Annotated in this window: 46 protein-coding genes (1 of these 46 cut by a window edge); 29 read left to right on the plus strand and 17 right to left on the minus strand. The window is 63.6% G+C overall.

Annotated features, from left to right (window positions below):
- From AC0L17_RS03675 to AC0L17_RS03690, 4 genes are all read left to right on the plus strand, one after another.
- A protein-coding gene (locus AC0L17_RS03675; RefSeq protein WP_473514802.1) for a sarcosine oxidase subunit delta crosses the window boundary here: on the plus strand, window positions 1-190 show its 3' portion. 83 nt of this gene lie to the left of the window's left edge; 190 of the gene's 273 nt are visible here — the last part of the coding sequence; its start codon lies beyond the left edge, outside the window; its stop codon occupies window positions 188-190.
- Window positions 191-419: 229 nt separating this feature from the next.
- A complete protein-coding gene (locus AC0L17_RS03680) occupies window positions 420-3,398 on the plus strand; it encodes a sarcosine oxidase subunit alpha (RefSeq protein ID WP_473514831.1) in 2,979 nt (992 codons plus the stop codon).
- Window positions 3,391-4,020: a sarcosine oxidase subunit gamma gene (locus tag AC0L17_RS03685; RefSeq protein ID WP_473514803.1), complete on the plus strand. Its 630-nt coding sequence runs from the start codon at window positions 3,391-3,393 to the stop codon at window positions 4,018-4,020. The genes AC0L17_RS03680 and AC0L17_RS03685 overlap by 8 nt, the downstream gene beginning before the upstream one ends.
- A 264-nt stretch (window positions 4,021-4,284) precedes the next feature.
- Window positions 4,285-6,654, plus strand: a complete 2,370-nt coding sequence (locus AC0L17_RS03690; protein WP_473514804.1) for a DUF1989 domain-containing protein — start codon at window positions 4,285-4,287, stop codon at window positions 6,652-6,654.
- A gap of 164 nt (window positions 6,655-6,818) precedes the next feature.
- Here the strand turns inward: AC0L17_RS03690 and AC0L17_RS03695 are convergent, their stop codons facing one another.
- The 4 genes from AC0L17_RS03695 to AC0L17_RS03710 form a co-directional block, all read right to left on the minus strand.
- Window positions 6,819-8,312: an aldehyde dehydrogenase family protein gene (locus AC0L17_RS03695; protein WP_473514805.1), complete on the minus strand. Its 1,494-nt coding sequence runs from the start codon at window positions 8,310-8,312 to the stop codon at window positions 6,819-6,821.
- Window positions 8,313-8,568: 256 nt separating this feature from the next.
- On the minus strand, window positions 8,569-11,724 hold the full coding sequence (locus AC0L17_RS03700; RefSeq protein WP_473514806.1) for an efflux RND transporter permease subunit: 3,156 nt from the start codon (window positions 11,722-11,724) through the stop codon (window positions 8,569-8,571).
- A gap of 248 nt (window positions 11,725-11,972) precedes the next feature.
- A complete protein-coding gene (locus AC0L17_RS03705; protein ID WP_413468478.1) occupies window positions 11,973-13,112 on the minus strand; it encodes an efflux RND transporter periplasmic adaptor subunit in 1,140 nt (379 codons plus the stop codon).
- Window positions 13,113-13,186: 74 nt separating this feature from the next.
- Entirely contained in the window at window positions 13,187-13,795 is a 609-nt protein-coding gene (locus AC0L17_RS03710; protein WP_091599945.1) for a TetR/AcrR family transcriptional regulator, read from the minus strand.
- 229 nt (window positions 13,796-14,024) lie between these two features.
- Here AC0L17_RS03710 and AC0L17_RS03715 point away from each other — a divergent pair, with 229 nt between their 5' ends.
- Window positions 14,025-14,378 (plus strand): VOC family protein, encoded by a 354-nt coding sequence (locus AC0L17_RS03715; protein WP_091599833.1) that lies wholly within the window; start codon window positions 14,025-14,027, stop codon window positions 14,376-14,378.
- Window positions 14,379-14,448: 70 nt separating this feature from the next.
- The gene (locus tag AC0L17_RS03720; protein WP_473508857.1) at window positions 14,449-15,342 is read left to right on the plus strand and encodes a PhzF family phenazine biosynthesis protein; all 894 of its coding nucleotides are present in this window, start codon (window positions 14,449-14,451) and stop codon (window positions 15,340-15,342) included.
- Between the two features lie 163 nt (window positions 15,343-15,505).
- On the opposite strand, the gene AC0L17_RS03725 is transcribed toward AC0L17_RS03720, so the two are convergent.
- Complete coding sequence (locus AC0L17_RS03725; RefSeq protein ID WP_473508859.1) at window positions 15,506-17,029, minus strand: MFS transporter; 1,524 nt, start codon at window positions 17,027-17,029, stop codon at window positions 15,506-15,508.
- 83 nt (window positions 17,030-17,112) lie between these two features.
- Between AC0L17_RS03725 and AC0L17_RS03730 the strand changes: the two genes are divergently transcribed.
- Window positions 17,113-17,361 (plus strand): VOC family protein, encoded by a 249-nt coding sequence (locus AC0L17_RS03730; protein ID WP_473514807.1) that lies wholly within the window; start codon window positions 17,113-17,115, stop codon window positions 17,359-17,361.
- Between the two features lie 301 nt (window positions 17,362-17,662).
- On the opposite strand, the gene AC0L17_RS03735 is transcribed toward AC0L17_RS03730, so the two are convergent.
- Genes AC0L17_RS03735 through AC0L17_RS03745 form a run of 3 tightly spaced genes read right to left on the minus strand, consistent with a single transcriptional unit; the run spans window position 17,663 to window position 19,936 of the window.
- Entirely contained in the window at window positions 17,663-19,300 is a 1,638-nt protein-coding gene (locus AC0L17_RS03735) for an acyl-CoA synthetase (protein ID WP_473508863.1), read from the minus strand.
- A 58-nt stretch (window positions 19,301-19,358) separates the two neighbouring features.
- On the minus strand, window positions 19,359-19,688 hold the full coding sequence (locus tag AC0L17_RS03740; protein WP_473508865.1) for a type II toxin-antitoxin system RelE/ParE family toxin: 330 nt from the start codon (window positions 19,686-19,688) through the stop codon (window positions 19,359-19,361).
- Window positions 19,689-19,690: 2 nt separating this feature from the next.
- Entirely contained in the window at window positions 19,691-19,936 is a 246-nt protein-coding gene (locus tag AC0L17_RS03745) for a type II toxin-antitoxin system ParD family antitoxin (RefSeq protein WP_077381476.1), read from the minus strand.
- Window positions 19,937-20,073: 137 nt separating this feature from the next.
- Between AC0L17_RS03745 and AC0L17_RS03750 the strand changes: the two genes are divergently transcribed.
- The 4 genes from AC0L17_RS03750 (at window position 20,074) to AC0L17_RS03765 (ending at window position 23,820) form a co-directional block, all read left to right on the plus strand.
- Entirely contained in the window at window positions 20,074-21,039 is a 966-nt protein-coding gene (locus AC0L17_RS03750) for a sugar-binding transcriptional regulator (protein WP_473508867.1), read from the plus strand.
- 80 nt (window positions 21,040-21,119) lie between these two features.
- Entirely contained in the window at window positions 21,120-23,174 is a 2,055-nt protein-coding gene (locus AC0L17_RS03755) for a bifunctional aldolase/short-chain dehydrogenase (protein ID WP_473508868.1), read from the plus strand.
- Between the two features lie 105 nt (window positions 23,175-23,279).
- Window positions 23,280-23,540 carry a type II toxin-antitoxin system ParD family antitoxin gene (locus AC0L17_RS03760; protein ID WP_413468400.1) on the plus strand — a complete coding sequence of 87 codons (261 nt, stop codon included), beginning with the start codon at window positions 23,280-23,282 and terminating at the stop codon, window positions 23,538-23,540.
- Window positions 23,533-23,820, plus strand: a complete 288-nt coding sequence (locus tag AC0L17_RS03765) for a type II toxin-antitoxin system RelE/ParE family toxin (protein ID WP_091599850.1) — start codon at window positions 23,533-23,535, stop codon at window positions 23,818-23,820. Before AC0L17_RS03760 ends, AC0L17_RS03765 begins: the two co-directional genes overlap by 8 nt.
- 88 nt (window positions 23,821-23,908) lie before the next feature.
- On the opposite strand, the gene AC0L17_RS03770 is transcribed toward AC0L17_RS03765, so the two are convergent.
- The 3 genes from AC0L17_RS03770 to AC0L17_RS03780 all read right to left on the minus strand — a co-directional run bounded on the left by AC0L17_RS03770 (window position 23,909) and on the right by AC0L17_RS03780 (window position 27,608).
- Window positions 23,909-24,964 (minus strand): substrate-binding domain-containing protein, encoded by a 1,056-nt coding sequence (locus AC0L17_RS03770; protein WP_473508870.1) that lies wholly within the window; start codon window positions 24,962-24,964, stop codon window positions 23,909-23,911.
- 62 nt (window positions 24,965-25,026) lie between these two features.
- A complete protein-coding gene (locus AC0L17_RS03775) occupies window positions 25,027-26,046 on the minus strand; it encodes an ABC transporter permease (protein WP_473508872.1) in 1,020 nt (339 codons plus the stop codon).
- Window positions 26,047-26,081: 35 nt separating this feature from the next.
- Entirely contained in the window at window positions 26,082-27,608 is a 1,527-nt protein-coding gene (locus AC0L17_RS03780) for a sugar ABC transporter ATP-binding protein (RefSeq protein WP_473508874.1), read from the minus strand.
- A 135-nt stretch (window positions 27,609-27,743) separates the two neighbouring features.
- Between AC0L17_RS03780 and mtnK the strand changes: the two genes are divergently transcribed.
- The 3 genes from mtnK (at window position 27,744) to AC0L17_RS03795 (ending at window position 31,233) form a co-directional block, all read left to right on the plus strand.
- The gene (gene mtnK / locus AC0L17_RS03785; RefSeq protein ID WP_473508876.1) at window positions 27,744-29,015 is read left to right on the plus strand and encodes an S-methyl-5-thioribose kinase; all 1,272 of its coding nucleotides are present in this window, start codon (window positions 27,744-27,746) and stop codon (window positions 29,013-29,015) included.
- Window positions 29,012-30,103 carry an S-methyl-5-thioribose-1-phosphate isomerase gene (mtnA, locus tag AC0L17_RS03790; protein WP_473508877.1) on the plus strand — a complete coding sequence of 364 codons (1,092 nt, stop codon included), beginning with the start codon at window positions 29,012-29,014 and terminating at the stop codon, window positions 30,101-30,103. The genes mtnK and mtnA overlap by 4 nt, the downstream gene beginning before the upstream one ends.
- 302 nt (window positions 30,104-30,405) lie before the next feature.
- On the plus strand, window positions 30,406-31,233 hold the full coding sequence (locus AC0L17_RS03795; protein WP_473514808.1) for a phosphogluconate dehydrogenase C-terminal domain-containing protein: 828 nt from the start codon (window positions 30,406-30,408) through the stop codon (window positions 31,231-31,233).
- 44 nt (window positions 31,234-31,277) lie between these two features.
- Here AC0L17_RS03795 and AC0L17_RS03800 read toward each other — a convergent pair whose 3' ends face one another.
- Together AC0L17_RS03800 and AC0L17_RS03805 are read right to left on the minus strand one after the other, a co-directional pair.
- A complete protein-coding gene (locus tag AC0L17_RS03800) occupies window positions 31,278-32,036 on the minus strand; it encodes a hypothetical protein (protein ID WP_473514809.1) in 759 nt (252 codons plus the stop codon).
- Between the two features lie 62 nt (window positions 32,037-32,098).
- Window positions 32,099-33,781, minus strand: a complete 1,683-nt coding sequence (locus AC0L17_RS03805) for a polysaccharide biosynthesis/export family protein (RefSeq protein WP_473514810.1) — start codon at window positions 33,779-33,781, stop codon at window positions 32,099-32,101.
- A 676-nt stretch (window positions 33,782-34,457) separates the two neighbouring features.
- On the opposite strand from AC0L17_RS03805, the gene AC0L17_RS03810 reads away from it, so the two are divergent.
- From AC0L17_RS03810 to apnL, 6 genes are all read left to right on the plus strand, one after another.
- A complete protein-coding gene (locus AC0L17_RS03810) occupies window positions 34,458-35,399 on the plus strand; it encodes a D-ribose ABC transporter substrate-binding protein (RefSeq protein WP_031255363.1) in 942 nt (313 codons plus the stop codon).
- 93 nt (window positions 35,400-35,492) lie between these two features.
- On the plus strand, window positions 35,493-36,137 hold the full coding sequence (locus AC0L17_RS03815) for a DUF2291 family protein (protein ID WP_473514811.1): 645 nt from the start codon (window positions 35,493-35,495) through the stop codon (window positions 36,135-36,137).
- On the plus strand, window positions 36,134-37,690 hold the full coding sequence (locus tag AC0L17_RS03820) for a sugar ABC transporter ATP-binding protein (RefSeq protein ID WP_473514812.1): 1,557 nt from the start codon (window positions 36,134-36,136) through the stop codon (window positions 37,688-37,690). Before AC0L17_RS03815 ends, AC0L17_RS03820 begins: the two co-directional genes overlap by 4 nt.
- Complete coding sequence (locus tag AC0L17_RS03825) at window positions 37,683-38,747, plus strand: ABC transporter permease (protein WP_023800208.1); 1,065 nt, start codon at window positions 37,683-37,685, stop codon at window positions 38,745-38,747. Before AC0L17_RS03820 ends, AC0L17_RS03825 begins: the two co-directional genes overlap by 8 nt.
- Before the next feature lie 3 nt (window positions 38,748-38,750).
- Complete coding sequence (locus AC0L17_RS03830; RefSeq protein ID WP_473514813.1) at window positions 38,751-39,785, plus strand: Gfo/Idh/MocA family protein; 1,035 nt, start codon at window positions 38,751-38,753, stop codon at window positions 39,783-39,785.
- Window positions 39,782-41,620 carry a D-apionate lactonase gene (gene apnL / locus AC0L17_RS03835; RefSeq protein ID WP_473514814.1) on the plus strand — a complete coding sequence of 613 codons (1,839 nt, stop codon included), beginning with the start codon at window positions 39,782-39,784 and terminating at the stop codon, window positions 41,618-41,620. Before AC0L17_RS03830 ends, apnL begins: the two co-directional genes overlap by 4 nt.
- A gap of 1 nt (window position 41,621) precedes the next feature.
- Here the strand turns inward: apnL and AC0L17_RS03840 are convergent, their stop codons facing one another.
- On the minus strand, window positions 41,622-42,335 hold the full coding sequence (locus tag AC0L17_RS03840) for a transcriptional regulator NanR (RefSeq protein WP_473508889.1): 714 nt from the start codon (window positions 42,333-42,335) through the stop codon (window positions 41,622-41,624).
- A gap of 141 nt (window positions 42,336-42,476) precedes the next feature.
- Between AC0L17_RS03840 and oiaX the strand changes: the two genes are divergently transcribed.
- From oiaX to dhaL, 8 genes are all read left to right on the plus strand, one after another.
- The gene (gene oiaX / locus AC0L17_RS03845; protein WP_473514815.1) at window positions 42,477-43,727 is read left to right on the plus strand and encodes a 3-oxo-isoapionate-4-phosphate decarboxylase OiaX; all 1,251 of its coding nucleotides are present in this window, start codon (window positions 42,477-42,479) and stop codon (window positions 43,725-43,727) included.
- A 4-nt stretch (window positions 43,728-43,731) separates the two neighbouring features.
- Complete coding sequence (locus tag AC0L17_RS03850) at window positions 43,732-45,066, plus strand: four-carbon acid sugar kinase family protein (RefSeq protein ID WP_473514816.1); 1,335 nt, start codon at window positions 43,732-43,734, stop codon at window positions 45,064-45,066.
- Between the two features lie 168 nt (window positions 45,067-45,234).
- Complete coding sequence (locus AC0L17_RS03855; protein WP_473514817.1) at window positions 45,235-46,116, plus strand: helix-turn-helix domain-containing protein; 882 nt, start codon at window positions 45,235-45,237, stop codon at window positions 46,114-46,116.
- Between the two features lie 90 nt (window positions 46,117-46,206).
- Complete coding sequence (locus tag AC0L17_RS03860) at window positions 46,207-46,866, plus strand: 2Fe-2S iron-sulfur cluster-binding protein (protein WP_473514818.1); 660 nt, start codon at window positions 46,207-46,209, stop codon at window positions 46,864-46,866.
- 3 nt (window positions 46,867-46,869) lie between these two features.
- On the plus strand, window positions 46,870-47,856 hold the full coding sequence (locus AC0L17_RS03865) for an FAD binding domain-containing protein (protein ID WP_473514819.1): 987 nt from the start codon (window positions 46,870-46,872) through the stop codon (window positions 47,854-47,856).
- A 9-nt stretch (window positions 47,857-47,865) separates the two neighbouring features.
- Window positions 47,866-50,151: a xanthine dehydrogenase family protein molybdopterin-binding subunit gene (locus tag AC0L17_RS03870; RefSeq protein ID WP_473514832.1), complete on the plus strand. Its 2,286-nt coding sequence runs from the start codon at window positions 47,866-47,868 to the stop codon at window positions 50,149-50,151.
- 173 nt (window positions 50,152-50,324) lie between these two features.
- Window positions 50,325-51,332, plus strand: coding sequence for a dihydroxyacetone kinase subunit DhaK (locus tag AC0L17_RS03875; protein ID WP_473514820.1), 1,008 nt, complete (start codon window positions 50,325-50,327; stop codon window positions 51,330-51,332).
- 12 nt (window positions 51,333-51,344) lie between these two features.
- Window positions 51,345-51,983, plus strand: a complete 639-nt coding sequence (gene dhaL / locus AC0L17_RS03880; protein ID WP_473514821.1) for a dihydroxyacetone kinase subunit DhaL — start codon at window positions 51,345-51,347, stop codon at window positions 51,981-51,983.
- A gap of 112 nt (window positions 51,984-52,095) precedes the next feature.
- On the opposite strand, the gene derI is transcribed toward dhaL, so the two are convergent.
- The 3 genes from derI to AC0L17_RS03895 form a co-directional block, all read right to left on the minus strand.
- Entirely contained in the window at window positions 52,096-52,539 is a 444-nt protein-coding gene (gene derI / locus AC0L17_RS03885; protein ID WP_027152577.1) for a D-erythrulose-4-phosphate isomerase, read from the minus strand.
- A gap of 188 nt (window positions 52,540-52,727) precedes the next feature.
- Entirely contained in the window at window positions 52,728-53,513 is a 786-nt protein-coding gene (locus AC0L17_RS03890) for a triose-phosphate isomerase (protein WP_473514822.1), read from the minus strand.
- Between the two features lie 143 nt (window positions 53,514-53,656).
- Window positions 53,657-54,424 (minus strand): DeoR/GlpR family DNA-binding transcription regulator, encoded by a 768-nt coding sequence (locus AC0L17_RS03895; RefSeq protein WP_023800192.1) that lies wholly within the window; start codon window positions 54,422-54,424, stop codon window positions 53,657-53,659.
- A 291-nt stretch (window positions 54,425-54,715) separates the two neighbouring features.
- Here AC0L17_RS03895 and fba point away from each other — a divergent pair, with 291 nt between their 5' ends.
- Window positions 54,716-55,780 (plus strand): class II fructose-bisphosphate aldolase, encoded by a 1,065-nt coding sequence (gene fba, locus AC0L17_RS03900; protein ID WP_292161399.1) that lies wholly within the window; start codon window positions 54,716-54,718, stop codon window positions 55,778-55,780.
- Window positions 55,781-55,978 lie beyond the last annotated feature (198 nt).

The following is a 55,978-nucleotide window of genomic DNA, read 5'->3' on the forward strand; positions in this document are numbered from 1 at the left end:
AGCCGGTGGCTCGGAAGACGAAGTGTTCGACTACGTCTATCTGCGCGACAACATTGCCGGCGAGACGAGCGAACATTGGTACCATGGCGGCGGCTGCCGGGCCTGGCTGAAGATCACCCGCAACACGCTGACACACGAGATTTCCTCGGTCGAGCCGGCGGCGGGCGTGGGTGCAAGGCAGGCAAAATGAGTATTCTTAGCCAACTCAGCGCCGCCCCTCATCCGCCTGCCGGCACCTTCTCCCCGTATAGTGACGGGGAGAAGGGAGATGGCCGCAACCTCGGCGCCCTTCCTGCTACGCTGGAGATTGGCGAAACCCTCAGTGAAGGCGTCCTTCTCCCCGTCACTATACGGGGAGAAGTGCCCGGCAGGGCGATGAGGGGCAGCGCGACGCTCGTGCATGGGGGCCGGGCATCGTGATTTCCAGCCAACCCAATCGTCTGCCATCCGGCGGTCTCATCGACCGCTCGTTGCTGCTGAACTTTCGCTTCGACGGCAAAACCTTTGCCGGCTTCCAGGGCGACACGCTGGCCTCGGCGCTGATCGCCAATGGCGTCAAGCTGGTCGGCCGCTCGTTCAAGTACCACCGGCCGCGCGGCATCCTGACCGCGGGCTCGGAAGAACCCAACGCACTTGTCGAGCTGCGCAACGGAGCCCGGCGTGAGCCCAACACCAAGGCGACCACCGCCGAACTTTATGACGGTCTGGAAGCCGCCAGCCAGAACCGCTGGCCGTCGCTGCGCCACGATCTGATGGCGGTCAACCAGCTGTTCTCACCGATCTTCGTCGCCGGCTTCTACTACAAGACCTTCATGTGGCCGGCAAAATTCTGGGAAGCAGTCTACGAGCCGGCGATCCGCCGCGCCGCTGGTCTCGGCCGCGCCGCGGGCGTTGCCGATCCTGATCATTACGACAAGACGTGGGCGCATTGCGACGTGCTGATCGCCGGCTCCGGCCCAGCCGGGCTGGCGGCAGCACTTGCCGCCGGCCGATCCGGTGCCCGCGTCATCCTGTGCGAGGAAGATTTTGCGCTTGGCGGCCGCCTGCTTGCCGACGGCGGCACGATCGACGGGGTGCCCGCAGCCGAATGGATTTCGCGCACGCTGGCAGAACTCGCCTCACTGCCCGATGTCCGCATCATGAACCGCACGACACTGTTCGGCGTCTATGATGGCGGCACCTATGGCGCCATCGAGCGGGTCAACGATCATCTGCCCTCGCCGCCGGAGCATCAGGTGCGCCAGCGGCTGTGGCGGATCGTGGCAAAGCGCTCGATTGTTGCCGCCGGCGCCATCGAACGGCCGATCGTCTTTGCCGGCAACGACACGCCCGGCGTGATGATGGCTTCGGCAATGCGGAGCTATATCGCGCGCTATGCGGCAACCCCGGCGAAGCGGATTGCGCTGTTCACCAACAATGAGGATGGCTGGCGCACAGTCGAGGCGGCACTCGGCGCCGGATTGCAGATCGCTGCCGTCGTCGATGCGCGTCCGGACGTATCGGCCGCGCATCGCGCGCTTGCCGCCAAAACCGGCTTTGCCGTTTTGAACGGTTTCCTCAGCGGGGTGGACGGCGGCAAGGACGGTGTCAGGAAAATCTCGGTGGCGCTCGCGGGCGGCGCACGCGCCGAGGTCGAAGCCGACGGGCTTGCCGTTTCCGGCGGCTGGAACCCGGCGGTCGGGCTGACCTCATGCCATCGCGGCCGGCCGCGATGGCATGACGATATATCGGCCTTCGTGCCGAACGGCGCGCCTCCCGACATGGTGGCCGCCGGTGCCGCCAACGGCGCTTTTGGGCTCGGCGCCTGCCTGCGCCAGGGGTTTGCCGCCGGTACGGCAGCGGCTGAGAGCGCCGGGCACAGCGGCAGTGCCGGCACGCCGCCAGTCGCCGACGACGAAGCTTTTTCGCTGACCCCGCTCTGGCATGTTGCCGGCAAAGGAAAAGCCTTTGTCGACTACCAGCACGACGTCACCGCTCCCGACATCGAACTGGCTCAGCGCGAAGGCTTTGAATCGGTCGAGCATCTGAAGCGCTATACGACGCTCGGCATGGCCACCGACCAGGGCAAGACCTCGAATGTCGCCGGCCTCGCCATCATGGCGGCGCTATCAGGCAAATCCATTCCCGAGACCGGCACGACGATCTACCGGCCGCCCTATGTGCCGGTCGCCATCGGCGCCTTTGCCGGCCATCATCGCGACGAAAACTTCCACGCGACAAGGCTGACGCCGTCGCATCACTGGGCAGTTGAACAGGGCGCTGTGTTCGTCGACACCGGCCTGTGGAAGCGGGCGCAATGGTATCCGCGCACCGGCGAGAAGGACTGGCTGGAAACGGTCATCCGCGAGGTCAAGGCGGTGCGCTCCGGCGTCGGTTTTTGCGACGTCTCGACGCTCGGCAAGATCGACGTGCACGGACCGGATGCCGGCGCCTTCCTCGACCGCGTCTACATCAACACCTTCTCCAATCTTGCTGTGGGAAAAGCCCGCTATGGGCTGATGCTGCGCGAGGACGGCATGGTCTATGACGACGGCACCACGTCGCGGCTGGCCGAGGATCACTATTTCCTGACCACCACGACCGCCAAGGCGGGGCCGGTGATGCAGCATCTCGAATTCTGCCGGCAGGTGCTGTTTCCAGAACTCGACGTGCAACTCACGTCAGTCTCCGACCAGTGGGCGCAATGCTCGATCGCCGGGCCGAAGACCCGGGACCTGCTTCGCGAAATCGTCGATCCGGCCGAGGACCTTTCGAACGAGGGTTTTCCATTCATGGGAGCGCGGGAGGTATCCCTTCGCGGCGGCATCAGGGCGCGGCTGTTCCGCATTTCGTTCTCCGGCGAGATGGCGTTCGAGATCTCCGTTCCGGCCCGCTACGGCGACGCGCTGGTGCGCAACCTGATGATAGCCGGCAAACAATACGGCGTTACGCCCTATGGCACCGAGGCGCTCGGCGTCATGCGCATCGAAAAGGGCCATGTCGCCGGGCCCGAGTTGAACGGCACGACGACGGCGGTCGATCTCGGCTTGGGCAAGATGATGTCGACCAAGAAGGATTTTGTCGGCCGCGTCATGGCCGGACGCGAGGCGCTGGTCGCACCGGATCGGCAGGTCGTGGTCGGCATCAAGCCGACGGACAGAGCGCGCCGCCTGCGCTCCGGCGCGCATGTCATCCCGAAGGCCGAGATACCGGGTCCCGACAACGATCAGGGCTATGTCACCTCGGTCTGTTTCTCGCCGACGCTTGACCAGTGGATCGGGCTCGCGCTTGTCGAGCGCGGCCGCGAGCGCATCGGCGAGATCGTCCATGCGCACGATCCGCTGCGAGGTGAAGACTATGACGTCGAGCTGTGCAATCCCGTCTTCTACGATCCGGATGGAGGGCGCCAGCGTGGCTGAAATTTCGTGGATTTCTCGCAGTCCGCTGGAGCATGCGCTTGTCGTCGGCGCCCATGGCGCGCGCGACGTCGCGCCGGGCATTTCGCTCACCGAGATTCGCAATTTCGACCTGATCCAGATCATGGCGCGGCGCGGCAAAGGGGCGGAACTGGCAAACGCCGCCAAGGTCCGTTTCGGCATGGCGGCTCCGGATCTGCCGAAGGCCGTCAGCGCTTCGGACGTGACGCTCATCTGGTCGGGACCGGATCAGTTCCTCGTCCTGTCCAAGAGCGGCAAACACACGATCGACATTTTGAGCCAGGCGTTCTCGCAGTCCGCCTCGCTGTCGGACCAGTCGCATGCGCGCGCCCTGATCAGCGTCTCGGGAGCCAAGGCGCGCGCCATGCTGGCGAAATTGTCGTCGATTGACCTGCACCCGACGGCGTTTCCGATCGACGCCGCTGCCGCCACATCGATCGACCACACCGGCGTCAATCTCTGGCGTGGCGATGACCGGCCGGACGGGCAGCCGATGTTCAACCTTCTGGTGTTTGCAAGTTTCGCCGAAAGCCTGTGGCACACGATGCTCGACGCAGCCGCCGAGTATGGCGTCGACATCGGGTATTCAGGGGAGTTGGGGTAGCGGTTGCCTCTTCCCTTCTCCCCTTGTGGGAGAAGGTGGATTGGCGCGCAGCGCCAAGACGGTTGAGGGGTGTTGGACGGAGTGCGGCCGATGCCAAGCTGGAGCACCCCTCATCCGACCGAGCTTCGCTCGGCCACCTTCTCCCACAAGGGGAGAAGGGGGAGCCCCACCACCTTCGCCTTGCCAAACCGACAAGCACTGCTATTCTTGCTGCGAAAATAATTTTACGCACAGGCAAACTTGTTTCTTGAGACCCGGGTCGAGATGAGCCAGTCGCCCTACCCCGCCGTCGCCGCCGGACCGCCACGACCGAGCCTGATCCTGCGGCCCGGCCAGATGGCGCTGCCCGCCGGCATGGAGCGCTATTCCGTCCACGGCAATGGTGCGGTGCTCATCGACGTCGAGGCCGGCGATACCATCAGCGTACGCAACGTCGAAGGCGGCCAGGCTTGCGAGTTGCTGGCTTGGGACAAGAGCGGCGTGCCTGATGCCGGCATTTTCGGCGAGAAATCGAACAGCAATGCCGCCGGCATCAAGGCGCTGCTGGCCGATGGCGACGACAGCCTCGCTTCGTTGCGCCGAGGGCTCGAGCGACGCCAGGTGCAGCTCGATCAGGCAAAGGCGGTTCGTGTCTTCGGCAGCGCCACCCCTGCCGGCACCGAACAGGGTTTTGCCGTCGCTCGCGACGGCTCGATGCTGATCGCCGCCCCGGGCGGGCCGATGCCGGTCGACGGCCACGACACGGCGACGCCGCTCAACGTCATCGTTCGCCGCGCCACGATCCGTCCGGCGGCGAAGTCCAGGCTTGGCGACCCGCTGGCCGACCCGGTGCTCGATTTGCGCGTCCATTCGGCGACCGCGGAAGCCTACTTCGTCAAGGCGGGTGACTATCTGCAGATCATCGATGTCGACGGGCGCCAATGCACCGACTTCCAGTGCTTTTCGGCGCGCAAGCTCGACAAGGGGCGCGACCATCCGCTCGACGTGACGACGACCCGCACGCTGATGGGTTCGAGCTATCCGATGCCAGGCCTGCATTCGAAATATTACGACCAGGACATGGAGCCGCTGGTCGAGGTGGTGCAGGACACCTGCGGCCGGCACGATGCGTTCGCGCTCGCTTGCGCCGCCAAATATTACGACGACATCGGCTATCCCGGTCACCCCAACTGCTCGGAGAACTTCAACCACGCGCTCGCCGACAAGGGTGTAACTCCTCGCGCGGGCTGGATGGCGATCAATTTCTTCTTCAACACGGCGATCGACGCGCATGGCGTCATGGTGTCGGACGAGCCATGGTCGCGGCCGGGCGACTATGTGCTGCTGCGGGCACTTACCGACATCGTTTGCGTGTCGTCCGCCTGTCCCGACGACACGACGCCGGCCAATGGCTGGAACCTGACCGACATCCATGTGCGGACCTATTCCGGTAAGCATAAATTCTCGCGAGCGATCGCCAGACGCATGACGCCCGATTCGGAACCGAAAATGACCCGCGAGACATCATTTCATTCGAGCTTTGCCAAGCACACCCGCAACTTCGTCGAGTACAGGGGTTATTGGCTGGCCAATTCCTTCGCAAAAGAGGGCCCTATCGACGAATACTGGGCGTGCCGGCAGGCCGCCGTCATCATGGACCTTTCGCCGCTGCGCAAGTTCGAGGTCACCGGCCCGGATTCGGAAGCGCTACTGCAATACACGCTGACCCGTGACGTGAAAAAACTCGGCGTCGGCCAGGTCGTCTATTCCGCCATGTGCTACGAGCATGGCGGCATGATCGACGACGGCACGCTGCTCAGGCTCGGCAAGGACAATTTCCGCTGGGTCGGCGGCGACGATCTTTCCGGCGAATGGCTGCGCGACACCGCGACGCGCCTCGGCCTCAACGTGCTGGTGCGCTCGTCGACCGACCAAATGCACAATGTCGCCGTACAGGGACCGAAGAGCCGCGACATCCTGAAGGAGATCATCTGGACCTCGCCGCTGCAGCCGTCGATCGAGGAGCTCGAATGGTTCCGATTCGCCGTCGCCCGCATCGGCGGCGGCAACGGCATTCCAATCGTCGTCTCGCGCACCGGCTACACCGGCGAACTCGGCTACGAGATCTGGTGCCACCCGCGCGACGCCGAAAAGGTGTTCGACGCCATCTGGGCGGCCGGCCAGCCGCATGGCTTGAAGCCGATGGGGCTGCAGGCGCTCGACATGGTGCGCATCGAGGCCGGGCTGATCTTTGCTGCTCACGAATTTTCCGACCAGACCGATCCGTTCGAGGCCGGCATCGGCTTCACCGTGCCGCTGAAGAGCAAGACCGACGATTTCATTGGCCGCGAGGCGTTGATCCGGCGCAAGGAAAACCCGCAGAGGAAACTGGTCGGCCTCGACATCGACGCCAATGTCGCGGTCGGGCATGGCGATTGCGTCCATGTCGGCCGCGCCCAGATCGGCGAGGTCACGTCCGCCATGCGCTCGCCGCTGCTCAACAAGACCATCGCGCTGGCCAGGCTTGACGTCACCCATGCTGCGATCGGCACCGCGGTCGAGATCGGCAAGCTCGACGGCCACAGCAAGCGGCTGCCGGCACGCGTCGTGACTTTTGCCCATTACGACCCGCAGAAGACCAGGCCGCGGTCCTGATCTTGCCTTCTCCCCTTGTGGGAGAAGGTGGATCGGCGCGTAGCGCCAAGACGGAAGAGGGGTGTTGGCCGGAGTGCCGTCCGTGCCAAGCTGGAACACCCCTCATCCGACCTCGCTTCGCGAGGCCACCTTCTCCCACAAGGGGAGAAGGGAGAGCCGCGTTTTCAATCGATCTTGATGAACACGCCCTTGGTGTTGAGATACTCGTCGAGGTGCTCGGCACCGCCCTCGCGGCCGTAGCCGCTCATCTTGTAGCCGCCGAAGGGCACGGCCGGATCGATGGCGTGATAGGTGTTCACCCAGACTGAGCCGGCGCGGATTTTTCGCGACAGCTGGTGGGCGGTGGCGACATTGCGGGTGAAGACCCCGGCGGCAAGACCGTAGGGCGTGTTGTTGGCACGCTCGACCGCCTCATCGAGCGTATCGAACGGCAGCGCCGAAATCACCGGCCCGAAGATCTCCTCGCGCGCGATCCTCATGTCGTCCGAGACATCGGCAAAGACGGTCGGCGCGACGAAATTGCCGGCGGCCAGCGCACCTTCCATGAGGCGTTGACCGCCGGTGACGAGGGTCGCGCCCTCCGCCGCGCCGGCCTCGAGATACGAGGCGACCCGTTGCAGCTGCTTTTCGGAGACGAGTGGGCCGATCTCGGTCGCCGGATCGATGCCGTCGCCGATCCTGAGACCCTTGGCATAGGTCGCCAGCCGCTCGACGAATTCATCATGGATGGAGCATTCGACGAACAGGCGCGAGCCGGCGATGCAGATCTGGCCGGAATTGGCGAACACCGACATCGCCGCCACCGGCACCGCCTTGTCGAGATCGGCGTCGGCGCAGACGATGACCGGCGACTTGCCGCCAAGCTCCAGCGAGACGCGCTTGAGGTTGCCGGCCGAGGCGCGGACGATCGACTGGCCGGTTGCCGTCGAGCCGGTGAAGACGATCTTGTCGACGCCCATATGCTCGGCAAGGGCGGCGCCTGCCTCGGCGCCGGTGCCGGTCACGATGTTGACGACGCCTGGCGGAACGCCGGCCTCGTTCATGATGTCGGCGATCAGAAGCGGCGTCAGCGGCGCCTCTTCCGACGGTTTCAGCACCACGGTGCAGCCGGTCGCCAGCGCCGGTCCGATCTTCCAGATCGAAGCGGCCGTCGGGGCGTTCCACGGGATGATGGCGCCGACGACGCCGACCGGCTCCTTGCGCGTAAAGGAGACGATTTCGCCCGGCAGCGAGTTCTCGATCGTCTCGCCGTGCAGGGAGGTCGCCATGCCGGCATAATAGCGCAGCATGCCGATAACACGATTGCGGTTGGCCAGGGTGCGCACGATCGGCATGCCCATGTCGGTGGTGTCCGAGCGGCTGATCTCCTCCCAGTGCTTTTCGAAGAGATCGGCGATCCTGAGCAGCAGCACCTGCCGCTCATAGGGTTTGTACCGGCTCCACGGCCCGTCGAAGGCCCTGCGCGCTGCGGCCACCGCCAGCTCAACATCCTGGCGGTCGCCGCGCGGCACCGTGGCAATGACCGCGCCGGTGGCCGGATTGCGGGTCTCCATGATCCTGCCAGAGCGGGCGTCGACCCAGGCGCCATCGACGAACATTTTGCGGTGGCGTCCGTCGATCGGCCGGCGCAGCGCCACCGGTGCCTGAGCTATGGTCATGACGTCCTCCTCCGGCGCGCGGTAGCCTCACTTGAGATTAATTATCGATCTCGGCGCCGCCCCTCATCGCCCTGCCGGGCCCTTCTCCCCGTATAGTGACGGGGAGAAGGGGCTGGCCGCACGCTCGGCGCTTTTTTGCAGCGCTGGAGATTGGCGAAATCCTTTGCGCAGGCGTCCTTCTCCCCGTCACTATACGGGGAGAAGATGGCGGCAGCCAGATGAGGGGCGGCGCCAACCTGCGCGATTGCCTCGACCGCTATTCGGCCGCCAGGGGCAGTTGCGGCTGGTCATCGTTTTCCGCCAGTTTCGGCTCGGCGGCCGGCGCCGCGTCCTCGACCTTCTTGCGCTCCCGGCCGAAGAACAAGGCATAGCCTGCCGGAAGGACGAGGATGGTCAGCACCGTGGCAACGAGGATGCCGCCCATCATGGCATAGGCGAGCGGCCCCCAGAAGACGCCGCGCGAGATCGGGATCAGCGCCAGGACCGCCGTCAGCGCCGTCAGCATGATCGGCCGGAAACGGCGGACTGCCGAGCCGATGATGGCCTCCGAGCGTTCCATGCCGGCTGCGATGTCCTGGTCGATCTGGTCGACCAGGATGATCGAGTTGCGCATGATGATGCCAAGCAGCGCGATGACGCCGAGAATGGCGACGAAGCCGAACGGCGCGCCACTGATCAAAAGTGCCGCCGCAGCACCGATGATGCCGAGCGGACCAGTCGCCAGCACCAGCATCGCCTTGCCGAAATGCTGCAGCTGGATCATCAGCAGCACGACGATGACGGCCAGCATGATTGGAGCTTTCGCAGCAATCGAGGCCTGGCTTTCGGCCGAATCCTCGGCGCCGCCCTGGATCTCGATGTTGTAGCCAGGCGCCAGACCGTCCCGCAGGCCCTGCATCTCGCTGTACATCTTCATGACGACATCGTTCGACTGCACGCCGTCCGGCAGCGTGGCGCGCACGCTGATGGTCGGCAGACGGTCGCGGCGCCATTCGACACCTTGCTCCAGCACCGGGACGACCTTGGCGACCTGCGACAGCGGCACGAAGCCACCGAAATCCGTCGGGACAGAGATCGAGTCGACCGCCGACAGCAGGTGGCGGCTTGCCTTCGGCTCGCGAGCGACGATCGAAACCGTCTCCTCGCCATCACGGAAATCATCGAGCGGCGCTCCCGACATGGTCGCCTGCAGCATCTGGCGGATGCGCTGCGAGGTGACGCCGAGCGCACGGGCGCGATCCTGGTCGATCACCAGCTTCATCTCCGGCACCGGCTCGAGCCAGTCGTCGTGGACGGCGCCGAGCAGCGGATTTGCCTGGAACTTCGCCTTCACCTCGTCGGCGATGCGGCGCACCTCCTGGCGATCCGGGCCCATGACGCGCATCTGCACCGGCCAGCCGGTGGGCGGCCCGAGGAACAGGCGGTCGACCTTGGCACGGACCGACGGGAAATCCTCGGCCAGAATGGTGCGCAGCTTGACGATCAGCCGTTCGCGGGCCGGTTCGTCATTGGCCATCACCAGAAGCTGGGCAAAATTCGGATTGCGGAGCTGCTGGTCGAGCGGCAGGAAGAAACGCGGAGCGCCCTCGCCGATATAGGTGGCGATGAAGCGCTTGTCCTTGTCGTCCATCATCCTGGTTTCGAGCGCCTTGGCCTGCGTCTCGACTTCCTTGATGCTGGTGCCTTCCGGCAGCCAGAGGTCGACAAGGATTTCCGGACGCGACGACTGCGGGAAGAAATTCTGCGGGATGAACTGGAACGCCCACAGGCTGGTGACGAAGGTCACCAGCGTCATGACCAGCACGATGATGCGGTGGCGCACGGACCAGCTGACGGTGGCGCGAAGCCGGCGATAAAAGCGCGTGTCGAAGACATCATGATGGCTGCCGGCGTGTTTTCGCTGCTTGAGGATCATATGACCAAGCCACGGCGTGAAATAGACCGCCACGAACCAGGAGACGACCAGCGCGATGCCGACGACGTAGAACAGCGTGCGCACATATTCGCCGGCCGTCGAAGCCGCGAAGCCGACCGGGATGAAGCCGGCGGTGGTGATCAGCGTGCCGGTCAGCATCGGGAAGGCCGTCGAGGTGTAAGCGAAGCTCGCCGCCTCGATCTTGACCATTCCTTCCTCGAGCTTGCGTTCCATCATTTCGACGACGATCATCGCGTCGTCGACAAGCAGGCCGAGCGCGATAATCAGCGCGCCAAGCGAAATGCGCTGCAGATCGATGCCGATCTCGTACATGATGGCGAAGGTGGCGGCCAGAACGAGCGGAATGGTGATTGCGATCACCAGACCCGAACGCCAGCCGATCGTCAGGAACGAAACGACAAGCACGATCAGCAGCGCCTCGCCGAGCGCCGTCATGAACTCGCTTACCGCGTCCCGCACGACTTCCGGCTGGTCGGCGATCTGATCGACTGAAACGCCGTAAGGCAAGGCCTCTTCGAAGCGGTGATAGGTCGCCTCGACCTCCTTGCCGACATCGGTGACGTTGAAGCCCTTGGCCATGACGACGCCGACCTGGACGCTGTCCTGGCCGTTGAAGCGGTATTTGCGCTGATAGGGATCCTCGAGACCTGTGGTCACGGTTGCGATGTCGCCGAGGCGCGTCACCTGATTGCCGGCGCGCAGGCGAAGTTCGCGGATGTCGGCTGCCTCCGTCACGCTGCCCTCGACCGAGATGCGCACAGAGCGCTGGCCGGTGTCGACCGAGCCTGCCGGATCGACATTGTTCTGGCCCTTGATCGCGTTCTGCAGATCGGTGAGTGTCAGGCCGCGCTCGGCAAGCACCTTGGACGAAACGTCGATATAGAGTTTTTCCGGCTGGTCGCCGATGATCACGGCCTTCTCGACGCCGGGCGTGGTCAGCAGCATGTCACGCGCCTGGATGGCCAATTTCTTCAGCTCGGGATAGCTGTAGCCATCGCCGCTGATCGAATGCAGGGTGATGAAAGTGTCGCCGAATTCGTCGTTGAAGTAAGGCCCAAGCAGCCCCTGGGGCAGCTCATTGGCGATATCGCCCACCTTCTTGCGGACCTGGTAAAAGGCATCCGCGACCTGGGTCGGATTGGTGTCGCCTTCCACCTGCAAGGTGATGATGGCGCTGCCGGCGCGCGTATAGGAACGGACGAAATCGAGATGCGGCGTTTCCTGCAGCTTGCGCTCTATCTTGTTGACGACCTGGTCCTCCATCTCCTGGATCGAGGCACCGGGCCAGACCGCCTGGACGACCATGACGCGGAAGGTGAAATCCGGATCTTCCTTCTGGCCCATGCGCATCAGGCCGAGCGCACCGGCAACGATGATCAGGCCGAACAGGAACCGCGCAATGCTCGGGTGCCCGATCGCCCAGCGCGAAAGATTGAAGGGCCGTTTTTTATTGGTGTCGGTGGTGTCGGTGGTCATAGCGCCAGTCCATCTGTCTGATCGTCAGCGCACGCACATGGCATGCCCACGGAGCTTCTAGTGCTGGCTTCCGGGCGGCGAGGCTTTCCGAGCGGAGAGACACTCATCGCGGTGGGGCGCCAGGATCGATGTCGGGGGGTACATCGACCTGACGTCTCGACAATCGGGCGCCTGCCGCCCGGAAACCGTGAACCGCTTGACCTCGCGGCTTGCGCCGATGCGAGGAAAAGCCGTTTTCTGCCTGGCCGTCAGCGCACGCGCTTGACGGCGTCGCCATCATCGTCCGCCGATGCGGACTGTTGCACCGCATCGCCGGCCAGCTTGACTTTCAGATTTTCGGTCATGAATTGCGTGCCCGCCGCAACGACGACATCGCCGGGTTTCAATCCTTCGGCAACATGCACGCCGTCGGCGGTGAACTCGGCGACCTTGATCGGACGCGCATGGACGGTCTCGCCGTTGCGGTCCACGGTCCAGACGATCTGCTGGCCGTCCTTTTGCGCCAGCGCGCTCAACGGGATCGATACGCTTTGCAGGCTGTTGTTGGCGGCCGAAGCCTCGATATTCGCGGTCATGCCGAGAAGCACGCGCGGATCGCTGGGCAGGCTGACGCGAACGGCAAAGGTACGCGACTGCTGATCGGCGCTGCCGGCGACTTCACGGACCTTGCCGTCGAGCGTCAGCGCTTCGTCGGACCAGAAGCTTGCCTTGACGTCCTTGCCCGGCTTGAACTGGGCGATATCCGTTTCCGGCACGGCGATCAGCACTTCCTTTTCGCCATCGACGGCAACGGTCACAACCGGCGTGCCGGAGCCGACCACCTGACCGACATCGGCGGTGACTGACGTGACGATGCCATTCCTGTCCGCCTTGAGGTCGGTGTAGAGAACCTGGTTCTTCGCCTGGTCAAGCGCTGAACGGGCGGAATTGCGGGTGGCGACCGCCTGATCATAGCTGAGCGTCGCCTGTTCGAGCTGCGATTTCGAGGAGAACTTCTTGGCAAACAGCTGTTCGGCACGACGGCGGGCAAGGCCCGTTGTCTCGACCTGCCGCTCGGCGGCCTCGAGGCTGGCCTCGGCGCTGTTGACCGAAAGGTCGTAGTCGGCGGGATCGATGCGGGCCAGAACGTCGCCCGGCTTGACGCGCTGGCCGATGTCGACCAGGCGCTCGGTGATCTTGCCGTTGATGCGGAAGCCGAGATTCATCTCGGTGCGGGCACGCACCGATCCGGAGTAGGAGAGCTCACGGGTATCGTTCGCCTTGGCGATCTCGACGACCTTGACCGGCCGGACGATGTCCTTGACTTCCACTTTTTCTTGCGAGCAACCGGCGAGCCCAAGCGCCGCGACGACGACCAGAGCCGGACCAATGGCCGGCAGCCTGTTCATGATGGATTTGGACAAAGACACTTGCGTACTCCCGAACTGGAGATGGATTGTCGACGCCCGGCGGACGCCGCCGGTCATTTCTTCAAGGCCCTGATGGCAAACTCGATAAGCTCGTCCGGCATCGCCCGGTTGTTCTTGGCAAGGCACTGGGCGACCATCTGCGGGTGACACAGGGTGATGATAGCGGCGCCGAAACACCGCGAAGCGACTTCCGGGTCCTGGTCGGCAAACTCGCCGGCCGCGATTCCCTCGCGGATCACCTCCTCGACCAAGCCGCGGATCCTGTCGATATGCTTCTCGATGACATGCCAATCGCGCTCGATGGCGACGACGACCATTTCGTGCACCTTCTCCTGGTCGAGCATGGTGTCGCGGGTCCACTGATAGTGCGTTTGCACGTAGCGGCGCAGCCTGTCGCTGGCCGTTCCGGGACTATGGCAGGCGTCGTAGGTCAGTTGGTAGCAGGTAGCGAGCATACGGCCGCACACCGCCTGGTGGATTTCGACCTTGGAGGCGAAGAAACGGTAGATGTTGGCCGTCGACATGCCGAGTTCACGGGCTATGTCGGCGACATTGGTCTTGCCGTAGCCGTAGTGGCGGAACAGTCGCTCTGCGCAATCGAGGATGCGCGCGACATTCTCCTGCCGGACCAGGTCAGCCGTCGTGTCGAGGGTGTCATGCATCATGTATCAGTAGCTCATTACGAGTGACGAATTTTGAATTTCGTCACTCGTAATTCGAAATCGCCCGCCTGTCAACAGGTGATGTTAACCTTTCTGGGCGACCGGCGACACCTGTTGATACAACCTGGGCGTGAACAGCGTTAACGAAGCCTGCTGCGGGTCCCCGCAGCGCAGCAATGCGTTATCATCGAAGCTGTGGAGATACGCCAAGCTGTGAAGGAGACATGGAATGACCGTGCTGCGCATCGTCTCGAACATCGCAACAGACAGCATTCCGGATGTTCGGAAGTTCTATACCGACTTGTTCGGGCTCGATGCCGTCATGGATCACGGCTGGCTCGTCACGCTGGCGTCCAGCGAAACCACCGTCCCCCAGATCAGCATCGCCAGCCAGGGCGGCTCAGGCACCCCGGTGCCTGATCTGTCGATCGAGGTCGACAATGTCGACGCGGTTTATCTTCGCGCAAACGAGATCGGTTGCAGAGTGGTCTATGATTTGACCGACGAACCGTGGGGCGTAAGACGCTTCTTCATTGCCGACCCGACCGGCAAGCTGCTCAACGTGCTCTCGCATCTTCGGTAGAGATTGTTCTTTCGGTAGAGATTGTTCTGCAAACTGAACGGGCCCAATTGCGGTTCTCGGAGGAAAAACCATGAGCAGAACAATTCCATTTCATTTCGTCGATGTCTTCGCGGTAGAGCCGCTGACCGGCAATTCCCTTGCGGTGGTCGATGGCGGTGACGAGTTGGCGCTCGAGCTGATGCAGAACATTGCCCGTGAGTTCAACCAGTCCGAGACCACTTTTGTCCTGCCGGCGACCCGGGCGGACGCCGATTGGAAATTGCGCTCTTTCACGCCGAAAGGCGTGGAGGTTTTCGGCGCAGGCGGCCACAACACGCTAGGGGCCTGGTGGTGGCTCGCTGCGGCGGGGCGGCTCGAGCTGGGCGATGGCCCGACATGGTTTCACCAACAGATCGGCGACTTGGTATATCCATTGGCCATCTGGCAAAGCCAGGGAAAACTCGAAAAGATCATTATGCGGCAAGAAGCCCCAGTGGCCGGCCGGCAGATCTCAAACCTTGGTGCCCTTGCCGCGGCACTTGGCCTAAATACTGAAGAAATAACGGACGTCGTGCCTTGCCAGGTGGTCTCGACCGGTGCTGCCCATCTCCTTGTGCCAATCCGCGATCGCCAAGCCGTTGACCGGATTTCGCCTGATGCCAAACAGCTTTTCGACCTGCTCAACCAGATCGGCGGGGAAGGCTGCTACGTCTTCTCACTCGATCCACGGCAGCCCGAAACCACGGCGTATGCACGGTTTTTCAACCCGACTGTCGGCATTGCCGAGGATCCGGCAACCGGTACGGCGGCTGGTCCGCTCGCCGCACATCTGGTTGCACACGGTGTTGCGCAGCCCGGCGTCATCAAGGTCAAACAAGGCACGGCGCTCGGACGTACCAGCATCATCGAGGTCGATGTCGATGCCGGCTCGGTGAGCGTGTGTGGACGTGGCATCGTGGTGGCGAGCGGGGCGTTTTCGATCTAGTCGCTGACCGCGGCGGCCTTTGCGCCCATGGCCGAGAAAGGGTCTCGTCTTGACCTCCAGGCGATAGTCCGAAAATCGGCATGGGTTTCCTCCTCTGTTCCGTGTCGTGCTTAGGCCTCAGGGGTCGGTTGGTGTCGCAGCTTTTGCTGGCTGCTGCCCAGCCTCAGACCTGCCCCCGTACTTTTTGCAACAGGACCCCCGCAAGGATGGCCGCAGCCAGCGCCACCAACGCGCAGATACCGGCCGTCATCTGGAACGCCTGAGTGAACGCCTCCCGCGCTTTGCCGAGTAGATCGGAACCGAGCGTCTCCGGTAAGGCGATTGCAACTGCGACGGCGCCTCCAAGCGTGTCCTTGGCAACGCTGATTTCTTGTGCGGACACCCCATCCGCGACCATCCCGGTCACGCCGCTGCGATAGATGGCGGTGACGATGCTGCCAAGGATCGCGATGCCGAGCGCGCCGCCCAACTCACTGCTGGTTTCCGCGAGGCCCGAGGCCGCACCGGCTTGCCCGGGTTCAACGGTGCCCACGATGAGGTCGGTGGCCAAAGTGAACACCGGTGCAAGGCCCAGGGAGAAGACGCTGTAGCCTGTGACGATGACCGCGAGATCGGCTCGGCCGCCACTGCGGGTGAGAATAAGGAATCCCACTGCCGCGAGCGCAAGGCCGGCAGCCATCACATAGCCCGGGCGAGCCTTACCGACCGCGATCGGCGTCAGCATCGAACCGGCGATGAAAGCGATGGCGGAAGGCACCGTCCAAAGGCCCGCTACAAAGGGTCCCATCCCGAGCACCAGCTGCAGATATTGCGCGATGAAGAGAAACGAGCCGAACGCGACGAAGAAGCCGAGAACGTTGACCGCCAATGAAGCGCTGAAGGCGCGCGAGCGAAAGAGCCGCAGATCGACCAGGGGATTTTTCAGCCGTGGTTGACGCAAGACGAAAACGGCGCCGACAGCCGCGCCGAAGACAATGGCGAAGGCCGCCGCCAGGCCGAATCCATGTTCGGCGATTTCCTTGATGCCGTAGATCACCGAAAGCACCGCGGCAAGTGACAGCGCGGCGCTCAAGATATCGAGCCGACCCGCTTCTGGATCGCGATACTCGGGCAGGACCATCGGACCGAACACCAGCAGCGCGACCATGACCGGTACGGCCACGAGGAACACGGAACCCCACCAGAAATAGCTCAGCAGGATGCCCCCGACCAGCGGGCCGATGGCAGCGCCCGCGGAGAAGCTGGCGATCCAGACGCCGATCGCAACCGTGCGCTCCCTCGGATCGAGGAACATGTTGCGGATCAACGAGAGGGTGGACGGCGCAAGCGTGGCCGCGGCAATCCCGAGCAGCGCACGCGAGACGATCAACATTTCGGCGCTTGTGGAGAACGCCGCGAAGACCGAAGCAATTGCAAATGTCACCGCGCCGATCAAAAGCAATCTGCGGCGGCCGATGCGGTCGCCCAGCGTGCCCATCGTGATCAGGCATCCGGCAAGCAGAAAGCCATAAATGTCCACGATCCACAGAAGTTGCGAACTCGAAGGCCTCAAGTCTGCGCTCAATCGCGGCACAGCCAAATTCAAGACCGTCAGGTCCATGGAATAGAGCAGGCAAGGCAGCGCGATAACCGCGAGCCCCATCCATTCGCGCCGTGTAGCCCTGGGGCCCCGCTCCGCGTTCTCCATCAGAATGCTCCTCCTGCTAGATCTTCTTTCGTCGAGTCGGTTCTGTATCGAGGACGATCGGGAGGCACTCGATCCGACACGGAGTGATCTTTTTGCTCCGTTCAGCCGATCCAGCTGCTGCAAGGCACGTTGTTGAGTGCGGCTCAGGCACCCCGGTGGCTGATCTGTCGATCGAGGTCGACAATGTCGACGCGGTTTATCTGCGCGCGAACGAGATCGGTTGCAGAGTGGTCTATGATTTGACCGTAAGACGCTTCTTCATTGCCGACCCAACCGGCAAGCTGCTCAACGTGCTCTCGCATCTTCGGCAAAAAAATTGTTCACAATACTGAACGGGCCCCCATTGCCGGTTCCCGGCATGAGCGGCGGCTCAGGCTAAATTCTGATCTGTCGTGATCCTTCGCGCCCCCCTCTGTCCTGCCGGACATCTCCCCCACGAGGGGGGAGATTGGCGGTTTTAGCGCCCAGCTAGTCCTGCAATGTTGAAAGTCGGCGAAAGCGGCGATGACAGCCAATCTCCCCCCAAGTGGGGGAGATGCCAAGTTTTGGCAAAGAGGGGCAGGACAGAGGGGGGCGCTGTCCCGCTGCCATCAAACGCTCTGCACCGTCGTGACGCCGACGGTCCTGATCCACCTACCCCTTAACCATCGCCCTCAGCCTGAACTTCTGGATCTTGCCGGTTGAGGTCTTCGGGATTTCGGCGAAGATCACCGCTTTCGGCAGTTTGAAGCGGGCGAGCAGCGCGCGACAGTGGTCGATGATCTCGGCCTCGGTCGCCGTCCTGCCCGGCTTCAGCTCGACATAGGCGACCGGCACCTCGCCCCATTTGTCGTCGGGCCTGGCAACGACGCCGCAGGAGGCGACGGCGCCGTGCTTGTAGAGCGCCTCCTCGACCTCGATCGAGGAGATGTTCTCGCCGCCGGAAATGATGATGTCCTTGGAGCGGTCCTTGAGCTGGATGTAGCCGTCGGGATGCATGACGCCGAGGTCGCCCGAGTGGAACCAGCCGCCGGCGAAGGCCTCGTCGCTCGCCTTGCGGTTCTTCAGATAGCCCTTCATGACGATGTTGCCGCGGAACATGACCTCGCCGATCGTCTCGCCGTCGGCCGGCGTCGCCTCCATCGTCTCGGGGTCCATCACCGTCAGATCCTCGAGCGCGGCATAGCGCACGCCTTGCCTGGCCTTCCTCGCCGCCTGCTGTCCCTTCTCCAGCCCATCCCACTCGCCATGCCATTCGTTGACGACAGCCGGGCCATAAGTCTCGGTCAGGCCATAGAGGTGGGTGACGGCAAAACCCGCGTCGGCCATGCCCGACAACACCGCTTCCGGCGGCGGTGCCGCGGCGGTGTTGAAGGTGACCGTCTGCGGAAATTGCCGCTTGTCCTCGTCGCTGGCGTTGATCAGCACCGACATCACCACCGGCGCGCCGCACAGATGGGTGACGCCGTGGTCGGCGATGGTGTCGTAGATCGGCTTCGGCCGCACCCAGCGCAGGCAGACATGGGTGCCGGCCTGCACGGCCAGCGTCCACGGAAAGCACCAGCCATTGCAGTGGAACATCGGCAGCGTCCACAGATAGACCGCATGCTTGCCCATGCCGGCATGGATGGTGTTGGCATAGGCCATCAGTGCCGCACCGCGATGGTGATAGACGACGCCCTTCGGATTGCCTGTCGTGCCGGAGGTGTAGTTGAGCGAGATCGCGTCCCATTCGTCGTCCGGCATCGACCAGGCGAAATCCTCGTCGCCGCCCGCGACGAAGGTCTCGTAATCGAGCGAGCCGATCCGCTCGCCCTTGGGATAAGGGGCGTCAGTGGCGTATTCGGGATCGTCATAGTCGATGACCAGCGGTTTTACCCTGGCCAGCGCCAGCGCCTCGCTGACGACATTTGCAAACTCGCGATCGATGACCAGCACCTTGGTTTCGGCATGGTCGAGCTGAAAGGCGATGACGGCGGCATCGAGGCGGGTGTTGAGCGAATGCAGCACCGCCTTGGTCATCGGCACGCCGAAATGCGCTTCCAGCATCGGCGGGGTGTTGGACAGCATGACGGTGACGGTGTCACCCTTGCCGATGCCGCGCCTGGAGAGCGCCGAAGCAAGCTTCAGCGACCGCCGCCAGAAATCGCGATAGGTCGTGCGCTGGCGACCATGGATGATCGCGACATGGGCGGGAAAGGTCCTTGCCGCCCGCTCCAGATAGCTGAGCGGCGTCAGCGGCTGGTGGTTGGCTGGATTCCTGCCGAGATCCTGTTCGTAGGGATTGCCCATCCCGTCCTCCCCATGTTTATCGAACGCTTCGGCACGCTGGCGAGCGAGGCCGCCTCAGCTACTCCTGGCGCCCCTGCCCGCCTTCGCCTTCTGACCATAACGCGTTGATGTCGCGATGCCCTTCGATGATGTTCGCCACCTCAAAGCAATCTCCATTATAGCGGAAGAAAATGACGTATCCCCGGAAAGCGAAACTCCGGATGTCCGGCCGGAGATCGGGGCGAGCACGACCGAGCGTCGCCTGCAAGCTCGCCAGATCACGGCATTTCTGGCGCAGAGCATCCACAAAACGGCGGCCAAGCACCAGGCTGCCGCTTTCGCGAGCGACGTATTCAAAGATATTGACCAAATCTGTCTGTACCGACGGCAACATACGCAGCCGTGGCACTCCTAGAAGCCTTCCTTTGCGAGTTGCTCAGCCTTGGCTTCCACAGCCGCGTCAATGTCCTGCTCGGTCGCTTCGCCGTCGTCAGCAAACGACTTATCCAGCATGGCGCGTAGCGCCTTTAGCTTTTCCTCGCGTTCTTCGACCAGGCGCAAGCCTTCGCGCACGACTTCGCTGGCAGAACCGTAGCGGCCCCGCTTGACAATGTTGGACACGAAAGTTTCCCAGCGCTCACCCAATGATACGTTCATTGTCAGGCCTCCTGTTCAGTTTTTATCCCGATAACAAAAATGGCGCAATCACTGGCATCGACAATGCCCGCAGTTCACCAAGATTCCACAATTTGACTTTTGTCGACAGCCGTGAATAATGTCAGCGAGGAGATGGCATGGCGATCCGACCGGCAGAACAGCTTATCCATAAGGCCGCCTGGCTCTACTATGCCCACGGCTTGCGCCAGGACCAGGTCGCCAGCCAGCTCAAGATTTCCCGCGCCTCGGTCGCCATGTATCTGCGCAAAGCGCGCGAGACCGGCATCGTCAACATCTCGACCTCGACCCAGCTTTTCACCGACGACGTCATGGCGCGCAAACTCGAAGACGCATTGAAGCTCGATGCCGTCTGGATAGCGCCGGAAAACGGCCATGTCGCCGATCCGTCGACCGACATCGCGGTGCTGGCGGCCAGCGTCTTTCTCGAATTGATCAAGAAGGGCGATCGCATCGGCGTCGCCTGGGGAAGGACCATCTATACGATCGCCGACATCATGTCCTATGCCGATCTGCAGGATGTCACGGTGGTGCAGCTCTGCGGCAATCTGGGAGCCCCCTATTCCTACCGCCCCGACCAATGCACCATGGAAATCGCCCGCCGGCTCAATGCCAAGGGACTCAATTTCTATGCGCCGCTGGTGCTGACGACAGAGGAACTGGCGCGCGGCCTGCGCGACGAGCCGGTGATCCGCGAGCAGTTGTCGGGCATCAGTGCGTGCAATCTGGCGCTTTACTCAGTCGGCACCGTCGACGCCGACAGCCATGTCGTCAAATGCGGCGCGCTGACTGCCAGCGAAATGGAGGTGCTGCGTCGTGCCGGGGCTGCCGGCGTCATCGCCGGTCAGATCATCGACGCGCAAGGCAAGGCGCTCGACTGCAGCTACAACAGGCGGATCATTTCGGCGGAGCTGTCATCGCTGCGCAAGATTGAAAAGCGCCTCGTGGTGGTGCAGGAGGACAGCAAGTTCGGACCGCTGGTGGCGGCGATCGCGGGTCGGCTATGCACGCATCTGGTGGTCGGCGCCCGGATGGCGCGACGGCTGCTCGACGATGCCGGACCGGCAGCAGAAAAGGTCGCCTAGAGAACACAAGCCGCGGACGCATTGTCATCAAGGCGTCGCGGCATTCCTGTTTCACAACAAAACAACCGGACGAAGCGAACATGAAGAACCTGTGGAATGACGGCGACGCGGAGAAGCTGGTTGCCGACTATGCAACAAAGGGTGTGGCCCGCGACCTGGCGCTGCGCGTCTACACGACCAGGCTTCTGGGCGGCGAACCGCGGCTTGTCCTGCATGGCGGCGGCAACACATCGTGCAAGACAAAGGCCATCGATCTCGTCGGCGACGAATGGGACGTGCTCTGCGTCAAGGGCAGCGGCTGGGACATGGGCATCATCGAGCCGCAGGGCCTGCCGGCGGTCAAGCTCGGCGCGCTGCTCAAGGCGCGGTCGCTCAAAAAACTCTCCGACGAAGACATGGTGGCGCTGCAGCGGGTGAACCTGATCGATCCGTCTTCGCCCAACCCTTCAGTCGAGACACTGCTGCACGCCTTCCTGCCGCATAAATTCGTCGACCATACGCACTCGACCGCGATCCTGGCCATTGTCGACCAAGACGACAGCGAGGCGCTGAGCAAGAAGGTTTTTGGCAATAAGATGGGGTTCGTGCCCTACATCATGCCGGGATTCGACCTGGCGAAGGCGGCTGCCGATGTCTTCGACGCCGACCCGACGGTCGAAGGCCTGATCCTCGACAAGCATGGCATTTTCACGTTCGGCGACGACGCCAAGCAGGCTTACGACCGGATGATCCATTATGTTGATATCGCCGAGGATTTCATCGCCAGCCACGGCAAGCCGCGCAGCGAAAAAGCTGCCTTGCCGGCCAGGCTGGCGAGGCCTGCGGAGATTGCGCCGATGCTGCGCGGTGAGGTGGCGGTAGCGCGCGGCGAAGGCCGCTTCGACCGTATGATCAGCGATTTCCGCACCTCGGACGCGATCGTCGATTTCATCAATTCGGCTGACATTGCCGACTATGCCGGGCGCGGCGTGTCGACGCCCGACCTGTCGATCCGCATCAAGACCGGACCGATGGCGCTGCCGGCGCCCGACGCGGACAAGATCGGCGACTACAAATCCGTCATTCGCCAGCATGTCGAAAACTTCGCTAGGGACTATCGCGCCTACTTCGAGACCAACGACGCGCTCGACGACGTGAAGCGCACTATGCTCGACCAGATGCCACGCCTGACGCTGGTGCCGGGGCTCGGCATGTTCGGCCATGGCCGCACGCTGAAGGATGCGAAGATTGCCTCCGACGTCGGTGAAATGTGGATCGAGGCGGTGCGCGGCGCCGAAGCAATCGGCGATTTCCATCCACTGTCCAAGGCCGACCTTTTTCCGCTCGAATACTGGTCGCTGGAACAGGCCAAGCTCGCCGCCAACAAGCCGAAGCCGCTGACCGGCCAAATTGTGCTGGTCACCGGCGGCGCCGGCGCGATCGGCGCCGCCACGGCAAAGCTGTTCGCCGACAATGGCGCTCATGCGGTCGTCGTCGATCTCGACGCGGCGAGGGCGACGGAGGCGGCAAAAAAGGCCGGCAACGGTTCGATCGGCGTCGGCGCCGACATCACCGACCCGGCGCAGATGCGCGCTGCCTTCGACAAGGCGGTTGCCGTCTACGGTGGCCTCGACATCCTCGTCTCGAATGCCGGTGCGGCTTGGGAAGGCAGGATCGGCGAACTCGACGACGCCACTTTGCGCAAGAGCTTCGAACTCAATTTCTTCGCCCACCAGTCGGCGGCGCAGAACGCAGTGCGCATCATGCTCGAGCAGGGCACCGGCGGCGTGCTTTTGTTCAACACCTCCAAGCAGGCGATCAATCCGGGTCCGAAGTTCGGCGCCTATGGCATGCCAAAGGCGGCGACGCTTTTCCTGTCCAGGCAATATGCTGTCGACTACGGCGCCCACGGCATCCGCTCCAATGCGGTCAACGCCGACCGCATCCGTTCCGGGCTGTTGACCGACGCGATGATCGCCAGCCGTTCGAGCGCCCGCGGGGTCTCGGAAAAGGAATATATGGCGGGCAATCTGCTCGGGCAGGAAGTGACGGCCGAAGACGTCGCCCAGGCCTTCCTGCATCAGGCGCTGGCAGAGCGCACCACCGCCAATGTGACGACGGTGGATGGCGGCAATATCGCGGCGGCGCTGCGGTAGCTTGGAACTTTGCCATTCTCGCGGTGAGAGATCACCGGAGAATCCTAACAAAGATTGTTAGACCTTGTGAGATATGATACATGGCCAAGCATGAAAACCCATCCCATGCGCACCCTTACCATATCCCTCACCCCGCAACAGGCGGCCCGCCTGCAAAGCGCTGTCGAAGGCGGGGGATATGCCTCTAACAGCGAGATTGTCCGCGACGCTCTGCGCCTGTGGGAACAGCGCGAGGAATTGCGCGCCTTGGAGTTGGAACACTTGAAGCGGGCCTATGCCGACGGCATGGCCAGCGGCAAGCCGGTGGAAGTCGAACCCGCCGAGTTCATACGCGGTTTGAAGGCAGAACGCCGCGCCCGTGGCTAGATATCGGCTCACGCCGCGCGCCTCGCAAGATTTGCGGGATATTTGGCACACTATCGCAATCGAGAATGAAAAGGCAGCCGACAAGCTGCTTATGCGCATTTTTGACAAACTGGAGCTGGCGGCGGAGCACCCCAAGATGGGCACAGCCAGGCCAGAGTTGAGTGTGACGGCCCGCGTGCTCATCGAGGGCCGCTACATCGTCATCTACGAACCGCAGCTGGAAGGCATCCTGGTCGTGGCGATCGTCCACGGGATGCGCGATCCGGAGCACTGGCTGTAAACCACGAGCCTGACGGAGCAGGCATTCAGACCTGGAAAAGAGCGGCCCGCCCGCGAGCCGCTCTTCCCTTGGGCCTGCGATGGTACGCTTATTTGGCGTTCGGGTTCGGCATCCAGGCCGGCATCGCGACATCGGCATGGGCGAACTGCGGCAGCTTGGCCGAGAGGTCTTCCATGTTCTTGATGTCCTTGTCGATCAGGTCCTTCTGGCTGATCAGCGTCGGCGGCACGATGACGTTTTGACCGGGGTCTTCGCCGGCCAAAAGCTGCGCCAGCGCGCGCACCGAAACCTGGCCGACGACGGCCGGGTTGGTGGCAGCCGTCGCCGCCCAGGCGCTGTCGGGCTCGCGCATCGCGGCGATGTCGGAGGTCGAGATGTCGGCCGAATAGATCTTGATGTCCTGTGACAGGCCGGCCTCGTCGACGGCGATCTTCACCCCCTTGGCGAATTCGTCAAAGGGCGCGAACATCACTTTGATGTCGGGGTTGGCCGACAGCACCGAACGGGCCTGGTTGGCGACGGAATTGGCGATCGGGTTGTCGAGCGCGCCGAACATCGCCGCCTCTTTGATGCCGGGATATTTCTTCTTGAACTCGACCCAGGTCTCGTTGCGGCGGTCGAGCGGCGCGATGCCGGCGACATAGACGTAGCCGGCCTTCCAGCCCTCGCCATTGTCCTTGATTGCCTGCTCGAGAGCGAGGCGTGCAAGGTCGCGGTCGGACTGCTCGATCTGCGGTATTTTGGGGTTCTCGAGGTTGACGTCGAAGGCGACGACCTTGATGCCGGCGTCGACCGCGCGCTGGGCGGCTTCCTTCATCGATTCCGTCAAGCCGTGCTGGATGATGATGCCCTGAACGCCGAGCGCGATGGCCTGGTCGACCATGTCCGCCTGAAGGGCGGCATCCTGACGGCTGTCGAGGACGCGCAGATCGACGCCAAGCGCCTTGGCCTGCGCTTCTACACCGGACAGATAGGCCTGGAAGAAGTCGCCGGTCGAGAGATAGCGGACCAGCGCGATCTTGACGGCGCCGGGCTTGTCGAACGGCGCCGGCCTGTCCTGCGCCATCGCCGGGACCTGCATCAGCAGCGCAGCACCGGCAAGCCCGATTGCTGCCTTCCCCAAAACTCTTCTTGTGATCTTCATGTTGTCTCCTCCACTTGTTGAATTCAAATTTCAGCCGGTCGAAAATCCTGTCCGTCGAAATCCTACCTGTTGCCCCTGTCGGAAAGGGCGAAGGTGAAGACCAGGGCAACCACGAGAACCACGCCCTTGATGAAATCCTGCGTGTAATAGGGCGCGTTCATCATCGTCAGGCCCTGCAGCAGCACGCCGACAAACACCGCGCCGACAGCCGTGCCGAAGGCGTTCGGCTTGGCGGCGCCAAGAACCGCGTAGCCGATGAGTGCCGCAGCCACTGCGTCCAGCAGGAGATTATTACCCGAGGCGATGTCGCCGCGTCCAAGCCGGGCAGCGAGCAAAATGCCGCCGATCGAGGCAAAAACCCCTGAAATAACGTATGCCCAGATTTTGTATGCCTTGACAGGCGCGCCGGCGAGTTCGGCAGCCCGTTGGTTGCTGCCGACCGCATACATCATGCGGCCGAAACGGGTGTATTCGAGAAAGAACCAGATCAGCACCGCAAGCACGAGCAGGACGACGACCGAAACCGGGATGAGGTTGGGGATGAAGAAATCGAAGCGGTGGCGGCCGAGCGCCAGGAAGCCGGCGCCGAACGTGCCGTTGGCGACCGAGCCGTCAGGCATCGTCATGCCGGTGGCGATCGAGCGGCCCTCGGTCGGGATTCGCTGCAAGCCGACGAGCAGGAACATCATGCCGAGCGTCGCCAGAAGGTCCGGTACACGCATATAGACGATCAGCCAGCCATTGATGAGGCCGACGATGACGCCGATCGCGAGACAGGCGACAACCGCGACGACAGCGTTCTGCTCCAGCACCACCATGACATAGGCGGCCGCCATCATGGCGCTGGTGGCGACGGAGCCGATCGACAGGTCGAAGCCGCCGACGACCAGGGTGGCGGTGACGCCGAGCGCCAGCACGCCGGTGATGGCGACGGACTGGAAGATGAAGACGGCGCTCTGCGGCGAGACGAAGCCATCGGCGGCGATGGCGAAATAGGCGATCAACCCGAACAGCAGAACGATGAAGCCATAGCGGATGGCATGGCCGCGCGCGGCTGCCATCCTTACCCAACCCGAACTCATGCCCTCTCCATTCCACGTCCCATTATCTGCCCGCCTCACGCTGCGCTGTGCAGCGGCCCGCCCGCCACTTCGGCCAGCAGGCGATCGAGGTCGATGTCGGCGTTGCGATGCTCACCGACGATTGTCTGCTCCGACATCACCAGGATGCGGTCGGCGGTCTCCAGCGCCTCGTCGAGCTCGGTGACGAACAGCAGCGTCGCACGGCCGTTGGCGCTCGCCCGCAGCTTGGCCGCGATATCGCGCCTGGCTGAAATGTCGACGCCCTGAAACGGCTCGTCCAGTATGAACAGTCTTGCCGCCTGCGACATCCAGCGGGCGACCATCACCTTCTGCTGGTTGCCGCCGGAAAGCGCTGACATTTCGTCCTTCTCCGAGCGGCAGACGATGCCCAATTCCTTGATCTGCCGGCGGGCGGTGGCGCGCTCGATGCGGCGCTTGAGAACGCCCAGACGCGACATCCGCCTGTGAAACGGCAGGCTGATATTTTTCTGGATGTTGAAGTCGCCGACGATCCCGTTTTCGCTCCGGTCCTTGGCGACGAGAAACACGCCGGCGGCGATCGCCTCGCCTGTCGACCCCGGTGCATAGGCTTTGCCGTTCAGCACCATGGTGCCGGACAGCGGCTTGCGGACGCCAAACAGCGTCTCGGCGAGCGCTGTCTTGCCGACGCCGACGAGGCCGGTGATGGCAACGACTTCGCCGTCGCCGAGCGTCAGCGAGATCGGCCTGGAACCTTCGGCAATGCGCAACCTGTCGATCGTCAGGACAGGCCTGGCCGAATTCCTGGCGACGATCCGCTCGAGGTGGATCTTGCGGCCGAGCATGGCGTTGACCGCGCCTTCATAATCGAGCGGCTTGCTGTCGAAGACGCCTGAGACGACGCCGTCGCGCATCGAGACGATCCGGTCGGCAAGCCGCCTGATGTCGGACATGCGGTGCGAGATGTAGAGGATGGCGACGCCCTGCTCGCGCAGCCTGTCGAGCAGCGCGAAAAGCCGGTCGGCCTCGGCGCTGGACAAGGATGAGGTCGGCTCGTCGAGGATCAGCACCTTCGGCTGATGCGCCATGGCGCGGGCAATCGCCACCATCTGGCGATCGGCCAGCGAGAGATCGCTGATCCGGGCCTTCAGGTCGATCATCAGCCCCATGCGGTCGGCAACCGCCTTTGCCTCGCGGCGCACCCGGCCCGGATTGAACAGGGTCGGCGCGCCGCTGCCGCTCAGCCTGTCGAGCGTCAAATTGGTGGCGACGTCGAGATCGGCGACGACACCGTCATTGATGTTCTGATGAACGGTGACGACGCCGGCGCGGATCGCCGCCGCCGGCGTTTTCGGCGCGAAGTCGTGCGGCGCGAAGTTTTGGCCGGCAAGGCTCATCGTGCCGCCGCCGCGCTCGTAAACGCCGCTGATGATCTTGACCAGGGTGGATTTGCCGGCGCCGTTGGCGCCCATCAGCACGGTCAATTCACCGGCATGCAAATCGAGCGAGACGCCGCCAAGCACCTCGATAGGGCCGAAGGATTTCCTCAGGCCGTCGACGCGGAACACGGCATCATTGCCCATTCGTTCCTCCCTGGCGACGACGCTATGGGCTGTTCCGGCAATTGTCAACACGATTGACAATTGCCAGAGGGCTTCCTAGCTTGGACCAACCGTGATGGCTCCACTAAGATGAGAGCACGTAAACGGGAGGTGAGGATGACTGGGAAATTGCCGTTCGAAGCACTGTCGGTCGAAACACTGGCGGCCCGCCTCGGCGCCAACGCGGCGCTGTGCTCGCATATCGGCAAGGACACGAGCCGCTGGAAGGTTCGCGAGGTCGGCGACGGCAATCTGAACCTGGTGTTCATCGTCGAGGGTGCGCAGGGTGCGGCCGTCGTCAAGCAGGCCCTGCCCTATGTCCGCCTGGTCGGCGACAGCTGGCCGCTGCCGCTAAAACGCTCCTTCTTTGAATATCACGCGCTGACCCGGCAGCAGGCGAGAGCGCCCGGTTCGGTGCCGGCGATCCATCACTTCGACGAAGGCCAGGCGCTGATCATCATGGAGTACCTGTCGCCGCACATCATCCTGCGGCGGGCGCTGATCGAGGGCCGGCAACTGCCCAACATCGCCAGGGACATCGGCCTGTTCATGGCCCGCACCCTGTTTCGCGGCTCCGACCTGCATATGGCGACCAGGGATCGCAAGGCCGATCTGGCGCTGTTCGCCGACAATGTCGAGCTTTGCGACATCACCGAGAACCTGGTGTTCTCGGACCCGTATTTCGATGCCAAGATGAACCGGCATACGAGCCCGCAGCTCGACAGCATCGTTGCAGAATTGCGCGCCGACCGTGACCTCAAGGTCGAGGCGCAGCGGCTGAAGCACATTTTTGCGGCCAATGCAGAGACGCTGCTGCACGGCGACCTGCATTCCGGCTCGATCATGGTCACCGAGACAGAAACGCGGATGATCGATCCCGAATTCGCCTTCTACGGCCCGATCGCCTTCGACGTCGGCATGCTGCTCGCCAATTTCTGGATGGCGTTCTTCTCGCAGCGTGGCCACGAGCAGAACGGGAAGCGCGACACCATGCGCGCCTATCTGCTCGACGTCACGGTCGACACATGGTCGGTGTTCCGCAGCGAGTTCTCGCATCTGTGGCGAACCGAGCGCACCGGCATGCTCTACCAGAAGAGCCTGTTCGAGGATCAGGGCGACAGGCTTGGCGCCGAACAGGCGCTCGACCACATGCTGCACCAGGTGTGGACCGACATGCTGGGCTTTGCCGGCGTCGAGGTGCACAGGCGCATTCTGGGCCTCGCGCACAATGCCGATTTCGAGACCATTGCCGACGCCGATCTGCGCGCCACATGTGAGGCAAAGGCGCTGAAATTCGGCCGTCACATCGCCGTCAACCGGCGCCAGATCCACAGCATCGACGAGGTCAACAAATTGGCCGCACTGATCGAACGGGAGAACAGGATTTGAATGTCGGCGACCGCCACTACCGCACCATCTGGCTGAGCGACGACGGCCGTTCGGTGGAGATCATCGATCAGCGCTGGCTGCCGCATGATTTCCGCGTCGAAAAAGTCGACACCGTTGCCGGCATCGCCACGGCGATCCGCGACATGTGGGTGCGCGGCGCGCCGCTGATCGGCGTCACCGCCGCCTATGGCGTCGCCATGCAGATGGCCGACGACCCTTCGGATGCGGCACTCGACGGCGTCTGGGAGGTCTTGCACGAAACCCGCCCGACCGCGATCAATCTGCGCTGGGCGCTCGATGAGATGCGCAATTTGCTGCGGCCGCTTCCATCAGGACAGCGCGCCGAGGCGGCTTACCGGCGCGCCGGCGAAATCGCCGACGAGGATGTCGGCCTCAACCGCGCCATCGGCGTCAACGGGCTTGAAATCATCAGGGAAATCGCAGCACGCAAGCAACCGGGCGAGCCGGTCAACATCCTGACCCATTGCAATGCCGGCTGGCTGGCCACCGTCGACTACGGCACCGCCACGGCGCCGATCTATCTGGCAACGGAAGCCGGCATTCCCGTTCATGTCTATGTCGACGAAACCCGCCCGCGCAACCAGGGCGCCCAGTTGACCGCATGGGAGATGGCCGGCCACGGTGTGCCGCATACACTGATCGTCGACAATGCCGGCGGCCATCTGATGCAGCGCGGCCAGATCGACATGGTCATCGTCGGCACCGACCGCACCACCGCCGACGGCGATGTCTGCAACAAGATCGGCACCTATCTGAAGGCGCTGGCCGCCGCCGACAACGACGTGCCGTTCTATGTCGCGCTGCCGTCGCCAACCATCGACTGGACGGTGGGTGACGGGCTGGCCGAAATCCCGATCGAACAGCGTTCCAGCGACGAGGTCTCACTGGTCTGGGGTAAGACCGCGAGTGGCGAGATTGCGCAGGTCCGCATCTCGCCGGAGACGACGCCCGCGGCAAACCCGGCCTTCGACGTGACGCCGGCGCGGCTGGTCACCGGATTGATCACCGAGCGCGGCGTCGCCAGGGCGTCGCGCGACGGCTTGAAGGCGATGTTTCCCGGACGCTGATGGATCCTGCTCCCACGGATACTGCTGAGACGGTTGGCAGCGGACCCTAACTATCAAGACTGACGGCTCGCCGGAACCCTGAAAAGACCCGGCCTCGCCGGCAATGCCAAATGCGATGTCGATCCACCACATGATCCGACAAGGCCGCCACCAGCTGGCGCAGCCGACGGCGCGGGGCTGCGGAATTGGCTCTCGTGAACGCGTTCGTCCCAAACGGGTTGCCAATCCATGGTAGTGTGATTATACCAGTTACTAAGGTGACGATCGGCAGGGTCATCGTTGAAGATCAGGAGTAGGGCCAGATGACTACGATTGCGCTGTTTGGTGCCGGCGGCAAAATGGGTTACCGCCTGTCGACCAATTTTCGTGGCTCTCCCTACAGCATACGCCATGTCGAGGTCAGCGACGCCGGCCGCGAGCGGCTGAAGACCGGGCTGGGCCTCGACGCGGTCAGCGCCGATGAAGCCCTGAACGGCGCCGAGGTGGTAATCCTGGCGGTTCCCGACACCCATATCGGCAAGGTCGCGGCCAGCATCGAGGGCAAGCTTGCGTCCGGCACAATGGTGGTCGTGCTCGACGCCGCAGCGCCTTTCGCCGGTCATTTGCCGAAGCGGCCGGACCTGACCTATTTCGTCACCCATCCCTGCCATCCGCCGATCTTCAACGACGAGACCGACATGGCGGCCAAGAAGGACTATTTCGGCGGCGTCAAGGCCAAGCAGCATATGGTCAGCGCACTGATGCAGGGACCGGAGGAGGATTTCGCCAAGGGCGAAGCGATCGCCAAGATCATCTGGGCCCCGGTGATGCGGTCGCATCGCGTCACCGTCGACCAGATGGCGCTGCTTGAGCCGGGCCTTTCGGAGACCGTCTGCGCTTCGCTGCTGGTCGTCATGAAGGAAGCGGTCGACGAGGTCGTCGCGCGCGGAGTCGACCAGCAGGCCGCGCTCGACTTCCTGCTTGGCCACATGAATGTGCTCGGCGCCGTCATCTTCGGCGAGACCAAGGGGGTGTTCTCCGACGCCTGCAACAAGGCCATCGAGTTCGGCAAGCCGGTGCTGATGCGCGACGACTGGAAGCGGGTCTTCGAGCCGGAAGAGATTGCAGCGAGCATCCAGCGCATCACCTGAAGGCGCAAGCCACCTTCCCCCACAGGCGGAGATACAGGCGCGTCCTATGTCACCGCGGTGACTCTACCCGCCGCATCGAGGCGACAGCCGACTCGCGCCTGCCGAACCTCGACGCCGCCTTGTCTTGCATAGTGTATGCGCACCTCGATCGGCGCCGTGAGTGCGCCCCGACGTTGCTGCAACGGGCCAGCGCTTACCGCGTGAACAAGCACGGCGCCAAGCGGCGTCGCGGCCGACGCGATCGCCGTGCGGCAGGCGCGCACCGCAGCTGGTGGGATACCGGGTTTGGCTTTCAGTGGCGCCATAAACGGATAGCCATAGGTGATCCGCGCCGACGCGTTGCGACCAGTTCCGGAAGGCCTGAGCTTGCGGGGCAGGATGGCGAATTGACTCGCGGCCTTGGCCTTGGTGGTGGCTGGCGTGATGCCGGCATTGCTGCTCGCGGCTTGCCCAGCGCCCAGCGCCGGGTTGCCTGGCTTACCTCCTGGAGCGGTGCCCGATGCGGACGAACGGTCGCCCACCCCGACACCTGTCGACAGGCCGCCGCTTGCGCCGCCGAGGTTGCCGCTGACGCCAAGTCCGGCACCGAGCGATCCCTTGCCCGCGCCGAGCGATCCGCCAAGGCTTGCTCCCCCTACTCCGTCGACGCTCGAGCCGCCCGCCACCGAGGCGCCTTTCGGGCCGGCGCTAAGGCCAGCACCGACCCCGACACCGCCAAGTTTGCCGCCAAGCCCCGCCTCAAGAGCCGAGGCAGGGCAAATTGCGATCGCGACGGTCAATGCGGCTGCGACGTATTTGTTCATCACCATATTCCTCCTGCGGCATGTATTCGGCCCACCGAAATGCCCTTCACGATCAGCCCTCGCTAGGGAGCGCCGAGCTTCGGCGGTCGCGTCGGGAGCAACGCGTCGGGAAGCGCGATGGTCGCCACCAGAACAGGTCGCGATGGTTTTTTGGCCTTCACTTTGTGGTTTTCCCGCAACCCCGATTGACGGGCTGGTCGCGAGCGCACGGACACATCTGCACGCGAAGCTGCGACGGCACGCGCTTTCGGAACGCGGTTGATACGCTCGCTGCGACGCTCATCCCGGGCCTTTTCAACGTCAACCGCCTTTCGAGCGGCGCTGAGCTCGCGGGCCAGGCCGACGGCCTTGTTGCGCTCTTGCTCCAACGCCACGCTCAGCTCCATCGAGACGCGGCTCGCTTCCTGCCTGGCCGCGTCGCGTTCCCGCCGGGCGCTGTCGCGATCACGAGCAGCTGAATCTGCCCGTTCGCGCTCCAGTTCGAGTGCGTCGCCAGCTCGCTTCAAAGCCGCCTCGGCCACCTGTCGTTCCCTGATGGCGTCGGTGCGCGCAGCCGCAGCCAGATCCGCGCTTGTCTTAAGCGCGTCGATGGTCTGGCGCGCCGCGCTGAGTTCGCGTTCGAAGCGCTCAGCCTTGTGCCGCTCCTCATCCAGCGCTCGCTGCGCCTCTGCCACAGAGGCCGCCATGGAGTGACGCGCTTCAAGCATGGCGGCCTTCTCGTGATCGGCGAGAGTGGCTTTGGCCTTCAAGTCTTTCACTTGGCTTTCCACCACTTCCAGATCGAGCGCGAGCTCTTCGGCTCTTCGCCGCTGCTGTTTTAGCGCCTGTCCTTGTTCAGCCATCATGTCGGCTACCGCACGCGCCTGCGCACTGGCATCGCGGGCGCCGCGCTGCATCACGGCCAGTTCGGCTCGCGCCGCCGCCAAATCGCGGCCCTCATGGTCAGCGCGAGCCGGGTCACCGCGAGCCGGCTGCACGCTCTTCCTGAGCGCGTCGACTTCCCTTAGCGCCGCAAAGAGCTTTTGTTCCAGCGTACCGCGGTCAGTCCGCACCGCATCGAGTTCCCGCACCAAGGCGTCGGCCCGTTGACGCGCCGTCGCAAGGTCCTGATTGTGTCGCGCGGCATCGTTGCGAGCAGTCTGACGAGCCGCAAGTGCTTCCGCGCGCGCTGCCGCGATTTCCATGCGAGCGGCAGACAGCTCATTCGGCAATGCCCCTTGCAGAGCTTGCTGCTGCTCCGCTGCAGGCTGCCGAGATGTGTGGGGACCGCGCACGCCCGGTTGCGCCTCGGCCTGGCCGTTCTCGACACTGGCGCGTTGCGAAGCCACGGCCGAAGAGCCGTCGCTGGCTGGGTCCGCCGGCGGTTCGGGCGCTTCTTGTTTGACCTCCACCGAAGCCGTGAGGTCGGAAGGCGAACTTTGTATCAGTTTGACGGTTATGTCCGCCCGTTCCTGACGGCCGCTCCTGGCTTGCAAGCGGTCGGAAATCAGCTTTGCCAGCTCCTCCTCACGCAGACCTGCGGCGGCAATGCTGCCGATCAAGGGAAGGTCAAGCGTGCCGGTCGAGTCGATGGTGAAACTATGGTTGAGCTGCAACGCCTCCAGAACGCCGTCGCGCAAGGCAGTCCACTGCCAAACGTGCAGTTCGATCGTGTCTCGCGGAGCAAGTCTGTCGTCAGCCTTCGGCCGACCGTGTGCCGCAGATCCCAGCAGCAGGATGATACACAACGAAATGAGGCACAGCATGGCGCTGCAGCTCCTGCCGCGCATGCCACGCAATGAAGCCGAATGCCGTCGGTCAGCAAAGCTTGGCGCGGGGCTGCAGGATGGCGGCCTGAAACTCTGCACAAAAGTCATAGCTGAACCTCACCGGCAACGCGACCCTTGCCGCGAACGAATTTTTTAAAAATACCGCGCGCAGGCTGGGGCCGCGGAGAAATTCCACAACCAGTAGGCGATACTAGCAAAGCCTGCGCGTAGCGCTGAGCACCGAATAAGGCTTAGGAATGTCTCCTCCTTACTTACTTATTGCGCCCTCGCCCGCGTATCGTACCGCTTAAGGTGGTGGTTCTCCGACCTGGCCAGATGCAGGCGCATCGTAGGGAACGAAGTATCGCTCTTGGTGGGATGACTCTCCGGTGGCGCTTGCTGCTCATCAGATACAGATCATCTGAATTTGTGGTTGACTCATTATACCAGTTGGCTTAGCTGTTGGATTGGCTTTGGCTAGCAGAGGCCGGGCTGAAAATTGGGCAGGCGGCAGGTGGAGGGGCAGGCTGAAGACGGAACCGAGCCGGATGATCCGCCCGGGTGAGCCGGCAAATGACCCGATCCGCGACACCGGACGCGATCCGCCTGACAAACTGGAATGCATTTCAGCCTGGGCCGCGGAAGCACAGGCTTTTTCAAATGGGAGGAAATCATGAAACTCACTCGCAGAATGACATTTGCGGCTTTTGCCGGCATGCTGGCGCTGGGCACCGCTGCACCCGCCTATGCGGCGGATCTCATTGCCATCATCACGCCCTCGCACGACAACCCATTCTTCAAGGCCGAAGCCGTCGGCGCGGAAGCCAAGGCCAAGGAACTCGGCTATGAAACGCTGGTGCTGGTCCATGACGACGACGCCAACAAGCAGTCCGAGCTCATCGACACGGCGATCGGTCGCGGCGCCAAGGCGATCATCCTCGACAATGCCGGCGCCGACGCCTCGGTCGCCGCCGTGCAGAAGGCCAAGGACGCGGGCGTTCCGTCGTTCCTGATCGATCGCGAGATCAACGCCACCGGCGTCGCCGTCGCGCAGATCGTCTCCAACAACTACCAGGGCGCCCAGCTTGGCGCGCAGGAGTTCGTCAAGCTGATGGGCGAGAAAGGCAATTACGTCGAGCTGGTCGGCAAGGAATCCGACACCAATGCCGGCATCCGCTCCAAGGGCTATCACGACGTCATCGACGACTATCCGGATCTGAAGATGGTGGCGCAGCAATCGGCCAACTGGAGCCAGACCGAGGCCTATGCCAAGATGGAATCGATCCTCCAGGCCAACCCGGACATCAAGGGCGTGATCTCCGGCAACGATACAATGGCGATGGGCGCCCATGCCGCCCTTGCCGCCGCCGGCCGCAAGGACGTCATCGTCGTCGGCTTCGACGGATCGAATGACGTCCGCGACTCGATCGCCTCTGGCGGCATCAAGGCCACGGTCCTGCAGCCGGCCTATGCGCAGGCTCAGATGGCAGTCGAGCAGGCCAACGACTTCATCAAGAACAAGAAGTCTCCGGCCGAGGAAAAGCAGCTGATGGACTGCGTCCTGATCAATGGCGACAATGCCGCCAAGCTGGAAACCTTCGCGCTGACCAACTGAGCCGGTGTGACATCAATCGCAAGGGACGAGCTTCCGGCTCGTCCCTTGCTTCCATTTCCCGGGTGCCCTGACCGCCATGCCGAACAAGCCGACATGTTGAACAAGCTGACTTGGGCGACCGTTGCCGTGATATTTGGCATCAGCCTGACTGCCTGCAAGATCCTGCCGACACCGTCCGCGGAAGATGGCGGCAATGCACCGGCCTTCAATGCGGACAAGATGGTCGGCGATATCTGGGCTGCCAAAATGCTGCCCTATCTCCAGCAGAAGGCCGGATCGTTTCCCGAGGTTCACGCCCTGGCGAAAGCCGATCCCGCGGCTGCCGGCGCCAAGTATGGCAATCCGAAGAAGCAGGCGAATTCGCCGTGGACCTTCGCGGTTCGCCTCGAAGGCAAGATTGTTGCGGCGAACACACAGTCACGCGCGGCAACCATGGATGTCGATGCCGACGGTGACGGCAAGGCGGATGCACGGGTGCAGATCGGACCCGCGATGCGTGGCACCGCGCTGCGCGACAGCCTCGACTTCATCCAGTTCAACGATTTCACCAATCAGATCGACTTCGCCCAGTTCGGCAAGGCGTTCAACATCCATGCCGACAAGACGGTGCTCTCCAAGCTGCCGCGCGAAGCGCTGGAGGGCCGCAGCGCCAGGGTTGTCGGCGCTTATGTCATGGGCAGCGGCCAGGACCTGCCGCTGGTGACCCCGGCGGAGGCAGAGGTGGGGCCGAAGCCATGACTGCCGCCGGCGATCATGATGTCATCCTGAAGCTGGAAGACGTCTCCAAGGTCTATTCGGGGACAGTCGCGGTCAAGCGCGCGAATTTCGAAGTGCGCAAGGGCGCGGTCAACGTGCTGGTCGGCGAAAACGGCGCCGGCAAATCGACGCTGATGAAGATCATCGCCGGCGTCGAACAGCCGACGCTCGGCCGCATTCTCCTGGAGGGCGAAGAGGTTTCCTTCTCCTCATCCGGCGACGCGGTGAACCGCGGCATCGGCATGGTGTTCCAGGAGTTGAACCTGTTCGGCAACCTGACGGTGGCCGAGAATATTTTCGCCACCCGCGAGATCACCAACCGGTTCCGCAAGATCGACAGCCGGGAACAGGAGCGCCGCGCGGCGGAATTTCTCGAGCGCCTGCAAGCCGGCATCCGGCCGGACATGCTGGTCGAGGATTTGCGCATCGGCCAGCAGCAACTGGTCGAGATCGCCAAGGCGGTTTCGCTCGATGCGCGCATCCTGATCATGGACGAACCGACCTCGGCGCTGAGTGCGGCGGAAGTCGAGATTCTGTTCAAGGTGATCGCCGACCTCAAGGCGCGCGGCGTGGCGATCGTCTACATCTCGCACCGGCTCGAGGAGCTGATCCGCATCGGCGACTACATCACCGTGCTGCGCGACGGCCGCATCACCGGCCAGGAGAAGATGAAAAACGTCGACACGCAATGGATCGTGCGGCAGATGATCGGCTCCGACGCCAAGGATTTTGCCAAGGCCGACGGCCATGTTCCGGGGGAAGAGATCTTCCGCGCCGAGGACATCTGCCTGCCGCGCGTGACCGGCGGGCTTGCGGTCGATCATGTCTCGCTGTCGCTGCGTGCCGGCGAGATCCTCGGCATATACGGCCTGATGGGCGCCGGACGCAGCGAGCTGTTCGACTGCATCATGGGGCGCCACGGCCATGCCACCGGGGCGATCTTCATTGCCGGCAAGAAGGTCAGGGAACGCGACACCACGCGGCGCATCCGGCGCGGGCTGGCGCTGATCCCCGAGGACCGCCAGCGCGAAGGTCTGGTGTCGATCCTCTCGGTCGCCAGCAATCTGACGCTGGCCAGCCTGTCGCGGTTTGTGCGCCTGTTCCATATCAGCGGCACCAAGGAGAACCAGGCGGTGACGCAGATGGTGCGGGAACTGGCGATCAAGGTCGCCGATCCGGCGCAGGAGGTCTCGTCGCTGTCGGGCGGCAACCAGCAGAAGGTGGTGATCGGCAAGGCGCTGCTCACCGGGCCGAAGGTGCTGCTGATGGATGAGCCCAGCCGCGGCATCGATGTCGGCGCCAAGGCCGACGTCTTCCGCACCATGCGCAAACTGTCCCGCGACGGGCTGGGCATTCTGTTCGCCACCTCCGATCTCGACGAGGTGATGGCGCTGTCCGACCGGATCGCGGTGATGAGCAATGGAAAACTGACCGGCATGTTCGATCGCGCCGAGGCGACGGAGGCGGCACTTGTCGCCGCATCGGCGCTTGGCCACGGGCCGGTCCCGCACATGGAGAGCCACGCCCATGACTGACATCCCGGCCAAGGCTTCAGTTGCCTCCGCCTCGAGCGGCTCCGTGCTGCTGACGCTGATGAAGGCGAGGACGTTCATTGCGCTGATCGCCGTCCTGATCTTCTTCTCGATCGCGGCGCCGAATTTCCTTTCGGCCGCCAACCTGATCCTGATGTCGAAGCACGTCGCGCTGAACGCCTTCCTCGCCATGGGCATGACCTTCGTCATCATCACCGGCGGCATCGACCTCTCGGTCGGCTCGATTGTCGGCCTGTGCGGCATGGTCGCCGGCTATCTCGTGCTCAACGGCATCGACCTGCAGGTCGGCTACACGATCTATTTCAACGTCTTCGAGATCGCACTGATCACGCTGGCGGTCGGTATATTGATCGGCGCCGTCAACGGATTGCTGATCACCAGGCTGAATGTCGCGCCGTTCATCGCCACGCTCGGCGTGCTCTATGTCGCACGCGGCCTGGCGCTGCTGTCGTCGGATGGTCGCACCTTTCCGAACCTCGTCGGCAAGCCCGATCTGGGCACGACCGGGTTCGGCTTCCTCGGCGCCGGCCGGCTGCTCGGCCTGCCGGTCTCGATATGGATTCTTGTCGTCGTAGCAGTTGGGGCGGCCTATCTGGCCAAATACACCCCGCTCGGCCGCCACATCTTTGCCGTCGGCGGCAACGAACGGGCGGCGCGGATTTCGGGCGTCAGGGTCAATATGGTGAAGATGTTCGTCTACATGTTCTCCGGCTTCTGCGCGGCGGTCGTCGGGCTGATCATCTCGTCCGAACTGATGGCCTCGCATCCGGCGACCGGCGAAAGCTTCGAGCTCAACGCCATCGCCGCGGCTGTGCTCGGCGGCACCTCGATGTCGGGTGGCCGCGGCACGATCGGCGGCACAATCGTCGGCGCCTTCGTCATCGGCATCCTTTCCGACGGGCTGGTGATGATGGGGGTGAGCTCGTTCTGGCAGATGGTGATCAAGGGCCTCGTCATCATCGTCGCCGTCGTCGTCGACCAGGCGCAGCGCCGGCTGCAGAGCCGGGTGACGCTGATGCAGATGGCAAAGGCGGGCTGACCCGTGGCGGAACTGCGAGGAGCGCTGATCGGCTGCGGATTCTTTGCCGTCAACCAGATGCATGCCTGGCGCGACATCGACAGCGCCTCGATCGTCGCCATCTGCGACCGCGACCCGGAACGGCTCAAGGTGGTCGGCGACCAGTTCGGCATTGAGCGACGCTACACAGACGCGGCGGCACTGTTTGCCGGCGAAAGCCTGGATTTCGTCGATATCGCCACCACCTCGCCGAGCCATCGTTCGCTTGTCGAGATGGCGGCACAAAACCGCGTTCCGGCGATCTGCCAAAAACCGTTTGCGCCGACGCTTGCCGACGCCAAGGCCATGGTGAAGGCATGCAGCGATGCCGGCGTGGCGTTGATGGTGCATGAGAATTTTCGCTGGCAGTCGCCGATCCAGGCGGTGCGCGCCGTTCTCGACAGCGGCGACATCGGCACGCCCTTCTTCGGCCGGATCTCGTTCCGCTCGGCCTATGATGTGTTTTCCGGGCAGCCCTATCTGGCGACGGGAAAGCGCTTCATCATCGAAGACCTCGGCATCCACAGTCTCGACATAGCCCGCTTCCTGCTGGGCGACGTTTCGACGATCACGACCCGAACCGCTCGCATCAACCCCAACATTGCCGGCGAGGACGTCGCTACCATGCTGATGGACCACAAGAGCGGTGCAACGTCCGTGGTCGACTGCAGCTATGCGACCAAGCTCGCCATCGAGCCGTTTCCGCAGACGCTGGTCGAGATCGACGGCAGCGACGGCACGATCCGGCTCGAGCAGAATTACCGGCTCACCGTCACCGGCAGGAACGGAACGGCGGTCAGCGACGTCTCGCCGCCGCTGCTGCCCTGGGCATCGCGGCCATGGCACAACATCCAGGAAAGCGTCGTCGCCATCCAAAAGCACTGGGTCGACTGCCTGGCGAAAGGGACCGAGCCGGCAACCTCGGGCGCCGACAATCTTAGGACCTTGGCGCTGGTCGAGGCCGCCTATGCCGGTGCTGCAAGCGGTGAACCGGTGCAGCTCGACGCTTTGCTGAGATGACCGCGGATGCCTTCCTCCTCTATGGCACACACGCGGTCGAGGCCGAGCCAGTCAGCTTGCGCGCCGGCGCGCTCAGCGCCGACTTCGTCAACGGCAATCTGCGCACCATCCGCCATGGCGGCATCGAGGTGCTGCGCGCCATCGCCTACATCGTCAGGGATCGCGACTGGGGCACCTACGAGCCGGCGCTGACGGATTTGGTCATCGACCAGGGCGCCGACACTTTCACTGTCAGCTATTCGGCAAGCTGTGTCGGGCCGGGAGGAAGCCGGCTCGACTTTCGCGCGACGATCAAAGGTTCCGCCGACGGCCAGCTGGTTTTCGACGTGAGCGCGCTTCCCGAAAACGCTTTCGAGACCAATCGCTGCGGCTTCTGCATCCTGCATCCGATCGCCGGCCTGGCCGGCAGCCCGGTCACTGTCGAGCACACCGACGGCAGCGTCGTCGCAACGAAACTTCCTGAGCTGATCGACCCCTGGCAGCCTTTCAAGGATCTGCGGGCGATCACGCATGAGGTCCGGCCCGGCGTCACCGCGGAATGCCGGATGGAAGGCGATGCGTTCGAGATGGAGGACCAGCGCAATTGGTCGGACGCGTCCTACAAGACCTATGTCCGGCCGCTGGCGCTGCCTTGGCCCTACATGTTGCCCGCCGGCCAGACTGTGCGCCAGACGATCAGGCTGCGTGTGACCGGCGACGGCAGGGTGCCGGCTGCCGCAGCAACCGCCGAGCCGGTCCGAGTCGAACTCGGCGAAACCGGACCGCTGCTGCCGGATATCGGCGTGATCATCTATCCGGACGAGGTCGAGACGGCGCTGGCAAACCTGCCGACACTGTCCGCGCTCGGCCCGCAGCAGCTGATGTTCCATTACGATCCAACGCGGGGCCATGGCCTCGACGCCTTGCGGTCCTTTGCCCGGCTCGCCGCAGCCTTCCCGGTCGAGACGACGCTCGAATGCGTCGTTTCCTGCGTTGGCGATCTCGATGCCGAGCTCTCAGGCGTCGCCGGCATGGTGCGTCAGGCCGGGCTGAAACTCTCGGCTATTGCCGTCTCGCCTTCGGTCGACCGGCAGTCGACGCCGCCGGGCAGCGCATGGCCTGAATGTCCGCCGCTTGAAGATGTCTATGCGGCGGCGCGCCGCGCCTTTCCCGACATCCGCCTCGGCGGCGGCATGTTCAGCTATTTCACCGAACTCAACCGCAAGCGCGTTCCCGCCGATCTGCTCGATTTCGTCAGCCACTGCACCTGCCCGATCGTGCACGCCGCCGACGATCTCAGCGTCATGCAATCGCTGGAGGCACTGCCGTTCATCACCCGATCGGCGCGGGCGATCTTCGGGGCAAAACCCTACCGGATCGGCCCGTCGACCATCGCCATGCGGCAGAACCCCTATGGCGGCGCGACCAAGCCCAACCCGCACAATCAGCGCATCGCCATGGCCGACCGGGATCCCCGCCATGCCGGGCTGTTCGCGGCAGCATGGACGATCGGCTATGGCGCGCGGGTCGCGCCGGCCGGGCTGGAGATGCTCACGCTGTCCAGCTTCAGCGGACCGTTCGGCGTACTGGCGGTATCCGGGGAACCTGTCGGCGAAGGTGAACCCCGGCCGATCTTCCAGGCCGTGCAGGGGCTTTGCGAACTGGCCGGCTTCAGGCAGGTGGCGGCGAGGACGAGCGATGAGACGCGGCTGCTTACGCTGGCCGGCCGTTCTGCCGCGGGCCAGACCATCATGTGGCTGGCGAACCTGACGGCGAGCGAAGTGACGGTTGATATTTCCGGGTTCGAGCGACGCCACCTGGTGATGACACCTTACGCGATCACCCGGATCGGGTGATTCAGCTGCCGGAATTCATCACGTAGAGCGCACGCGAGCGCTCGAGGTGCTTGATCATCGCCTTCTCGGCGCCGTCCGCGTCCTTCTGCTCGATGCGCCTGATGATTTCTTCGTGCTCGAGCAGCGTGAAATTTTCCTTGCCGGTCCAGATCAGCATTTCGGTGTGATATTCCTTCAACCAGCCAAGCATTGCTTCGCTGACCGCGACATAGATCGGGTTGCCGGATATCGCCGCGATCTGGGTATGAAACTTCATGTCGGCGGATATGAAGGCTTCGGAATCGCCGCGAAAGCTGCGCTGTTCGGCAATTGTTGCCCGCAACCGCTGCACGTCCTCGGCGGTGGCCTTTTCGGCGGCTTCCCGGACCATGCCGCGCTCGAAGAAGATGCGCGCATTCTTGAGGTGCTCCAGCGTGTCCTTCGATGACGCCAGGATGATCTTGGCGGCGCCGTCGACCTGCTTGATGATCGACTTGGCGGTCAGTTGCAGCACTTTCGCCCGCTCGCCATGCGAGATCGCGACAAGCCCCATATTGCTCAACGCCTGCATCGCCTCGCGGATCGCCGGCCTGCCGACCGCGAAGCGCTCCATCAGCTCGCGCTCCGACGGCATGTCGTCGCCCGGCTGCAATTCGCCGCTGGTGATCAAGCGCTTCAGTCGCAAAAACACTTCGTCGGAAAGTTTGCGCCGGACGATCGGCTCCGAACGGTTCATCGTCGCGAATCACTCCCTTGACCGGTTCTGTTTAGCATCGTCATCACGAATCTCGGAATGCTCGGCCGAGCAGGATATCGCTTGCAATACTTATGTACTCATTATACCAGATTTCGAGGATCAGGGAACTTTTTTCGGACTATGATCACCCTCACCTATCGCATCGAAACCCCAGGCAGCATAGAGGCGCTGGCGGCCAAGATCGCCAGCGACCAGTCGACCGGAACCTTCGTCGCGCTGGCCGGCGAGACCGAGGAGCTCAAGGCCCGGGTGGCGGCGCGCGTATTGGCGATACGGCCTCTGCCGGACGCCGATCGCCCGTCCCTTCCCGAAGCCGGCGACGGGCCCTTCAAGCGGGCGGATGTCGACATCGCATTTCCGCTTGATGCCATCGGCACCGATCTTTCGGCCTTGATGACCATCGCCATTGGCGGCGCCTTTTCGATCAAGGGCCTGTCCGGCATCCGCATCGTCGACATGAAGCTGCCTGAGGAATACCGGGGCGCGCATCCGGGTCCGCAATTCGGTGTCGCCGGCAGCCGCCGGCAGACCGGCGTCAGGGATCGCCCGATCATCGGAACGATCGTCAAGCCGGCGCTTGGGCTGCGCCCGCACGAGACGGCCGAAATGGTCGGTGAGCTGATCGACGCCGGCGTCGATTTCATCAAGGACGACGAGAAGTTGATGAGCCCGGCCTATTCGCCGCTGTCGGAACGGGTGAAGGCGATCATGCCGCTCGTCCTCGACCATGAGCAGAAGACCGGCAAAAAGGTGATGTATGCCTTTGGCATCTCGCACGCCGACCCGGACGAGATGATGCGCAACCATGATCTGGTGGCGAAGGCCGGCGGCAATTGCGCCGTGGTCAACATCAATTCCGTCGGCTTCGGCGGCATGGCTTACCTGAGAAAGCGCTCCAGCCTGGTGCTCCATGCCCACCGCAACGGCTGGGATATCCTCACCCGCCACCCCGGTCTGGGCATGGACTTCAAGGTCTGGCAGCAGTTCTGGCGGCTGCTCGGCGTCGACCAGTTCCAGATCAACGGCATCGCCTCGAAATACTGGGAGCCGGACTGGTCCTTCATCAGTTCCTTCGAGGCGGTGACCACGCCGATCTTTTCGCCGGAGGATTGCGCGCTGCCGGTCGCCGGCTCCGGCCAATGGGGTGGACAAGCCCCCGAAACCTACCGGCGAACCGGCCGAACGGTCGATCTTCTCTATCTCTGCGGCGGCGGCATCGTCAGCCATCCTGACGGACCGGGCGCCGGCGTACGCGCCGTGCTGCAAGCCTGGCAGGCGGCCGTCGATGGCATACCGTTGGCGGACTTCGCCCTGAGCCACCCGGAACTGGCGCGGTCGATCGAGAAATTCGGCGACGGCAAAGCGGCCTGACGCCATGCAAAGCCTGCTTCTGAGCTATTATGGCGATGATCTCACCGGCTCGACCGACGTCATGGAGGCGCTCGAGCTCGGCGGCGTGCCGACCGTGCTGTTCATGCGTCAGCCGGACGAGGCCATGCTTTCGCAGTTCGGGCATTGCCGTGCCATCGGCCTGGCCGGCACCAGCCGAAGCGAGACGCCGCAGTGGATGGACATGCACCTCAACCGCGCCTTCGCCTGGCTGAAGACCCTGAACGCCGAGATCTGCCACTACAAGGTCTGCTCGACCTTCGATTCCAGCCCGGCGATCGGCAGCATCGGCCGGGCTATCGAGATCGGCCGCTCGGTTTTTAGCCAGGACAGCGTGCCGCTGGTGGTCGGCGCGCCGCAGCTCAAGCGCTACACGGCCTTCGGCCATCTGTTTGCTGCTTACCGCGACAAATATTTCCGTATCGACCGCCACCCGGTGATGAGCCGACACCCGACCACGCCAATGGATGAATCCGACCTGCTGATCCATCTGTCGCGCCAGACGGACCTCACCTCGGGGCTGGTCGACTTGGCGACGCTGCAGTCAGCGTCCCGATCGGAAGCGTTCGATCGCTTGCTCGGCGATGGCACCAGCATCGTGCTGTTGGATGTCGACAGCCTGGAAAGTCAGGCGCTTGCCGGCAAGGAGATATGGCGCGTTCGCCGGCCGGGCGGCATATTCGTCGTCGGCTCTTCGGGCATCGAATATGCGCTGCTGGCCGAATGGGCCGCCAACCGGACCGTCCGTGCCGAGCCCAGCTTTTCGCCGCCGGGTACGGCCGACCGGATCGCAGTGGTCTCGGGCAGCTGCTCGCCGACGACGGAACGACAGATCCGGCATGCTTTGACGGACGGTTTCGACGGGGTCGAGGTGGACCCTGTCGAACTGGTTTCCGAGGCCTCCAGCGATGCGATTGCGCGCGCGGCAGCAAGCGGGCGTGCCAGCCTCGAAGCCGGTCGCAGCGTCGTCCTCTACACCGCCCTCGGCCCCGCAGCCGATCGGGGCGCCGAGATCGATCGGCAGGAAGGCGCCCGCCACAAGCTTGGCCGCGGCCTCGGCGAACTTCTTCGCGAGCTGACGATCGAACAAAAATTGCAGCGCGTGGTCATTGCCGGCGGCGATACGTCGAGCCATGCGCTCGGCCAGATGGGCGTCGACGCGCTGACGGTCAGGATGCCGCTGCCCGCCTCGCCGGGCTCGCCGCTTTGCGTCGCCCACTCGCGCGTCAAGGCGGTCGACGGACTGGAGATTGCGCTCAAGGGCGGGCAAGTCGGTACCGATCGCTATTTCTGCGCCATCCGCGATGGGCTCGGCGGGTGACAGCAGGCGCGCTGGATTTGCCTGATCTCACGACTTCTTGAACACGGCGCGGTTACCAACACACGATAGCTGCCCCACATAAGGCGCCGTACGCGCAGCGGCGGGGCGGCGTAAACGCTCAAGCGGGGCTGGATCACGGCTCCGCGAATGAACCAGCGGGATGCCGCGATGTCATTCAGACCATTGCTTGGTGACGGACGGGTTCGGAGCCAGGAGGAGAAGTCGGAGCCCCTGCAAACCGCGTCATGGGCCAGCTCCTCGATCGTTTTCGACAACCGGCGGTGGGCGTGCCGCGAGGCGGAACTGCGCTGGACAGCCCCTCATCATCTGATCGTGCTGACCGAAGAAGGCGGAACCTCCCATACATCTATCCGGCACGAGGCAAAATCGCTGTACGACGGAATGGACCGTCCCGGAGCCCTCACCTTCGTCCCCGCAGGCGCCGAGCGGCACGGCTTCTATCGCGATGTAGACCTCTCCTACTCAGCCCTGTGGATCGATCCCGATATCAGCCTTCCCGGCTGCGAACGCCTGAGAGAGCTGCCGATCCTGGTGAACAGGAAAGACGTGGTGATCGCCACACTGCTGAGTTCGCTTCGCGACGAGATGGCACTCGGCCACCAGCCGGACACCGCCTATATCGAGCATCTGGTCGCCCTGGTCAGCCTCCGCGTGGCCACCCTGAACCGGGAGCAACACCCGCCTGTACGTCACGGCTGTCTCAGCCGTCGCGCGCTTGGGCGCGTTCGGGCTTACATCGATGCCCATATGAATGCCGACGTTTCGCTAAGCGAGTTGGCTGCCGTCGCTGATATGGCCGTCGACAGTTTTGCGCGCCGATTCAAGGCGACGACCGGGCTTGCACCGTATGCCTATCTGATCGAGGAACGCGTGCGGCGAGCCGAGATACTGCTGAGCGAAACGGGTTTGTCGATCGGCAGCATTGCCTTTCGGCTCGGCTTTTCAAGCCAGAGCCACTTCACCACGACATTCCGGCGTCTCAGGGGCATGACGCCTCGGGCCTATCGGGTGAATTCTCCGGAATCCTGATATTGCCGCCGGTTTCTTGAAAGAAAGCCGTCGCGCGCCTCCCCACCTGCAAGGTCGATGGGTGACAGAACTGCGACAGGGAGATCATGCATGGCCAAAACAGACACAAGGAGCGGGCCGACTCGTCGAACGGTGCTGGAGGGCGGGGTGGCGACCGGCGTGCTTCTGGCTACAGGTATACCCGTATACGCGGAGCCGGCCGGCGCTGTTGCGGCGGCCGCATCGCCGACGCCGGCGCCAACGATGCCGATATCGCTGCGGATCAACGCGAAGGATTTTGCCGTCGAACTCGACCCGCGGACGACGCTGCTCGACGCGCTGCGCAACCATCTCGGCCTCACCGGCTCGAAGAAAGGCTGCGACCACGGCCAGTGCGGCGCATGCACAGTGCTGGTCGATGGGCGCCGGATCAATTCCTGCCTGACGCTTGCCGCAATGCATGAAGGCGACGAGATCACCACGGTCGAGGGTCTGGCCGAGGGCGACCGGCTGCCTCCGGTGCAGGCCGCCTTCGTCGCCCGCGACGGCTTCCAGTGCGGCTACTGCACGCCGGGCCAGATCTGCTCGGCGGTCGCTATGCTTGGCGAGGCCAAGGCGGGCTGGCCGAGCCATGCGAGCGCCGACGTGGCTGCGGCATTCGTCGCTCTCACCGATGCCGAGATCCGCGAGCGGATGAGCGGCAACATCTGTCGTTGTGCCGCTTATCCGAACATCGTCGCTGCAATCCGCGACGCGGCAGAGGGGGCGTGAGCAATGCAGTCCTTCACTTATGAACGTGCGGCAAGTGCCGAGCAGGCAGCCGCCGCGGTCGCGGAGCGGCCGGACGCCAAGTTCATCAGCGGCGGCACCAACCTGCTCGACCTGATGAAGCTCGAGATCGAGCGCCCAGCGCATCTCGTCGACATTAGCCGGCTGCCGCTCGATCGGATCGAGGAGACGGCGGCGGGCGGGCTTCGGGTCGGCGCCCAGGTCCGCAACAGCGATCTTGCCGCCGATCCGCGGGTGAGATCGCGCTATCCGATGCTCACGCAAGCGCTGCTGGCGGGAGCATCCGGCCAGATACGCAACAAGGCCTCGACCAGCGGCAATCTCCTGCAGCGCACGCGCTGCCCCTATTTCTACGACCGCAGCATGCCTTGCAACAAGCGCGAGCCGGGTTCGGGCTGCGCGGCGCTGCAGGGCTTCAATCGCATGCACGCCGTGCTCGGCGCCAGCCAGGCCTGCATCGCGGTCCATCCCTCCGACATGGCGGTCGCCATGGCCGGGCTCGACGCCAGGATCGAGACCATATCGCCCGGCGGCGGGACCCGCAGGATCCCGATCGGCGATCTCCATCGATTGCCCGAGGCGACGCCGCATGTGGAGACCGTGCTCGACCACGGCGAGATGATCGCCGCGGTCACCCTGCCGCCGCCACCGCCCGGCCGGCAGGTTTACCGCAAGGTGCGCGACCGTGCCTCCTACGCCTTCGCGCTGGTATCGGTGGCGGCAGTCGTCGAGAAAAGCGGCGATCGTATCCAAAGCGCTCGGATCGCCATGGGCGGCGTGGCCGCCAAGCCCTGGCGCGCGACGGAGGCAGAGCGCATGCTCGCTGGAGCGGCGGCGTCCGACGGCGCCTTTACCGACGCGGCCGAAGCCGCGCTCGCCGGAGCCGTCGGATATGGCGGCAATGATTTCAAGATCCCGCTGGCGAAACGGACGATGCGCCACACGCTCGCTGCTGGCGCCGAGAGTGCATGAGGTGACATGATGACAGAGATGAAGACCTCAAACCGTCCTCGCGAAACACGCAGCGGCATCATCGGGCGTCCATTCGATCGCATCGATGGTCCGCTCAAGGTGAGAGGCGATGCCACCTACGCCTACGAGAATACGCTTGAGGGTACAGTCTTTGGCTATATTCTCGGCGCTGCCGTCGCCAAGGGGCGCATTGCCGAGATCGACACGGCCGAAGCCGAACGGGCGCCGGCAGTGCTGCTCGTCATGACGCACCGGAATGCGCCGGCCCAGCCGGATTTCGGCCCGGCGGTCACGCCGACGGTGCCGGAGGTCTTCACGCGCGCCCGGCCCGCGCTCAACAGCGAGCGGGTGCGCTATTACGACGAGCCCGTCGCGCTGGTCGTTGCGGAGACGTTCGAGGCGGCACGTGCTGCCGCCGGCCTCATCAAAGTGCGCTACGACGAGGAGCCGGGCCTCTACGATCTGTCGGGACATGTGGCCGACGCCTACGCACCAAAGCGGACCAATGCCGGCTTCGAGACTGACAGCGTGATCGGCGACTTCGAGAGCGCCTTTGCCGCGGCTCCGGTCAAGGTCGATGCCACTTACCGGACGCCCTTCGAACATCACAATCCGATGGAGCCCCATGCGACGCTCGCCGCCTGGTCAGGCAACGAGCTGACGATCCATACATCGGCGCAGACCCTGGCGAATTTCCGGGCAGGGGTCGCCAGCACGCTTCGCATCCCGCCCGAGCGTGTGCGCATCATGAGCCCGTTCATCGGCGGCGGCTTCGGCTCCAAGCTGATTGCCCATGCCGATACGATCCTGGCCGCGCTTGCTGCAAAGGTCCTGCAGCGTCCCGTCAAGATCGCGCTGACGCGACAACAGATGTTCGCCAATGCCGGTCATCGCGCAGAGATGATCCAACAGGTACGTCTCAGCACGGGCACCGACGGGCGGCTCACCGGGATCGCGCACGACGTCTGGTCGGCAACGTCCAGCTTCGAGGAGTACTGCGAGCAAACGGCAGTTTTTGCCCGCTCGCTCTATGCGGCGCCGAACCGTGTCACCCGCCATCGCCTGGTCCCGCTGGATATCAACCGCGGCGAATGGATGCGCTCGCCCGGCGAAGCCCCCGGCATGCTGGCCTTCGAATGCGCCATGGATGAACTCGCCGAGCGGCTCGGACTGGACCCGATCGAACTCAGGATCCGCAATGAACCGGCCCAGGATCCCGAGCGCGACGTGCCGTTCTCCACCCGCAACCTCGTCGCCTGCATGGAGGAAGGCGCCCGCCGTTTCGGTTGGCAGCGAAGAAACCCGACGCCGGGCCGCGCCCGAGAGGGCCGCAAGCTCATCGGCTACGGCATGGCGGCGGCGATCCGTCCGAACTACATCGGCGCGGCGACGGCGCGGGTTGCGATCGACGGCGACGGTCGGGTGACGGCGCGGCTCGACATGACCGATATCGGGACCGGCACCTATACGATCCTGACCCAGATCGCCGCGGACAGCCTCGGCGTGCCGATCTCGTCCGTCAAAGTGGAGCTTGGCGACAGCCGCTTCCCGCGTACCGCCGGCTCCGGCGGGTCCTGGGGCGCGGCAAGTGCAGGGTCGGCGCTGCACGACGCCTGCAACGCCCTTAGGGAACGGATATTGCAGGCGGCGCGGTCGAGCGAAGCCTCGCCGTTGCGCGGCGCTGGCGCCACCGAAGCGAGCTTTGCCGACGGCGAGGTCAGGGTCGGCCAGCGTTCGGCAAGCCTGGCCGACCTCGTCCGACGGATCGCTCCCGACGGGTTCGAGGCCGAGGGTTCCGTGGCCGCCGGCGCTGCCACCCCGTCATACAAGGCTTACTCGCAGCATTCCTATGGCGCGCATTTCGCCGAGGTGGCCGTCGATTGCGACACCGGTGAGATCCGCATACGCCGGATGCTGGCGGTGATGGGCGCCGGCCGTATCCTCAACCCCAAGACCGCGCGCTCGCAAATCATCGGCGGCATGACCTGGGGAATCGGTGCGGCGCTGATGGAACAGACGGTGCTCGACCGGCGCTACGGCCACTTCGTCAATCACGATCTTGCCGAGTATCACGTCCCGATCAACGGCGACGTCCCGGAGATGGAGGTCGTCTTCCTCGAGGAACATGATGACAAGGCCAATCCATTCGGCGCGAAGGGGATCGGCGAACTCGGCGTCTGCGGTGCGGGGGCAGCTGTTGCCAACGCCATCTACAACGCGACCGGCGTGCGGGTGCGTGACTTTCCCATCACCCTGGACAAGCTGCTGCCTGCCTTGCCGGTGATCGCCATTTGACGCGGCAAGTCTTGTTCGGGCATTTCAAGCTCAAGGACAAAGCGGCTGCCAATCCCTGCGTGCAGGTACTGGCCGCGCCGGAACATATTGCCGCGTGAAATCTCCCTCCCCGGGTGGAAATTCCGGTAACACGCTGTACTATCTGCGAAATTACCGAAATCGGGAGGCTGCCGGTGCAGACCAAGAAGATCATCAACGACGGCAACCGCACTGTCGACGAGATGCTGGAAGGCATTCTGGCCGCGCATCCCCGCCATCTCAAAAGCATGGAGGGCAGCCCACGCTCGATCATCGCCCGCGATGGACCTCGCCAGGGCAAGGTCGGCCTCGTCATCGGCGGCGGCTCCGGCCACGAGCCGACCTTCCCCGGTTTCGTCGGCAAGGGGCTGGCCGACGCGGCGGCGATCGGCAATGTCTTTGCCTCGCCGCCGCCGGACCCGATCCTTGAATGCGCCAAGGCGGCCAGCGGCGGCGCCGGCGTGCTGTTCATGTATGGCAACTATGCCGGCGACGTGATGAACTTCGACATGGCCGCAGAGATGGCGGCGATGGATGACATCGAAGTGCGCACCGTGCTGACCACCGACGACGTGGCATCGGCGCCGCGCGACCAGAGGCAAAAGCGCCGTGGTGTCGCCGGCAATTTCTTCATCTTCAAGGCCGCTGGTGCCGCCTGCGAGCGGATGCTGTCATTCGACGAATGCGAGCGTATCGCCAGGAAGGCCAATGATCACACCTTCACCATGGGCGTGGCGCTGTCGCCCTGTTCGCTGCCGCAGACCCGCCGGCCGAATTTTGAGATCGGACCGGATGAGATGGAGATCGGCATGGGCATCCATGGCGAGCCGGGCATCGCCCGCGGAAAATTGAAAATCGCCGACGAGATCACCGACGAGATGCTGGACAAGATCCTCGACGAGATGGCGCCGTCACGCGGCGACAAGGTCGCCGTGCTCGTCAATTCGCTCGGCTCGACGCCGCTGATGGAGCTCTACATCATGAACCGGCGCGTCAAACAGCGGCTCGATGACATCGGCGTGTCAGTTCACGCGACCTGGGTCGGCAATTATTGCACCTCGCTCGAAATGGCTGGCGCCTCGGTGACGCTGATACATCTCGACGCCGAATTGCAGACGATGCTCGACCATCCTTGCGACTGCGCTATGTTCCGCGCCGGCTGAAAGGGTGCATCCATGACATCCATCGATGCAGCCGATCTGAAAAGAATGTTCGATGCGATCGCGGTGGCGATCGAAGCCGACAAGGACAGGCTCTGTCAGCTCGACGGGGTCATCGGCGACGCCGATCATGGCATCGCCATGGCGCTCGGCTTTGGGGCGGTGCGCGATGCGCTGGCGCCGCTGGAGCTCACGGCAACCGAGCCGACTGTTCTCCTCAACATCGCGGCGAAGTCGTTCCTCAACGCCGTCGGCGCCTCGTCGGGCCCGCTCTACGCGACGGCCTTCATGCGTGGTGCGGCTGCCGTCAAGGGCAAGGCGACCTTGGCGGGCGCCGATGTCGTTGCCCTGTTCCAGGCGATGGCGCAAGGCATCCAGGATCGCGGCAAGGCGGAGATCGGCGAGAAGACGATGGTCGACGCCTGGCTGCCGGCGGCGCAAGCCGCGGCCGCGGCCCATGCCGACGGCAAGACCCTGTCCGAAAGCCTGGCAGCCGCCCTCGAAGCAGCCGAACGGGGCGCCGAGGCGACCAAGGATATGATCGCCGCGAAGGGCCGCTCGTCGCGGCTCGGCGAGCGGTCGCTCGGACACATCGACCCCGGCGCGGCGTCGGCGGTCACCGTTATCGGCGCGATGCGAAAAAGCCTGGCTTAAGCGCATCGCATCAATGCGACGCGCTTAAGCTCCTGTTTTATACATGTCGTTATCCCAAAACCGCTGCGCACCCTCGGTTCACGCCCGAGGGCATGCTTTTGGGCGACATGCATTAGCCCAGCTTCGCCGCGTCGAGCCTGTCGATCGCCTGGACATTGCCGGCCGATGGCCCGTTTTCGTCGAACTCCGATGCGAGCCAGGCATCGACGATCGACTTGGCCAGTTCCGGGCCGATAACGCGGGCGCCCATGGTGATGATCTGGGCATTGTTGGATTTCGCCGCGCGCTCCGCCGAATAGGTGTCATGGGTGAGTGCGGCGCGAATGCCGGGCACCTTGTTGGCCGAGATGGAAACGCCGATGCCGGTGCCGCAAAACAAGATGCCGCGATCGTTTTCGCCGTCGAGGATGGTCTGGGCGAGCTTCTGCGACAGGTCGGCATAGTAGCCGGCCTGGCTGACGTCGCTGACGGAGAGGCCGGGCTTGGTGGCCAGGTGAGCGGCAATGACGTCGAGCAGCGGCTTGCCGGCGCTGTCGGCCCCAATGGCTATTTTCATTTTTTCTGTCCTTTCCTGTTCGATTGCTCTGGAGCCTGTTCCATCCCGATGGCATCGGGATGGGGCTGTAACTTTTGTTGGGCATGATCTTTTCCGAAAACCGGATTCCACTTTTCGGGATCATGCTATCTTTTTGTTTGAGCATGATCTTTTCCGAAAAACCGGATTCCACTTTTCGGGATCATGCTCTAGATCGCCGCCGAGGCGCGTTCGAGGATGTCGATATAGCCTTCCGCCTGCCAGGCGGAGCGGCCGATGAACAGCCCGTCGATATGAGGCTGGCCGATCAGCTCGGCGGCATTTTGCTGATTGACGCTGCCGCCATAAAGCACCGGCGGCATGGCCGGCAGAAGATCGCCGGCGATCTTCTTGATCAGCGCCTGCTGCCTGTCGGCGTAGTCGGCACTTGCCGGAATGCCCTTGTCGCCGATCGCCCAGACCGGTTCGTAAGCAAACAGGATCGTCGCCGCCTTGGCCTGGCCTTCGAGGTATTGCAGCGCGCCGTGCACCTGCAAGGCCAGCACCGCATCGGCCTGGCCGCTGTTGCGTTGCGCCAATGTCTCGCCGACGCAAATGAGCGGCACAAGCCCGTGCTTCACCGCCGCTGCGGTCTTGAGACCAACCGTATTGTCGGTCTCGCCGAAATGCTCGCGCCGTTCGCTATGGCCGAGCTCGACGAGATCGAGCCCGCAGTCCGTCAGCATCACCGGCGAGATCTCGCCGGTCCAGGCGCCGGCGTCGGCCCAGTGCATGTTCTGGGCACCGACCTTGACCCGCGTCGATGCCAGCGCTTTCTTGACCTCGCGGACCGCCGTGAAGGGCGGGACGACGAAGGGCTGGATACGGTCGTCGAAACCGGGGACGAACCCCGCCAGCGCCCTGGCAAAGTCAGTCGCTTCTGCAAGCGTCTTGTTCATTTTCCAGCTTGTGCCGACCCAGTAAGCCACGCGTCCTCCTTCTAGAGCCTGTTCCATCCCGCGAGGCGGGATGGGGCTCTATCTTCTTTGACCATGATCTTTTCCGAAAACCGGTTCCCACTTTTCGGGATCATGGTTCTATCTTCTTCTTTGACCATGATCCTTTCCGAAAACCGGTTCCCACTTGTCGGGATCATGGTCTAGTCCTTCTCGACCAGTGTCAGCGAAACGCCGGCGCCATCCAGCGCCTCGCGCATCTGCGGTCCCAGTTCTCGACCGGTGAAGACGGCGTCGAACGCCTTGAGATCGGTCAGGAAATGCAGGGCGGTGCGGCCGAACTTGCCGTGATCGACCAGCAGATATTTGCGGGCGGCCGCGGCCATCATCAACCGCTTGGTATGGACCACTTCCTGGTCCTGGTGGAAGGCGGAAACGCCGTGGATGGCCGACGACGACAGGAAGGCGACATCGGCGCGCAACGATCTCAGCGTGTCCTCGGCAAGCAGGCCGAAGAAACCGTGGAATTTCTTGCTGTACTGGCCGCCGAGCGCGATCAGGGTGATACCGGCAACGCCGGCCAGATCCTGTATCACGGCCAGATTGTTGGAGATCACGGTCAGCGGGCGCAGATCCGCAAGGTGGCGCGCAATGCCGCCCGCCGTCGAGCCGTCGTCGATGATCACCGTCTGGCCCGGTTCGATGACAGCCACGGCGGCAACCGCCAGGCGCTGCTTCTCCTCGGCGGCCTGCTTCTGACGGTAGCGGAAATCACTTTCGAACAGGCCGCTCGGCTGAATCGAGGCGCCGCCGCGTATCTTGCGCAGGAAGCCGCTTTCCTCGAGCTCGTCGAGGTCGCGATGGACGGTCATCTTCGACACGCCGAAGCGCGAGGCAAGGTCATCGACACTGGCCGTGCCGGTGTCCATCAGAAAATCCATGATGCCTTGCCGCCGACCGTCGCTCTTCATCGTCCAGCCTGTTTCCTTTAATTCGCGTCGCCGCGTCCGCGGTGGCAGAAACGGCTGATAGACGCTATTATAACAGATAAAATCGCATGCATGCCAAATTTTTTGTGATGGTGTTATGTTTCCTTGGGATATTCCTTGCTTCTGATCGCTGCCTTGTAACAAGAATTGCTCTCGCCGGCATGGCCAGAGGTTGCGGTTCTCCGGAAATCCGGCCAGAAGCATCAATGGGCTGAATGACGACCGGACAGCTCGCAAACCATAGGCTTGAAACCAAATACGGGAGACCATTGGGTGGCTCGCATCACATTGAGACAATTGCTCGACCATGCCGCCGAACACGGCTATGGCGTGCCTGCCTTCAACATGAACAATATGGAACAGGGCCTTGCCATCATGGAGGCGGCCGAGGAGACCAAATCGCCTGTCATCCTGCAGGCGAGCCGCGGCGCCCGCGCCTATGCCAACGACGTCGTGCTGGCCAAGCTGATCGACGCGCTGGTCGAGATCCATCCCGATATCCCGGTCTGCATGCATCTCGACCATGGCAACAACGAAGCCACCTGCGTGACCGCGATTCAGTACGGCTTCACCTCGGTGATGATGGACGGATCGCTGAAGGAGGACGGCAAGTCGCCGGCCGATTACGACTATAATTCCGGCATCACGCGGCGCGTCGTCGACATGGCGCATTGGGGCGGCGTGTCGGTGGAAGGCGAGATCGGCGTTCTCGGATCCCTGGAGATGGGGGGCGGCGAACAGGAAGACGGCCACGGCGTCGAGGGCACCGTCAGCCACGACCAACTGCTGACCGATCCGGAGCAGGCGGTGCAGTTCGTCAAGGACACGCATGTCGATGCGCTGGCCGTCGCAATGGGCACCAGCCACGGCGCCTACAAGTTCTCGCGCAAGCCGGACGGCGCGGTGCTCGCCATGAACGTGATCGAGGAGATCCACCGCCGCCTGCCGAACATGCACCTGGTCATGCACGGCTCGTCCTCGGTGCCGGAAGAGCTGCAGGAGATCATCAACAAATATGGCGGCCAGATGAAGCCGACATGGGGCGTGCCGGTCGAGGAGATCCAGCGCGGCATCAAGCACGGCGTGCGCAAGATCAACATCGACACCGACAACCGCATGGCGCTGACCGGCGCGATCCGCAAGGTGCTGACCGAGAACCCGAGCGAGTTCGATCCGCGCAAATATTTGACGCCGGCAATGGCCGCCATGAGGAAGCTGTGCAAGGAGCGCTTCGAGCAGTTCGGCACCGCCGGCAACGCTCCCAGGATCAAGCCGCTGCCGGTCTCGGAAATGGCCAAGCGCTACAAGTCGGGCAGTCTCGACCCGAAGTTCGGCTGACCTGTTGAGGCAGGCAGGAGCACAGTGTAGTCGTTGAGGCTTCTACCGTGCTGGAGACGACCAATTGTCGGAGTCGGCGCTGCCCCTCATCGCCCTGCCGGGCACTTCTCCCCGCATAGTGACCTATCGCATTCACACATGTCGGTTGCGCTTTTCGGCGAAGCTCGATTCTATTTCGGCCGGAAAGACGAAGGAGGT

The organism is Mesorhizobium sp. WSM4829 (genome assembly GCF_055811475.1).

Coding starts and splice junctions, on each gene's coding strand:
- AC0L17_RS03690 (WP_473514804.1), top strand. CDS start 4,285: ATGAGCCAGTCGCCCTACCCCGCCGTCGCCGCCGGACCGCCACGACCG.
- AC0L17_RS03695 (WP_473514805.1), bottom strand. CDS start 8,312: ATGACCATAGCTCAGGCACCGGTGGCGCTGCGCCGGCCGATCGACGGA.
- AC0L17_RS03700 (WP_473514806.1), bottom strand. CDS start 11,724: ATGACCACCGACACCACCGACACCAATAAAAAACGGCCCTTCAATCTT.
- AC0L17_RS03705 (WP_413468478.1), bottom strand. CDS start 13,112: ATGAACAGGCTGCCGGCCATTGGTCCGGCTCTGGTCGTCGTCGCGGCG.
- AC0L17_RS03710 (WP_091599945.1), bottom strand. CDS start 13,795: ATGCATGACACCCTCGACACGACGGCTGACCTGGTCCGGCAGGAGAAT.
- AC0L17_RS03715 (WP_091599833.1), top strand. CDS start 14,025: ATGACCGTGCTGCGCATCGTCTCGAACATCGCAACAGACAGCATTCCG.
- AC0L17_RS03720 (WP_473508857.1), top strand. CDS start 14,449: ATGAGCAGAACAATTCCATTTCATTTCGTCGATGTCTTCGCGGTAGAG.
- AC0L17_RS03725 (WP_473508859.1), bottom strand. CDS start 17,029: ATGGAGAACGCGGAGCGGGGCCCCAGGGCTACACGGCGCGAATGGATG.
- AC0L17_RS03735 (WP_473508863.1), bottom strand. CDS start 19,300: ATGGGCAATCCCTACGAACAGGATCTCGGCAGGAATCCAGCCAACCAC.
- AC0L17_RS03745 (WP_077381476.1), bottom strand. CDS start 19,936: ATGAACGTATCATTGGGTGAGCGCTGGGAAACTTTCGTGTCCAACATT.
- AC0L17_RS03750 (WP_473508867.1), top strand. CDS start 20,074: ATGGCGATCCGACCGGCAGAACAGCTTATCCATAAGGCCGCCTGGCTC.
- AC0L17_RS03755 (WP_473508868.1), top strand. CDS start 21,120: ATGAAGAACCTGTGGAATGACGGCGACGCGGAGAAGCTGGTTGCCGAC.
- AC0L17_RS03760 (WP_413468400.1), top strand. CDS start 23,280: ATGCGCACCCTTACCATATCCCTCACCCCGCAACAGGCGGCCCGCCTG.
- AC0L17_RS03770 (WP_473508870.1), bottom strand. CDS start 24,964: ATGAAGATCACAAGAAGAGTTTTGGGGAAGGCAGCAATCGGGCTTGCC.
- AC0L17_RS03775 (WP_473508872.1), bottom strand. CDS start 26,046: ATGAGTTCGGGTTGGGTAAGGATGGCAGCCGCGCGCGGCCATGCCATC.
- AC0L17_RS03780 (WP_473508874.1), bottom strand. CDS start 27,608: ATGGGCAATGATGCCGTGTTCCGCGTCGACGGCCTGAGGAAATCCTTC.
- mtnK (WP_473508876.1), top strand. CDS start 27,744: ATGACTGGGAAATTGCCGTTCGAAGCACTGTCGGTCGAAACACTGGCG.
- AC0L17_RS03795 (WP_473514808.1), top strand. CDS start 30,406: ATGACTACGATTGCGCTGTTTGGTGCCGGCGGCAAAATGGGTTACCGC.
- AC0L17_RS03800 (WP_473514809.1), bottom strand. CDS start 32,036: ATGAACAAATACGTCGCAGCCGCATTGACCGTCGCGATCGCAATTTGC.
- AC0L17_RS03805 (WP_473514810.1), bottom strand. CDS start 33,781: ATGCTGTGCCTCATTTCGTTGTGTATCATCCTGCTGCTGGGATCTGCG.
- AC0L17_RS03810 (WP_031255363.1), top strand. CDS start 34,458: ATGAAACTCACTCGCAGAATGACATTTGCGGCTTTTGCCGGCATGCTG.
- AC0L17_RS03815 (WP_473514811.1), top strand. CDS start 35,493: ATGTTGAACAAGCTGACTTGGGCGACCGTTGCCGTGATATTTGGCATC.
- AC0L17_RS03820 (WP_473514812.1), top strand. CDS start 36,134: ATGACTGCCGCCGGCGATCATGATGTCATCCTGAAGCTGGAAGACGTC.
- AC0L17_RS03825 (WP_023800208.1), top strand. CDS start 37,683: ATGACTGACATCCCGGCCAAGGCTTCAGTTGCCTCCGCCTCGAGCGGC.
- apnL (WP_473514814.1), top strand. CDS start 39,782: ATGACCGCGGATGCCTTCCTCCTCTATGGCACACACGCGGTCGAGGCC.
- AC0L17_RS03840 (WP_473508889.1), bottom strand. CDS start 42,335: ATGAACCGTTCGGAGCCGATCGTCCGGCGCAAACTTTCCGACGAAGTG.
- oiaX (WP_473514815.1), top strand. CDS start 42,477: ATGATCACCCTCACCTATCGCATCGAAACCCCAGGCAGCATAGAGGCG.
- AC0L17_RS03850 (WP_473514816.1), top strand. CDS start 43,732: ATGCAAAGCCTGCTTCTGAGCTATTATGGCGATGATCTCACCGGCTCG.
- AC0L17_RS03855 (WP_473514817.1), top strand. CDS start 45,235: ATGTCATTCAGACCATTGCTTGGTGACGGACGGGTTCGGAGCCAGGAG.
- AC0L17_RS03860 (WP_473514818.1), top strand. CDS start 46,207: ATGGCCAAAACAGACACAAGGAGCGGGCCGACTCGTCGAACGGTGCTG.
- AC0L17_RS03865 (WP_473514819.1), top strand. CDS start 46,870: ATGCAGTCCTTCACTTATGAACGTGCGGCAAGTGCCGAGCAGGCAGCC.
- AC0L17_RS03870 (WP_473514832.1), top strand. CDS start 47,866: ATGACAGAGATGAAGACCTCAAACCGTCCTCGCGAAACACGCAGCGGC.
- dhaL (WP_473514821.1), top strand. CDS start 51,345: ATGACATCCATCGATGCAGCCGATCTGAAAAGAATGTTCGATGCGATC.
- derI (WP_027152577.1), bottom strand. CDS start 52,539: ATGAAAATAGCCATTGGGGCCGACAGCGCCGGCAAGCCGCTGCTCGAC.
- AC0L17_RS03890 (WP_473514822.1), bottom strand. CDS start 53,513: ATGGAACAGGCTCTAGAAGGAGGACGCGTGGCTTACTGGGTCGGCACA.
- AC0L17_RS03895 (WP_023800192.1), bottom strand. CDS start 54,424: ATGAAGAGCGACGGTCGGCGGCAAGGCATCATGGATTTTCTGATGGAC.